At 65.7% G+C, this 57671-nt stretch carries 45 protein-coding genes, 1 tRNA gene and 1 other RNA gene (1 of these 47 only partly in view); 36 read left to right on the top strand and 11 right to left on the bottom strand.

Going from position 1 to position 57671, the window contains the following annotated elements:
* The first annotated feature begins 297 nt into the window (after nt 1-297).
* The 13 genes from N5C88_RS13740 (at nt 298) to N5C88_RS13680 (ending at nt 16268) form a co-directional block, all read left to right on the top strand.
* Complete coding sequence (locus N5C88_RS13740; protein WP_059380180.1) at nt 298-1497, top strand: MFS transporter; 1200 nt, start codon at nt 298-300, stop codon at nt 1495-1497.
* Between the two features lie 7 nt (nt 1498-1504).
* The gene (locus N5C88_RS13735; RefSeq protein WP_165867845.1) at nt 1505-1669 is read left to right on the top strand and encodes a hypothetical protein; all 165 of its coding nucleotides are present in this window, start codon (nt 1505-1507) and stop codon (nt 1667-1669) included.
* 88 nt (nt 1670-1757) lie between these two features.
* Entirely contained in the window at nt 1758-4421 is a 2664-nt protein-coding gene (locus N5C88_RS13730; protein WP_280015495.1) for a PD-(D/E)XK nuclease family protein, read from the top strand.
* Between the two features lie 3 nt (nt 4422-4424).
* Nucleotides 4425-7874, top strand: coding sequence for a UvrD-helicase domain-containing protein (locus tag N5C88_RS13725; RefSeq protein ID WP_280015494.1), 3450 nt, complete (start codon nt 4425-4427; stop codon nt 7872-7874).
* A gap of 238 nt (nt 7875-8112) precedes the next feature.
* An RNA gene (gene ffs / locus N5C88_RS13720) (signal recognition particle sRNA small type) lies at nt 8113-8210 on the top strand.
* Nucleotides 8211-8421: 211 nt separating this feature from the next.
* Nucleotides 8422-10596, top strand: coding sequence for a DNA polymerase III subunit gamma/tau (locus N5C88_RS13715; protein WP_059380177.1), 2175 nt, complete (start codon nt 8422-8424; stop codon nt 10594-10596).
* A 45-nt stretch (nt 10597-10641) separates the two neighbouring features.
* Nucleotides 10642-10968: a YbaB/EbfC family nucleoid-associated protein gene (locus N5C88_RS13710; RefSeq protein WP_013395612.1), complete on the top strand. Its 327-nt coding sequence runs from the start codon at nt 10642-10644 to the stop codon at nt 10966-10968.
* Nucleotides 10969-10987: 19 nt separating this feature from the next.
* Nucleotides 10988-11596, top strand: coding sequence for a recombination mediator RecR (gene recR / locus N5C88_RS13705; protein ID WP_059380176.1), 609 nt, complete (start codon nt 10988-10990; stop codon nt 11594-11596).
* 70 nt (nt 11597-11666) lie between these two features.
* On the top strand, nt 11667-12926 hold the full coding sequence (locus N5C88_RS13700; protein WP_280015493.1) for a CoA transferase: 1260 nt from the start codon (nt 11667-11669) through the stop codon (nt 12924-12926).
* An 11-nt stretch (nt 12927-12937) separates the two neighbouring features.
* Nucleotides 12938-13978: an ABC transporter substrate-binding protein gene (locus N5C88_RS13695; protein WP_054451384.1), complete on the top strand. Its 1041-nt coding sequence runs from the start codon at nt 12938-12940 to the stop codon at nt 13976-13978.
* Nucleotides 13971-14780, top strand: coding sequence for an ABC transporter ATP-binding protein (locus N5C88_RS13690; RefSeq protein WP_059380174.1), 810 nt, complete (start codon nt 13971-13973; stop codon nt 14778-14780). Before N5C88_RS13695 ends, N5C88_RS13690 begins: the two co-directional genes overlap by 8 nt.
* A gap of 150 nt (nt 14781-14930) precedes the next feature.
* Nucleotides 14931-15728, top strand: a complete 798-nt coding sequence (locus N5C88_RS13685) for an ABC transporter permease (RefSeq protein ID WP_059380173.1) — start codon at nt 14931-14933, stop codon at nt 15726-15728.
* A gap of 12 nt (nt 15729-15740) precedes the next feature.
* On the top strand, nt 15741-16268 hold the full coding sequence (locus N5C88_RS13680) for a carboxymuconolactone decarboxylase family protein (protein WP_280015492.1): 528 nt from the start codon (nt 15741-15743) through the stop codon (nt 16266-16268).
* 65 nt (nt 16269-16333) lie between these two features.
* On the opposite strand, the gene tal is transcribed toward N5C88_RS13680, so the two are convergent.
* Nucleotides 16334-17287 carry a transaldolase gene (tal, locus tag N5C88_RS13675; protein ID WP_251881155.1) on the bottom strand — a complete coding sequence of 318 codons (954 nt, stop codon included), beginning with the start codon at nt 17285-17287 and terminating at the stop codon, nt 16334-16336.
* 219 nt (nt 17288-17506) lie between these two features.
* Here tal and carA point away from each other — a divergent pair, with 219 nt between their 5' ends.
* The 3 genes from carA to N5C88_RS13660 all read left to right on the top strand — a co-directional run bounded on the left by carA (nt 17507) and on the right by N5C88_RS13660 (nt 22765).
* The gene (gene carA, locus N5C88_RS13670; RefSeq protein ID WP_059380170.1) at nt 17507-18661 is read left to right on the top strand and encodes a glutamine-hydrolyzing carbamoyl-phosphate synthase small subunit; all 1155 of its coding nucleotides are present in this window, start codon (nt 17507-17509) and stop codon (nt 18659-18661) included.
* 10 nt (nt 18662-18671) lie between these two features.
* The gene (gene carB, locus N5C88_RS13665; protein WP_280015491.1) at nt 18672-21911 is read left to right on the top strand and encodes a carbamoyl-phosphate synthase large subunit; all 3240 of its coding nucleotides are present in this window, start codon (nt 18672-18674) and stop codon (nt 21909-21911) included.
* Nucleotides 21912-22000: 89 nt separating this feature from the next.
* Nucleotides 22001-22765: an SDR family oxidoreductase gene (locus N5C88_RS13660; protein WP_059380168.1), complete on the top strand. Its 765-nt coding sequence runs from the start codon at nt 22001-22003 to the stop codon at nt 22763-22765.
* Nucleotides 22766-22769: 4 nt separating this feature from the next.
* Here N5C88_RS13660 and N5C88_RS13655 read toward each other — a convergent pair whose 3' ends face one another.
* The 6 genes from N5C88_RS13655 to N5C88_RS13630 form a co-directional block, all read right to left on the bottom strand.
* A complete protein-coding gene (locus tag N5C88_RS13655; protein ID WP_251881157.1) occupies nt 22770-23414 on the bottom strand; it encodes a histidine phosphatase family protein in 645 nt (214 codons plus the stop codon).
* Nucleotides 23415-23432: 18 nt separating this feature from the next.
* Nucleotides 23433-24341, bottom strand: coding sequence for a LysR family transcriptional regulator (locus N5C88_RS13650; protein ID WP_059380166.1), 909 nt, complete (start codon nt 24339-24341; stop codon nt 23433-23435).
* A gap of 10 nt (nt 24342-24351) precedes the next feature.
* Nucleotides 24352-25437 (bottom strand): ABC transporter ATP-binding protein, encoded by a 1086-nt coding sequence (locus tag N5C88_RS13645; RefSeq protein ID WP_059380165.1) that lies wholly within the window; start codon nt 25435-25437, stop codon nt 24352-24354.
* On the bottom strand, nt 25434-27146 hold the full coding sequence (locus N5C88_RS13640; protein ID WP_059380164.1) for an iron ABC transporter permease: 1713 nt from the start codon (nt 27144-27146) through the stop codon (nt 25434-25436). The genes N5C88_RS13645 and N5C88_RS13640 overlap by 4 nt, the downstream gene beginning before the upstream one ends.
* An 86-nt stretch (nt 27147-27232) precedes the next feature.
* On the bottom strand, nt 27233-28558 hold the full coding sequence (locus N5C88_RS13635; protein ID WP_280015490.1) for an extracellular solute-binding protein: 1326 nt from the start codon (nt 28556-28558) through the stop codon (nt 27233-27235).
* A 129-nt stretch (nt 28559-28687) separates the two neighbouring features.
* Complete coding sequence (locus N5C88_RS13630; protein ID WP_280015489.1) at nt 28688-29116, bottom strand: hypothetical protein; 429 nt, start codon at nt 29114-29116, stop codon at nt 28688-28690.
* 138 nt (nt 29117-29254) lie between these two features.
* Between N5C88_RS13630 and N5C88_RS13625 the strand changes: the two genes are divergently transcribed.
* A complete protein-coding gene (locus N5C88_RS13625; RefSeq protein WP_280015488.1) occupies nt 29255-30565 on the top strand; it encodes a solute carrier family 23 protein in 1311 nt (436 codons plus the stop codon).
* A 52-nt stretch (nt 30566-30617) separates the two neighbouring features.
* Here the strand turns inward: N5C88_RS13625 and N5C88_RS13620 are convergent, their stop codons facing one another.
* Nucleotides 30618-32237 (bottom strand): methyl-accepting chemotaxis protein, encoded by a 1620-nt coding sequence (locus tag N5C88_RS13620; protein ID WP_059380160.1) that lies wholly within the window; start codon nt 32235-32237, stop codon nt 30618-30620.
* Between the two features lie 649 nt (nt 32238-32886).
* On the opposite strand from N5C88_RS13620, the gene greA reads away from it, so the two are divergent.
* A complete protein-coding gene (gene greA, locus N5C88_RS13615) occupies nt 32887-33363 on the top strand; it encodes a transcription elongation factor GreA (protein ID WP_054451366.1) in 477 nt (158 codons plus the stop codon).
* Between the two features lie 129 nt (nt 33364-33492).
* Here the strand turns inward: greA and N5C88_RS13610 are convergent, their stop codons facing one another.
* On the bottom strand, nt 33493-34092 hold the full coding sequence (locus tag N5C88_RS13610) for a YhbY family RNA-binding protein (protein ID WP_059380159.1): 600 nt from the start codon (nt 34090-34092) through the stop codon (nt 33493-33495).
* An 18-nt stretch (nt 34093-34110) separates the two neighbouring features.
* On the opposite strand from N5C88_RS13610, the gene N5C88_RS13605 reads away from it, so the two are divergent.
* The 5 genes from N5C88_RS13605 to N5C88_RS13585 all read left to right on the top strand — a co-directional run bounded on the left by N5C88_RS13605 (nt 34111) and on the right by N5C88_RS13585 (nt 40065).
* Nucleotides 34111-34743: an RlmE family RNA methyltransferase gene (locus N5C88_RS13605; RefSeq protein ID WP_054451364.1), complete on the top strand. Its 633-nt coding sequence runs from the start codon at nt 34111-34113 to the stop codon at nt 34741-34743.
* Between the two features lie 213 nt (nt 34744-34956).
* Nucleotides 34957-36843 (top strand): ATP-dependent zinc metalloprotease FtsH, encoded by a 1887-nt coding sequence (gene ftsH / locus N5C88_RS13600; RefSeq protein ID WP_054451363.1) that lies wholly within the window; start codon nt 34957-34959, stop codon nt 36841-36843.
* 18 nt (nt 36844-36861) lie between these two features.
* The gene (folP, locus tag N5C88_RS13595; RefSeq protein ID WP_059380158.1) at nt 36862-37707 is read left to right on the top strand and encodes a dihydropteroate synthase; all 846 of its coding nucleotides are present in this window, start codon (nt 36862-36864) and stop codon (nt 37705-37707) included.
* A complete protein-coding gene (gene glmM, locus N5C88_RS13590; RefSeq protein ID WP_280015487.1) occupies nt 37704-39047 on the top strand; it encodes a phosphoglucosamine mutase in 1344 nt (447 codons plus the stop codon). Before folP ends, glmM begins: the two co-directional genes overlap by 4 nt.
* A 211-nt stretch (nt 39048-39258) precedes the next feature.
* Entirely contained in the window at nt 39259-40065 is an 807-nt protein-coding gene (locus tag N5C88_RS13585) for a GNAT family N-acyltransferase (RefSeq protein WP_059380156.1), read from the top strand.
* A 182-nt stretch (nt 40066-40247) separates the two neighbouring features.
* Here the strand turns inward: N5C88_RS13585 and ppx are convergent, their stop codons facing one another.
* Nucleotides 40248-41735 carry an exopolyphosphatase gene (gene ppx, locus N5C88_RS13580; protein WP_118932911.1) on the bottom strand — a complete coding sequence of 496 codons (1488 nt, stop codon included), beginning with the start codon at nt 41733-41735 and terminating at the stop codon, nt 40248-40250.
* A 220-nt stretch (nt 41736-41955) separates the two neighbouring features.
* Here ppx and ppk1 point away from each other — a divergent pair, with 220 nt between their 5' ends.
* The 6 genes from ppk1 to N5C88_RS13550 all read left to right on the top strand — a co-directional run bounded on the left by ppk1 (nt 41956) and on the right by N5C88_RS13550 (nt 48406).
* Entirely contained in the window at nt 41956-44031 is a 2076-nt protein-coding gene (gene ppk1, locus N5C88_RS13575) for a polyphosphate kinase 1 (protein WP_059380154.1), read from the top strand.
* A gap of 290 nt (nt 44032-44321) precedes the next feature.
* On the top strand, nt 44322-45362 hold the full coding sequence (gene pstS, locus N5C88_RS13570) for a phosphate ABC transporter substrate-binding protein PstS (protein WP_054451357.1): 1041 nt from the start codon (nt 44322-44324) through the stop codon (nt 45360-45362).
* A 155-nt stretch (nt 45363-45517) separates the two neighbouring features.
* Nucleotides 45518-46534: a phosphate ABC transporter permease subunit PstC gene (gene pstC, locus N5C88_RS13565; protein WP_059380153.1), complete on the top strand. Its 1017-nt coding sequence runs from the start codon at nt 45518-45520 to the stop codon at nt 46532-46534.
* 26 nt (nt 46535-46560) lie between these two features.
* On the top strand, nt 46561-47415 hold the full coding sequence (pstA, locus tag N5C88_RS13560) for a phosphate ABC transporter permease PstA (RefSeq protein WP_118932910.1): 855 nt from the start codon (nt 46561-46563) through the stop codon (nt 47413-47415).
* 50 nt (nt 47416-47465) lie between these two features.
* A complete protein-coding gene (gene pstB / locus N5C88_RS13555; RefSeq protein WP_006221056.1) occupies nt 47466-48242 on the top strand; it encodes a phosphate ABC transporter ATP-binding protein PstB in 777 nt (258 codons plus the stop codon).
* A gap of 87 nt (nt 48243-48329) precedes the next feature.
* A tRNA-Pro gene (locus N5C88_RS13550) sits at nt 48330-48406 on the top strand.
* A gap of 90 nt (nt 48407-48496) precedes the next feature.
* Here N5C88_RS13550 and N5C88_RS13545 read toward each other — a convergent pair.
* The gene (locus N5C88_RS13545; protein WP_280015486.1) at nt 48497-49207 is read right to left on the bottom strand and encodes a TetR/AcrR family transcriptional regulator; all 711 of its coding nucleotides are present in this window, start codon (nt 49205-49207) and stop codon (nt 48497-48499) included.
* A gap of 311 nt (nt 49208-49518) precedes the next feature.
* Here N5C88_RS13545 and N5C88_RS13540 point away from each other — a divergent pair, with 311 nt between their 5' ends.
* The 7 genes from N5C88_RS13540 to N5C88_RS13510 all read left to right on the top strand — a co-directional run.
* Nucleotides 49519-50814 (top strand): cytochrome P450, encoded by a 1296-nt coding sequence (locus tag N5C88_RS13540; protein WP_280015485.1) that lies wholly within the window; start codon nt 49519-49521, stop codon nt 50812-50814.
* 33 nt (nt 50815-50847) lie between these two features.
* Nucleotides 50848-51813, top strand: a complete 966-nt coding sequence (locus tag N5C88_RS13535; protein ID WP_280015484.1) for a PDR/VanB family oxidoreductase — start codon at nt 50848-50850, stop codon at nt 51811-51813.
* A gap of 93 nt (nt 51814-51906) precedes the next feature.
* Nucleotides 51907-53346 carry an aldehyde dehydrogenase family protein gene (locus N5C88_RS13530; RefSeq protein WP_280015483.1) on the top strand — a complete coding sequence of 480 codons (1440 nt, stop codon included), beginning with the start codon at nt 51907-51909 and terminating at the stop codon, nt 53344-53346.
* Nucleotides 53347-53453: 107 nt separating this feature from the next.
* Complete coding sequence (locus N5C88_RS13525; RefSeq protein ID WP_280015482.1) at nt 53454-54290, top strand: SDR family NAD(P)-dependent oxidoreductase; 837 nt, start codon at nt 53454-53456, stop codon at nt 54288-54290.
* A 441-nt stretch (nt 54291-54731) separates the two neighbouring features.
* Nucleotides 54732-55502: a SapC family protein gene (locus tag N5C88_RS13520; RefSeq protein WP_280015481.1), complete on the top strand. Its 771-nt coding sequence runs from the start codon at nt 54732-54734 to the stop codon at nt 55500-55502.
* A gap of 16 nt (nt 55503-55518) precedes the next feature.
* Nucleotides 55519-56388, top strand: a complete 870-nt coding sequence (locus N5C88_RS13515) for a hypothetical protein (RefSeq protein ID WP_280015480.1) — start codon at nt 55519-55521, stop codon at nt 56386-56388.
* Nucleotides 56381-57671 carry the 5' portion of a TolC family outer membrane protein gene (locus N5C88_RS13510; RefSeq protein ID WP_280015479.1) on the top strand. It continues 371 nt past the right edge of the window, so the window shows 1291 of its 1662 coding nt (coding positions 1-1291); the start codon lies at nt 56381-56383; the stop codon falls past the right edge of the window. Before N5C88_RS13515 ends, N5C88_RS13510 begins: the two co-directional genes overlap by 8 nt.

Raw genomic sequence — 57671 nt, 5'->3', positions numbered from 1 at the left:
CAGGCGGCAAGGCCGGTCGAGTGACCGCGTTTGCTTGCTAAGGCCTTGATATCGCTACGAATCTTTCGGCCCTGAGTTTATCACTGGGGGCACGGGCTTCGGCGCAGGACGCAAGTCTATCAGCAGGCGGCGCAAGCCCCAAATCCGCTGTCCGCAACCCGGCCCGCCGGACCCGGCGCTCAACGGGGCTATTGCCGGAGCGCGGAGGCTATTTGTATATGATGTCCGGGTCCTGCGCTGCGCGCCGGACCGTCCCGTGGAGGGGGCGGCGAACCAAAACAACGAAAAACGGGTTTCATGTCTAACCAAACCGATACGAATTTCACCCGTACCCTGATCGTGGGCACGCTGGTGGTGCTGCTCGCGATGGGGGTGCGCGCCACCTTCGGGCTTTTCATGCAGCCGATGGGGCTGGCGCAGGGCTGGGGACGCGAAGTGTTCTCCATGGCCTTCGCGCTGCAGAACCTGGTGTGGGGCGTGGCCTGTATCTTCATGGGCATCCTGGCCGACCGCTACGGTTCGGGCCGCACCATCGCCCTGGGCGCGGTGCTGTACATGCTGGGCATGATAGGTACGCGCTTCGCCACCGATGAAGCCACGCTCTATCTGACCGCCGGCGTGCTGGTCGGGCTGGGACAGGCCGGCACGACCTTTCCGGTGATCCTGCCCGTGGTGGCGCGCGCGGTGCCGCCCGCCTACCGCAGCACGGCGATGGGCATCGCCAGCGCTGGCGGCTCCCTGGGACAGTTCGCCGTGGTGCCCACGGGACAGGTGCTGATCAGCGGCCTGGACTGGCCGGGCGCATTGTGGGTGCTGTCGCTGTTCGTCGCTTGCGGCGCGCCCCTGGCGTATTTCCTGCGCGGTCGTCCGCAAGCCCACACCGGGCCGCAGCAGTCGCTGGCCTCGGCGGTCAAGCAGGCGGTGCGCCACCCCTCGTTCCATTTCCTGTTCTGGAGCTATTTCGTCTGCGGCTTCCACACCGCTTTCATCACGCTGCACCTGCCCGCCTACGTCACGGACGGCGGCCTGAGCGCGGGGCAGGGCGCGACCGCCATTGCGCTGATCGGCCTGTTCAACGTGCTGGGTTCGTTCTATGCCGGCAAGCTGGGCGGCAAGTACAGCAAGAAGCGGCTCCTCGCCGTGGTGTACGGCATGCGCGCCTTCGGCATCCTGCTGTTGCTCTGGATGCCGCTGTCGCCTTGGGTGCTGTACGCCTTCGCCGCGTGGATGGGCTTGTTCTGGTTGGGGACCGTGCCGCTCACGCAGGGGCTGATCGGCCAGATCTACGGCCTGCGCTATGCGGCCACGCTGTCCGGCATCGTCTTCCTGGGACACCAGCTGGGCAGTTTCATCGGCGTGTGGCTGGGTGGATATGCCTACGCCAAGACCGGCAACTACGATGCCGTCTGGTGGCTGGGCGTGGCGCTGGCCATTATCGCGGCGCTGCTGTGCCTGCCGGTGCGCGAGCAGCCGGTTGCCCAGCCGGCCACGGCCTGAGACGTCCATGAACCCTGCGACTCGCTCCGCATCCGCCGCCCGCCGCCATCGCGGTTGGCGCGCGGCTGGCGCGCTGGCCCTGGTTGCCGTCCTGGGCCTGGCGTTCTGGGGCTACACCACGCCGGAAATGCAGATCCACTGGGAAAACCTGGCCGCGCTCTGCGGCTTCTAGGGACTTTTTCCGCTCGGCCTCGCGGTATCCTACGGCGGTATTTCTTCCCTCATCGCGCGCCGCCCGCGGGCGGGCGCCACGGATGCTCATGCAGGACTCATCGCCCTCCTATCCCGATCTATCGCTGCCGGACATCGGCGGCATGCCTGCCGCCGATACGCTGGTGCTGACGGTGAACAACCGCCTGTCGCGCCGGCTCACGCTGGAGCTGGCGGGCCTGCTGCGCCAGGAACGCCAGGTCAGCGAATTGCCGCGCATATTGCCGCTGTCCGCCTGGCTGGCCGATGCGGCCAATGAACTCGCGTTCGAGACGGATGGCGATGTGCCTGCCTATCGGCTGGACAGTTTCGCCACGCAGCTGGTGTGGACCGAGGCGATCCGCGCTGAAGAAGCCGAGCGCGTGCTGCTGGATGCGAGCCAGGCCGCGCGTTTGTCGATGGACGCGGACCTGCTGATGGACGAATGGCAGCTGCATGTGCCTTCGGGCGCGGATACCGACGAATATCGCGGCTTTGCGAAATGGCGGGTGCGTTACCGTCATGCGCTGGCCGGCATCGACGCCGAGGACGCCAACCAGGGCTACGCGCGCGTGCTGCGGGCGCTGGAGGACGGACGCCTGCCCGTGCCGCGCCAACTGGTGCTGGCCGGATTCACGGATATGTCGCCGCGCTTTCGTCGGCTCTTGCAGGCGTTTGAAGAGCAGGGCGCGGCCGTCGCGCAGTGGCGCGACGCGCAGCGCGTTGAAACGCCGGCGCGCAGATTCGAGGCTGCGGATCAAGGCGCGGAGTGGCGCGCCGCCGCGGCCTGGGCGGCCGAGCGCCTGAAGGCGCATCCGCAGGGCCGCTACGCCATCGTCTCGCCCCAGCTGGAGGCGGAGTCGCCTTTCGCGCGGCGGGTGTTGAGCCAGGCCCTGGCCGGGCGCGGCGGCGAAGCCGCGTACGCCTTCAACGTGGCCGTGGGACGTCCGTTGAACGAATGGCCGATGGCGCGCGCCGCGCTTGCCTGGTTGCGCGCCCTGGCCGAATGCGCGCCGGGCAAGGGCTGCGGCGTCGAGGTGCTGGGCGCGGCCCTGCTGGGCGGGCATTGCGCGGGCGACGTGCGCGACCGCGCTCGGCTGGCCTCGATCGACGCGCGCTGGCGTCGCCAAGCCCAACTGCACGTCACTCCGCAGGATTGGCGCAAGCTGCTGGCGGACCTGCCCGCGTTGGCGCAGGCCTGGAATCAGGCCATGGAAATCTGGACGCAGGGCGGCCGCCAGGCCACTTGCGACGTGTGGATGTTGCGCATGAAGGCCGCGCTGATGGCGTTGGGCTTTCCCGGCGAAGGCGTGCTGGACAGCGTTGGCTATCAGGTGATGGGGGCGTTGGGCGATGCGCTGGGCAGTTTTTCGGCGCTGGCGCCGGCCGCCGGGCGCCTGGGCGGCGTGGCCGCCGTGAACCTGCTGGAAAGCGTGGCGCGTTCCGCCTCGTTTCAGCCGCAACGCGATCCGCAGGCGCGCCTGGACGTGCTGGGTTTGCTGGAAGCCGAGGGCGGCTATTGGGACGGCGTCTGGGTGTTGGGCTTGACCGACGACGTGTTGCCGGCCTCGCCCAAGCCCAATCCGCTGTTGCCGCTGGCCGTGTTGCGCCAGGCCAAGGCGCCGCGCGCCACGCCCGAGCGCGAACGCGAATGGGCCGAGGGCATGTACGCGGCGTTGTGCCGTTGCGCGCCCGAGATCATCGTCAGCCATGCGCACATGGACGGCGAGCGCGAGCTGCGTCCGTCGCCGCTGATCGCGGCGGCAGCGTTGACGGACTGGGCGCCCGCCTCGGCGCAAGCGCTGCCGGCCTTGCCGCAGGAGTCGCTGGACGATGCGCAAGGACCCGCGTTGGCGGCCGGCAATCGTGGCGGCGGCGGCCTGGACGTGCTGGACACGCAGGCGCGCAATCCGCTGTGGGCCTTCGTGCGGCATCGCCTGGGCGGCCGCGAAATGGCGCCCTATGCGGATGCGGCCACGGTCAACGTGCGCGGCCAGTTTCTGCACAAGGCGCTGGAACTGGTGTGGGGCATGATGCCCGACCAGGACGCGCTGCACGAAATCATGGCCGAGGGCCGCCTGCCTGCCTTGCTGGAACAGGCGGTGGCGCAAGCCGCGGACGAGGAACTGAAGGATTACGCGCCCGCCTTGCGCACGCTGGAATGCCAGCGCGCCCAGGCCGTGCTGGCGTCCTGGCTGGACATGGAAGCGCAGCGCCTGCCTTTCGCGGTGGCCCAGGTGGAAAAGAACCATCAATGGCAGCGCGGCGCGCTCAACCTGAAGCTGCGGCTGGACCGCATCGACACCCTCGGCGATGGCCGCAACGTCATCGTCGACTACAAGACCGGCGTGGCGGCGGCCAAGCCCGAACCGGACTGGTCGCGCAGCCGCCCCGTGAACGTGCAGCTGCCGTTCTATGCCTCGGTGCTGGCGGACGCCGCGGGCGGCGAAGTGGCGGGCCTGGTGCTGGCGCAGATCCATGCGCGGCAGGTCGCCGCGCAGGGCCTGGCCGACGAAGACCTGGGCGTGCCCGGCGTCACGCTGGCCAGCGACAGCAAGTACTTCGACGGGCTGTCCTGGTCGGATATCCGGCAGCGCTGGCGCACGGCCATCGAAGCGCTGGCCGACGAGTACGCCGCGGGCTACGCGGCCAACGTCGCGTATCGCCGCGATGACCTGAAATATTGCGATGCACTGCCGTTCCTGCGTTTGCATCTGGACGACGAGGACGCATGAGCCATGGCTGAACAAGAACGCTTGCCGCACGACCACATGGCGCGCGCCGACGCGCTGGATCCGACCCGTTCGTTCCTGGTGCAGGCGCCGGCTGGCTCCGGCAAGACCGAGCTGCTGACGGACCGCATCCTGGCGCTGCTGGCCACGGTGAACCGTCCGGAAGAAATCGTCGCCATCACCTTCACGCGCAAGGCCGCGTCCGAGATGCATGCGCGCGTGCTGAGCAAGCTGCGCCGCGGACTGGACGCGCCGCCGGAAGCCATGCACGAGCGCCGCAGCTGGCAACTCGCGCGCGCCGCGCTGGCGCGCAACGACGAGCAGGGCTGGCATCTGCTGGATCATCCCGCGCGGCTGGCCATCCGCACCATCGACTCGTTCTGCGCGGGTCTGGTGCGCAGCATGCCATGGCTGTCGGAGCTGGGCGGCATGCCCGAGATCACGGATGATGCGCGCACCCACTACGAGGCGGCGGCGCGCGCCACCCTGGACCTCGCCGACGACTACGAGGCCGTGCGCATCCTGCTCAAGCATTTGGACGTGGACGTGCAGGCCGCCAAGGAAGCCATCGCCGACATGCTGGGCCAACGCGACCAGTGGCTGCCGCTGCTGCGCCACGGCTCCGACCGCGAGGGCATGGAAGCCATGCTGGCCGAGGCCATCGGCGAAGACCTGGACGCGCTCAGCGAGGCCATGCCCTATGGCTGGGCCGACGCGCTGTGCGGCCCGGCGCGGCTGGCTGCCGCCAATCTGCAGGATGGAGAGGCGGAAAACAAGCTGCTGGCCTTGCTGGACTGGACGGAAGAGCCGCCGCCTGACGCCGAAGCGCTGGAACTCTGGCAAGCCGTGGCGCATCTGCTGCTGACGGGTACCGGCACCTTGCGCAAGACCGTCAACAAGAACCAGGGCTTTCCCGCCAAGTGCGCGCACAAGGAGCCGTTCGTGGCGTGGCTGGAAGCCGCCGACCCGGATGCAGTCTGGGTGCGCCGCCTGCATGCGGTGCGGGACGTGCCCGCGCCGCATTTCACCGATGCGCAATGGGAAGTGCTGGGCGCGCAGCTGATGACGCTGGCGCTGGCGGTGGCGCAATTGCGGCTGCGCTTTGCCGATACGGGCGAGGTCGATTTCATCGAAATCGCGCAGCGCGCCGCGGCCGCGCTGGGCAGCGCCGACGATCCGGGCGAACTGCTGCTGAAGCTGGACGCCTCGATCCGCCATCTGCTCATCGATGAATTCCAGGACACCAGCCAGACCCAGCTGGACCTGCTGCGCACGCTGACCTCGGGCTGGCAGCAGGGCGACGGCCGCAGCCTGTTCCTGGTGGGCGATCCGATGCAGTCCATCTACCGTTTCCGCAAGGCGGAAGTGGGCCTGTTCCTGGAAGTCGCCGACATCGGCGTGGGCGAACTGCAGCCGGACTTTCTCAATCTCACCGACAACTTCCGCTCGCAGGCGGGTATCGTCGAATGGGTCAACCAGTCGTTTGCGCAATTGCTGCCCCGGCGCAGCGACGCGGCGGCGGGCGCCATCGCCTACAGCCCGTCCACCGCTTTCCATGAAGCGCTGCCGGAACCCGCCGTGCGTTTTCACCCGGCCTGGTCGCGCGAGGGCGCGGCTCCCGCGGAAACGCAGGCCGAAGACATTGCGGTGGACCTGGTGCGCCAGGCGCTGATCGACCACAAGGGCGCCAAGCACCCCGTCGCCGTGCTGGTGCGGGCGCGCAGCCATCTGGGCAACCTGACCCGCCGCCTGGCGCAGGAAGGCATACGCTGCCGCGCGGTGGACCTGGTGCCGCTGGCCCTGCGGCCGGTGGTGGCGGACCTGGTGCAGCTGGTGCGGGCCTTGTCGCACGCCGGCGATCGTCTGGCCTGGCTGTCGGTGCTGCGCGCGCCGTACTGCGGCTTGACGCTGACCTCTTTGCAGCGCCTGTTCGGCGACGACCACATCACGCCGGTTCCGGTGCTGCTGGAACGCGCGTTGCGGATCCCGCCGCAGACCATGCCGGTGGCCTCGGCCAACGCGCCGCAGGGCTCATTGTTCGATGCGGCGCCCGAAGCGCCGGACACGCCGTCGGCGCAGAGCGTGCTTGGCGCCGACGAGTTCGAGCGCTTGCGTCAGGTGGCGGGCATCCTGCTCGACAAGCGCAATGCCTCGGGCGCCATGCCTTTCGCGGCCTGGGTGGAGTCGTTGTGGCGCCGCCTGGGCGGCCCGGCTCTGTATGCCGGCCTCTCTGTCGCCAACGACGCGGAAAGCCTGTTCCAACTGGTCGAGCGCCTGGCGCCGCACGGCGCCATTGACGTCGCGGCGCTGGATACCGGCATCGCGCGCTTGTTCGCGGCGCCGGACGCGGCGGACGAAGACACGGGCGCGGTCGAAATCATGACCATGCACAAGTCCAAGGGCCTGCAGTTCGAAACCGTCATCCTGTACGGCCTGCACCGCGCGCCGCGCGGCGACCAGGCGCCGCTGGTGCGCTTTGAGCAGAGCGGCGGCCGCGTGTTGTTCGGCCCGGTCAAGCCGCGCGCCGAAACCGAGGCCGACCCTCTGTCGCGCTACCTGGGCGCGCGCGAGGCGCGCCGCGCCTCCTACGAAATCGACCGCCTGCTGTACGTGGCCGCGACGCGGGCGCGCAAGCGCCTGCACCTCGTGGGCCACGTGTCGGTGGACGAAGCCAGCGGCCAGGTCAAGACGCCGTCCTCCGCCAGCCTGCTGGGCCGCTTGTGGCCTTGCCTGGCCATACCGACGCCGCCATCGTTGGATGGCGCAGCGGTAGTGCAGGAGGCCGACGGCCCCGAGTGGCAAGGCGAACCCTTGCGGCGCGTGGACCGCGCCGGCCTGGCTCAACTGGCGCGGGTGGCGGACGTAGCGGTCAGCCCCGGCTTCGGCGCCGCGGCGCGCGGCGCCTGGGGCGATGGCGGCGAACATCCCGCCTGGCAATTGGAGGCCGGCTACGACGCCGCCATCGGCACCTTGTCGCATGCCTGGCTGGCGCGCATCGGCCAGGACGGCGTGCAGGCCTGGTCCGCCGACGCGCTGGCCGAACGCCTGCCCGCCATGCGGCGCCAGCTGACGCGGGCAGGCATCCCGGCCAGTCAGGCCGACGCCGCCTCCGGAGCCGTGCTCGAAACCCTGCAAGCCACCCTCGCCGACGAGCGCGGCCTGTGGCTGCTGTCCCAATCCGGCGCCCGCCGCGAATGGCCCCTGATCGACGCCGCCGGCAAGGTATCCGTCATCGACCTGGCCCTCAGCACCGAGGACGGCTGGCTCATCGTCGACTACAAAACCGGCCGCCCGCACCCCGGCGAACTCCCCACCGCCTTCGCCGCCCGCATGCGTCAACGCCACGGCGACCAACTGCTGCGCTACTGCGCCCAAGTCACCGCCCTGGACGGCCGCACCGCCCGCGCCGCCCTCTACTTCCCAAGAGCACGCGCCTGGATCGACCTAAAGGAATAGCACGGAGGTAACGCAAACCCCAAGGCCTTCAAATCAGTAAGAAATTCCAGCAAGCAAAGCGCAGCGAGCCAGCCCAGCAAGGCAAAGCGAAGCGAGCCGACAGGACCAGCGAAGCGACGTCCTCACCCCCTCCCCCTCGGGGGGAGGGCCGGGGAGGGGGCGCACATTCAGCCCCCCGGGGCCCGCCAGCCGAGAGGCTAGCAAGCAAGCGAAGCGCAGCTCTGCTAGAATCTCGGCTGGCGGGCCCCTCCGCATGGTTCGGCGGTGAACCTGGTCAGGTCGGGAACGAAGCAGCCATAGTCGTTTAGGGTCAGTGCCGGAGTAAGGCTCGCCAACCGGATTCTTCAAAGCAACGTCATGACTATCCATGATGTCGTCGCTTTCAAGGGGGACGGGGTTATTTTCCAAGGATACGTTCCACGGGAATAAGCCCGTCCCCTTTGCGTTTCAGGCCGCGCGGAGCATGGATGCCATGCGCCGCGCCGAACCCCGGCAGCTGGACCGGCCATTTCGGGCCAGCTTGCGAAACAGGCTCTACAATCCACCCATGACTTATCTGGTACTGGCCCGCAAGTGGCGGCCGAGATCGTTCGATACCCTCGTGGGACAGGATCACGTGGTGCGCGCGCTGACGCATGCGCTCGACACCCAACGCCTGCATCACGCCTGGCTGTTCACGGGAACCCGCGGCGTCGGCAAGACCACGCTGTCGCGCATCCTGGCGAAGTCGCTCAACTGCGAAACCGGCATCACCTCCAAGCCTTGCGGCGTCTGTCGCGCCTGCACGGAGATCGATGCCGGACGTTTCGTCGACTACCTCGAACTGGATGCGGCTTCGAACCGCGGCGTCGAGGAAATGACGCAGCTGCTGGAACAGGCGGTGTACGCGCCGGGAGCGGGGCGCTTCAAGGTCTACATGATCGACGAAGTCCACATGCTGACCGGGCATGCGTTCAACGCCATGCTCAAGACGCTGGAAGAGCCGCCGCCGCACGTCAAATTCATCCTCGCGACCACCGACCCGCAGAAGATTCCGGTGACGGTGCTGTCGCGCTGCCTGCAGTTCAATCTGAAGCAGATGCCGGCCGACTCCATCGTCGGCCACCTGCAGGCCGTGCTCGGCCAGGAAGCGGTGGGCTTCGACGTGCCGGCCCTGCGGCTGATCGGGCAGGCGGCCGCGGGTTCCATGCGCGACGCGCTGTCACTGACCGACCAGGCCATCGCCTACAGCGCCGGCAACCTGACCGAGGACGCCGTGCGCGGCATGCTCGGCACCATCGACCAGCGGCATCTGGTGCGCCTGCTGGATGCGCTGTCCGCCGGCGACGCCAAGGGCGTGCTGGCGGTGGCGGATGAACTGGCCATCCGCGGCCTGTCCTATGCCGGCGCCTTGGCCGACCTGGCCGTGCTGCTGTCGCGCGTGGCCATCGAGCAGCGCGTGCGCGGCGTGACGCCCGCCGAGGATCCGCTGGCCGGCGATATCGCCCGGCTGGCGCTGGCCCTGCACCCGGACGCCGTGCAACTGTTCTATTCCGTGGCGGTGCACAGCCGCAGCGAACTGACCCTGGCGCCCGACGAATACGCGGGTTTCATCATGGCCTGCCTGCGCATGCTGGCGCTCAATGGCGACGCCGGCCCGCAGACCGCGCTCGAAGCGCCCGCCGCGCCTGCCCGTCAGACGGCCGATGCGGCCGCAGCGCCGGCGGCAGTCGCCGCGCCTGCGCCCGCCGCGGCGCAGCCCCAGCCCGCCCCCGCAGCCGTTCAGATGGCTGCCGCAGCCGCACCGGTTGCTGCGCCCGCCGCGCAGCTCGCCCCCGCCGCCGCGATGCCCGCGCCGCCCGTGGCCGCGCAGGCATCCGAGCCGGTCGAACCGGCCGCGCCTGCAGCCGTCGCGCAGGCGTCCGAACCGGCTCCGGCCGCTGCGGAACCCGAACCGGTTGCGCCGGAACAAGCTCCGCAAGCCGCTCAGCCAGGCAGCGTGCCGCCTTGGGAAGACCTGCCGGCCGCTGCACCGGCCGTGTCTGAAGCCGAAGCAGGCAAGACCGCCGGCTCGGCTGCGCTGGCCGTCACGCCTGCCACCGCCGCAGCCATCGCGCCCGCGCCGCAAGCCGATGACGGCGACGGCCCGCCCGCCTGGGTCGACGAAGAAATCCCGTTCGAAGCCGAAGGCGGCTTCGCACCGGACAACGGTTTTACGTCGGACCCCGACGACGATGATTTCGAAACCCTGGCCAGCGCGCCTTCGGCCGCGCCGCCCCCCGCGGCCCGCCGCGAAGGTCCGGCGCCCGCGCGCAAGCGGCAGTCGTCGCGCGCCCGCCTGACGGACATGACGTCGGAAACCTGGCCCGAGCTGGCCGCCCGCCTGCCGGTCACCGGCCTGGCGGCGGAACTGGCGCGCCAGAGCGCATGGGCCGGCGTGCAGGGCGATGCCGTCATCCTGCGCGTGGCCGTCAAGACGCTGGCCGAAAGCGAAAGCCGCGTCCGTCTGCAGACGGTGTTGTGCGAACATTTCGGCCAGGGCATACGGCTGGACGTCGAGGTCGGCGTGACGGGCGAGGCGACGGCGCATGCCGTGGCCCAGGCCGAACGCGCCGCCCGCCAGCAGGCCGCCGAAGAGGCGGTCGCGGTCGACCCGTTCGTACAGGCGCTCGTCGCCGATTTCGGCGGCCAGGTCGTCGCCGGCTCGATCCGTCACGTCGATTCCCCGGCCGCCGCTGCCTGAAGCGTCGGCCATCTCTCATTCCCCTCGTTCAAGGAAGCATCGATCATGATGAAAGGACAACTGGCCGGCCTGATGCGCCAGGCGCAGCAAATGCAGGAAAACATGAAGAAGGCGCAGGACGCGCTGGCCGACATCCAGGTCGAAGGCGCCTCCGGCGGCGGCCTGGTCAAGGTCACCATGACCTGCCGCCACGACGTCAAGCGCGTGGCCATCGATCCGTCGCTGCTGGGCGACGACAAGGACATGCTGGAAGACCTGGTCGCCGCCGCGTTCAACGACGCGCTGCGCAAGGCCGAAGCCACCTCGCAGGAAAAGATGGCCTCGGTCACCGCCGGCATGCCGCTGCCCCCGGGCATGAAGCTGCCGTTCTGAACGCAGCCCCAAGGCCGCAATGGACCCGCTACTGCCTGAACCCGAGCCGCTCGTCTCGCTGATCGAGGCGCTGCGGCGCCTGCCCGGCGTGGGCGTGCGCTCTGCCCGGCGCATGGCCTATCACCTGCTGCAGCATGACCCGCAAGGCGCGGACATGCTGGGGCAGGCGTTGGCGGGTGCCGTGCGGGACCTGAAGCATTGCGCCCGCTGCAACAGCTTCTCGGAAGAGGAAGTCTGTGGCACCTGCGTCAATCCCAAGCGCGATCCCTCGCTGCTGTGCATCGTCGAGACGCCGGCCGATCAGAACATGATCGAGTCCAGCCACGGCTATCGCGGCCTGTATTACGTGCTGATGGGCCGCGTCGCGCCGCTCGAAGGGATCGGTCCGCGCGAGCTGGATTTCGAGCGGGTGATCAAGCGCGCGACCGACGGCGTGGTGCAGGAGGTCATCCTGGCCACCAACTTCACCGCCGAAGGCGAAACCACCGCCCACTTCCTGGGCGAAGCGCTGGGCGAGCGCGGCCTGCGGGTCACGCGGCTGGCGCGCGGCGTGCCCGCCGGCAGCGAGCTGGAATACGTCGACGCCGGCACCATCGCCTGGGCCCTGATGGAGCGCAAGACCACCTGATTCCGCAGTAGTACCAGAACGCCTTGCCGGCAATGTATCGGCAACGGCAAAACAGTGAGGTAGACAAACCATGTCAGCGCTGACCGGACTGAAGGTCCTGGAACTCGGCACGCTCATTGCCGGCCCGTTCGCCGCGCGCATCTTCGGCGAATTCGGCGCCGACGTCATCAAGGTGGAAACGCCCCACGGGCCTGACGGCACGGGCGGCGGCGATCCCATCCGCAGCTGGCGCCATCTGCGCGAGGGCAACTCTCTCTGGTGGACGGTGCAGGCCCGCAACAAGCAATCCATCGCTCTCAACCTGAAAGATCCGCGCGCACGCGACATCGCCCGCAAGCTGGCGCTGGACGCCGACGTGGTGGTCGAGAACTACCGGCCTGGCGTGCTGGAAAAGTGGGGCCTGGGCTACGAGCAGCTGCGCGCGATCAACCCCGCGCTCATCATGGTGCGCCTGTCCGGCTATGGGCAGACCGGGCCCATGAAGGACCAGCCGGGCTTCGGCGCCATCGGCGAATCCATGGGCGGGCTGCGTTACGTGTCGGGCCATCCCGACCGGCCGCCCCTGCGCGTGGGCATCTCCATCGGCGATTCGATCGCCGCGCTGCACGGCGTGATCGGCGCGATGATGGCGCTGCGGCACCGCGACGCCACCGGCGGGCGCTGGAACGGCAAGCAGGGCGCGGAGTGCCAGGCGGGGCAGGGCCAGATGGTGGACGTGGCGCTGTACGAGGCCGTGTTCAACATGATGGAAAGCCTGGTGCCCGAGTACGACGTGGCCGGCGTGGTGCGCGAGCGCACCGGCGGCGCGCTGCCCGGCATCGTGCCTTCGAATACCTACACCACCCGCGATGGGCAGAACATCGTCATCGCCGGCAACGGCGACGCGATCTTCCATCGGTTGATGCGCGCCATCGGCCGCGACGACCTGGCCACGGATCCGGGACTGGTGCGCAACGACGGCCGCGCCAAACGCGTCGACGAGATCGACGGCGCCATCCAGCAATGGTGCGGCGCGCGCGGCATCGAAGAGGCGCTGGGCGCACTGAAGGGCGCGGACGTGCCGGTGGGCAAGATCCACAGCGTGGCCGACATGTTCAGCGATCCGCAGTTCCTGGCGCGCCGCATGATAGAGCAGCACCGCTTCCCGGACGGCACGCCGGTCAAGCTGCCGGCCGTCGTGCCCAAGCTGTCGGAGACGCCTGGCGAGACGCGCTGGGTGGGCCCTGTATTAGGGGAACATACCGAGGAAGTCCTGAAATCGCTGGGGTATGATTCAGCGGCTATAGAAGAGCTGGCAAAGACCGGCGCTATCGGTCTGCCCGACAACTAGGAGACAAGCACATGTCAGTCACTCGCCGTGATCTGCTCAAGATGGCCGGCGCCGCCGGCGTCATGGGCATGGCGCCCGCCATCGTGCGCGCGCAGAAGCTGGAGAAGACCAAGGTCCAGATCGCAGTCGGCGGCAAGCCGCTGATCTACTATCTCCCCCTGTCCATCGCGGAAGCCCGCGGCTACTTCAAGGACGAAGGGCTGGACGTCAGCATCGCCGACTTCGCGGGTGGCTCCAAGGCCCTGCAGGCCGTGGTGGGCGGCAGCGCCGACATCGTGTCGGGCGCGTTCGAGCACACCTTGTCCATGCAGTCCAAGGGCCAGGCCTATCGCGCCTTCGTGCTGCAGGGCCGCGCGCCGATGATAGGCGTGGGCGTGTCCAAGAAGAACCTGCCCAACTACAAGAGCGCCGCCGACCTGAAGGGCAAGAAGATCGGCGTGACCGCGCCGGGTTCGTCCACCAACATGGTGGTCAGCTTCTTCCTGGCCAAGCACGGCCTGAAGGCCTCGGACGTGTCCATCATCGGCGTAGGCGCCGGCGCGGGCGCCGTGACCGCGCTGCGCAGCGGCCAGATCGACGCCATCTCCAACACCGACCCCGTGGTGTCGATGCTGGAAATGCCGGGCGACATCCAGATCATCGTCGACACGCGCACGCTCAAGGACACCAAGGAAATCTTCGGCGGCAACATGCCGGCGGGCTGCCTGTATGCCCCGCAAGCCTTCCTCGATGCCAACCCCAACACCACCCAGGCCCTGGCCAATGCGCTGGTGCGCGCCGACAAGTGGATCCAGAAGGCTGGCGCCGACGAAATCGCCAAGGTCGTGCCGGAAACCTATCTGCTGGGCGATCCGGCCGTCTACAAGGCCGCCATCGCCAAGAGCCTGGAAGGCCTGTCGCCGGACGGCCTGATCCCCGAGGATGGCGCGGCCACCGCGCTCAAGGCGCTGGCCGCCTACCAGGCGGACTTCGACGGTTCCAAGATCGACCCGTCCAAGGTCTGGACCAACGACTACGCGCGCCGCGCCAACGAGAAGTACCCCAATGGCTGAAGCTGCGCTGTCGCTGGAAAGCATCAGCTGCACCTTTGTCTCCCGCGACGACCGCTCGCAGCGCTACACCGCCGTCAGCGACACGACCCTGGCCATCGCGCCAGGGGAGTTCGTGTCGGTGGTGGGCCCGACCGGATGCGGCAAGTCCACCCTGCTCAACGTCAGCGCCGGCCTGTTGGCGCCGTCCTCGGGCAGCGTGAAGGTGTTCGGACAGCCGCTATCCGGCATCAATGAGCGCGCCGGCTACATGTTCCAGGGCGAGGCCCTGCTGCCCTGGCGCAGCGCGCTGGACAACGTGGTGGCGGGCCTGGACTTTGCCGGCGTGCCTCGGCAGCAGGCGCTGGAGCGCGGCCGCGAATGGATGCGCCGCGTGGGCCTGGGCGGCTTCGAAAGCCGCTATCCGCACCAGATGTCGGGCGGCATGCGCAAACGCACGATGCTGGCGCAGACGCTGATCCGCGATCCCGACATCATCCTGATGGACGAGCCGTTCTCGGCGCTGGATATCCAGACGCGCCAGCTCATGGAGAACGAGGTCCTGGACCTGTGGATGGCCAAGCGCAAGGCGGTGCTCTTCATCACGCACGACCTGGACGAGGCCATCGCCATGAGCGATCGCGTGGTGGTGCTGTCGGCCGGGCCGGGCACGCACCCCATCGGTGAATTCGCCATCGACCTGCCGCGTCCGCGCGACGTGGCCGAAGTGCGCACGCATCCGCGCTTCGTCGAATTGCACTCCGCCATCTGGGGAGTGTTGCGCGAAGAAGTCCTAAAGGGCTACGCCCAACAGAAGCGAGCCTAAAGATGAGGCCCACCCCCGAAGCGCCTTTGGCGCTTCCCCCTCAAGGGGGCGCCGCAGGCGGACCGGCGAAGCCGGATCCGCGGCGGCCGGGCTTGGCGTATGCCTGCTGTCTAAGCAGAACGAGGCGTGCAAGCGCCCTGGAGTGGTGAGATGTCGAAGTCTTTGATCAAACCCGGTTCGGCCAGCCTGCGCTTCTGGCAGTTGCTGCTGCTCGTCATCATTCTGCTCGTTTGGCACTTCGCGTCGCGCGATCCCAAGGTGGCCTTCTTCTTCGGCGAACCCTTGAAGGTGTGGGGCCGCATCTGGGCCTGGTTCGTCACCAATGCGGACATCTATACCCACCTGGGCGTGACGCTGACCGAGACCGTGCTGGCGTTTTTCATCGGCACCATCGCCGGCCTGGCCTTCGGCCTGTGGCTGGGCCTGTCGCCCGGCGCAAGCGCGATCCTCGATCCCTACATCAAAGCCGCCAACTCGATGCCGCGCGTCATCCTGGCGCCCATCTTCGGCATGTGGTTCGGCCTGGGCATCTGGTCCAAGGTGGCGCTGGCCGTGACGCTGGTGTTCTTCATCGTGTTCTTCAACGTCTACCAGGGCGTGCGCGAAGTCAGTCCCACCTTGCTGGACAACGCCAGGATGCTGGGCGCGCGCCGCCGCCAGCTGTTGCGTCACGTGTACCTGCCGTCTGCCACCAGCTGGGTGTTCTCCAGCCTGCATACTTCGGTGGGCCTGGCCTTCGTGGGCGCGGTGGTGGGCGAGTATCTGGGCTCCGCCAGCGGCGTGGGCTATCTGATCCTGCAGGCCGAAGGCACGTTCGACGTCAACACCGTGTTCGCGGGCATCATCGTGCTCACGGCTTTTGCGCTGGTGCTGGACGCCATCGTCGGCATGGGCGAAAAGCGGCTGATGAAATGGCAGCCCAGGTCCGGCGAAACCGAAAAGATCTGACCGGAGTTTTCCATGGCCCGTCTCCCCTACGCCGACCTGACCCATCCCGAAGCCAAGCCCCTGGTCGACCGCATCGTCGCCGAACGCGGCAGCGTCCTGCACCTGTACCAGATGCTGCTGCACAGTCCTGCGGTGGCGGGCGGTTGGCTCAATTACCTGACCTCGATCCGCCAGCTCAGCACCTTGCCGGGCGATCTGCGCGAGCTGGTCATCATGCGCGTGGCGGCCATCAACGGCGCGCCCTACGAGGCTGACCAGCACGCGCCGATCGCGCTGAAAGAAGGCGTTTCGCAGGCGCAGCTGGACGCGCTGAATGACTGGGCGGCGTCAGACCTGTTCGATGAACGCGAAAGGGCGGTGCTGGCCTATACCGACGCCATGACGCGCCACGTGCAGGTGCCGGAACCCGTGTTCCAGGCGGCGAAGGCGGCGATGGGTTCCGAAAAGCTCATCGTGGAGCTGACCGCGACGGTGGCGGCCTACAACATGGTGTCGCGCTTCCTGGAAGCGCTGCAGGTGCACTCTCACGATCATCGTTGAGGCAGGCGCGCGGCTGCGGGCCGCGCATTCCCTTGCCTGCGCGGGCGCCGCGGCGCCCGCCCTGATCAGGCGCGTTGCGCCTCGATCAACGTATCCAGCTTGACCGCGTCCGCCACGAACAGGCGGATGCCCTCCGACAGCTTCTCGCTGGCCATCGCGTCCTCGTTGAGCAGGGTGCGGAAGGTGACTTCGTCCGCGCCGATGCGGGCGAGGTTGGCGGGCACGTCGTCGGCGCGCAATTGCGCGGGCGCGTCGCCCTCGGTGCCGGCCAGCTTGGTCAGCAGCTCGGGGCTGATGGTCAGCAGGTCGCAGCCCGACAAAGCCAGGATCTGGCCCACGTTGCGGAAGCTCGCGCCCATGATTTCGGTGGGGATGTCGAAGTGCTTGTAGTACTGGTAGATCCGCGTGACGGACAGCACGCCGGGGTCGCGCGCGCCGGCATTGTCGGCCTCGACCCAGCTGGCGCCGGCGGACTTCTTGTGCCAGTCGTAGATGCGGCCGACGAAAGGCGAGATCAGCTGCACGCGGGCATCGGCGCAGGCCACGGCCTGCGGCAGCGAGAACAGCAGGGTCAGGTTGCAGCGCACGCCTTCCGATTGCAGGGCGCGGGCGGCCTGGATGCCTTCCCAGGTCGAGGCGATCTTGATCAGCACGCGCTCGCGCGGCACGCCGGCGGCTTCGTACAGGGCGATCAGGCTGCGGGCGCGCTCGATGGTGGCGCGGGTGTCAAAGGACAGGCGGGCATCCACCTCGGTCGATACGCGGCCGGGCACGATGTCCAGGATGGCGCGGCCGAAGGCCACCAACAGGCGGTCCATCAGTTCGGCGGTGGGCGCGCTGCGGTGTTCGCGCGCGGTCTTTTCCAGCAGGGGGCGGTAGGCGTCCTGCTGGACGGCCTTGAGAATCAGGGACGGGTTTGTGGTGGCGTCGGTCGGACGCAACGCCTTCATCGCTTCGAAATCCCCCGTGTCGGCGACGACGGTGGTGTGGTTGCGCAGGGCGTCAAGTTGGCTGGACATGGACGGTACGGCTCGCTGCAGGCTAGGGTTGAAGGTGTCCTAGCGTATCACTGAGGCCGCAGGCGCGCTGCCGGCCGGACGGTGGAGGGGGGCGGCGGGACGCGGAAAAACAGCCCAAAACCCCGTTTCCGGCCTTATTTGGCGCGGTTCCCCGAGAAAAACGGCCGCTCAAGGTATAATCCGAAGGTTTGATTATCGATTCTAAAACCGGGGTTTACTGTGCTGCCGCAACTCTTTCCCGAGGGGATCAACCGCTTCCCTCCTGCAATTCTGGCTCTGGCGGACGGTACCATTTTTCGAGGCGTGTCGATCGGTGCGCCTGGGCATACCGTTGCCGAAGTGGTGTTCAACACCGCGATGACCGGGTACCAGGAAATTCTCACCGATCCCAGCTATAGCGGCCAGATCGTCACGCTGACCTATCCGCACATCGGCAATACCGGCGTCAACGCCGAAGACGTGGAAGCCAAGCGCGTCTTTGCCGCCGGCCTGGTGGTCCGTGACTGTCCCGCTCGCGTGTCGAACTTCCGTTCCACGCAATCGTTGCCTGAGTACCTCTCCGAGCAAGGCGTCGTCGCCATTTCCGGCATCGACACCCGCAAGCTCACCCGCATCCTGCGTGAAAAGGGCGCCCAGGGCGCCTGCATCTTCGTCGGCACCGACGCCGAGCGCGCCGTCGAACTGGCCCGCGGCTTTGCCGGCATGGCCGGCCAGGACCTGGCCAAGGTGGTGTCGCTCAAGGATCGCGCCGAATGGACCGAAGGCACCTGGCAGCTGGGCGAGGGCTTCTCCAAGCCCGACCAGTCCAAGTTCCACGTCGTGGCCTACGACTTCGGCATCAAGACCAACATCCTGCGCCTGCTGGCCGACCGCGGCTGCCGCCTGACGGTGGTGCCGGCCCAGACCAGCGCCGAGGAAGTCCTCAAGCTCAACCCCGACGGCGTGTTCCTGTCCAACGGCCCCGGCGACCCCGAGCCCTGCGACTACGCCATCGAGGCCACGCGCGCCTTCCTGGACAAGAAGCTGCCGGTGTTCGGCATCTGCCTGGGCCACCAGATCATGGGCCTGGCGCTGGGCGGCAAGACGCTCAAGATGAAGACCGGCCACCATGGCGCCAACCACCCCGTGCAGGACCTCCAGTCCAAGCGCGTGTTCATCACCAGCCAGAACCACGGTTTCGCGGTCGACGCGGCCAGCCTGCCGGCCAACGCGCGCGTGACGCACGTCTCGCTGTTCGACGGCACGCTGCAGGGCTTCGAGCTCACCGACCGCCCGGCCTTCTGCTTCCAGGGTCACCCCGAAGCCAGCCCGGGTCCGCACGACATCCTTGAACTGTTCGACAAGTTCATCGCCCTGATGTCCGGCCAAAAGTAAAGATTGCATCATGCCCAAGCGTACAGACCTAAAAAGCATACTCATCATCGGCGCCGGCCCCATCATCATCGGGCAGGCCTGCGAATTCGACTATTCCGGCGCACAGGCGTGCAAGGCGCTCAAGGCCGAGGGCTACCGCACCATCCTGGTGAACAGCAACCCGGCCACGATCATGACGGACCCGGAAACGGCCGACGTCACCTACATCGAGCCCATCACCTGGCAAGCCGTCGAAAAGATCATCGAGCGTGAAAAGCCCGATGCGCTGCTGCCGACCATGGGCGGCCAGACCGCGCTGAACTGCGCCCTGGATCTGGCCCACCACGGCGTGCTGAAGAAGCACAACGTCGAACTGATCGGCGCCAACGAGCACGCCATCGAAAAGGCCGAGGACCGCCAGAAGTTCAAGCAGGCCATGACCGACATCGGCCTGGAATCGGCCAAGTCGGGCGTCGCCCACAGCATGGACGAAGCCTGGGAAGTCCAGCGCCGCATCGCGGCCGAAGTCGGCACCTCCGGCTTCCCCGCCGTGATCCGCCCCAGCTTCACCATGGGCGGTTCGGGCGGCGGCATCGCCTACAACGCCGAAGAATTCGAAACCATCTGCCGCCGCGGCCTGGAAGCTTCGCCCACCAGCGAACTGCTGATCGAAGAGTCGCTGCTGGGCTGGAAGGAATTCGAGATGGAAGTGGTCCGCGACAAGGCGGACAACTGCATCATCGTCTGCTCCATCGAAAACCTGGACCCGATGGGCGTGCACACGGGCGACTCGATCACCGTGGCGCCGGCCCAGACGCTGACCGACAAGGAATACCAGATCATGCGTAATGCATCGATCGCGGTGTTGCGCGAGATCGGCGTGGATACGGGCGGTTCGAACGTGCAGTTCGCCGTCAATCCCAAGAACGGCCGCATGATCGTCATCGAGATGAACCCGCGCGTGTCGCGTTCGTCGGCGCTGGCGTCCAAGGCCACCGGCTTCCCCATCGCCAAGGTCGCCGCGCGCCTGGCCGTGGGCTACACGCTGGACGAGCTCAAGAACGAAATCACCGGCGGCGCCACGCCTGCCTCGTTCGAACCCTCGATCGACTACGTGGTCACCAAGGTGCCGCGTTTCGCCTTCGAGAAATTCCCCACCGCCGACGCGCGCCTGACCACCCAGATGAAGTCGGTGGGCGAAGTCATGGCCATCGGCCGCACCTTCCAGGAATCCTTCCAGAAGGCGCTGCGCGGCCTGGAAGTGGGCGTGGACGGCCTGAACCAGAAGACCACCGACCGCGAAAAGCTGCAGGTCGAACTGGGCGAGCCCGGTCCGGAACGCATCTGGTACGTGGGCGATGCCTTCGCGCAGGGCTTCACGCTGGACGAAGTGCACAACATCACGCACATTGACCCGTGGTTCCTGTCGCAGATCAAGGAAATCGTCGACATCGAACTGGCGCTGGAACAGAAGACGCTGGCCGACCTGGATTACGCCACGCTGTGGGAACTCAAGCGCCGCGGTTTCTCCGACCGCCGCCTGGCCTTCCTGCTGGATTCCTCGGAATCCGAGGTACGCAAGTTGCGTCACCAGCTGAACGTGCGCCCGGTCTACAAGCGCGTCGACACCTGCGCCGCCGAATTCGCCACCCGCACGGCCTACATGTACTCGACCTACGAGGAAGAGTGCGAAGCCGCGCCCACCGACCGCAAGAAGATCGTGGTGCTGGGCGGCGGTCCGAACCGCATCGGCCAGGGCATTGAATTCGACTACTGCTGCGTGCATGCCGCGCTGGCGCTGCGCGACGACGGGTACGAGACCATCATGGTCAACTGCAACCCGGAAACCGTGTCCACCGACTACGACACCTCGGACCGCCTGTACTTCGAGCCGCTGACGCTCGAAGACGTGCTCGAGATCGTCCACAAGGAAAACCCGGTCGGCATGATCGTCCAGTACGGCGGCCAGACCCCGCTGAAGCTGGCGCGCGCCCTGGAAGCCAACGGCGTGCCCATCATCGGCACCAGCCCCGAATCCATCGACGTGGCCGAAGACCGCGAGCGCTTCCAGAAGCTGCTCAACAAGCTCGGCCTGCGCCAGCCGCCCAACCGCACCGCGCGCACCGAAGGCGAGGCCCTGGCCCACGCCGCCGAAATCCGCTATCCCCTGGTCGTGCGTCCCAGCTACGTGCTGGGCGGCCGCGCCATGGAAATCGTGCACGAGCAGCAGGACCTCGAGCGCTACATGCGCGAGGCCGTGAAGGTCAGCAATGACTCGCCCGTGCTGCTGGACCGCTTCCTGAACAACGCCACCGAAGTGGACGTGGACTGCCTGGCCGACGGCGAAACCGTCTTCATCGGCGGCGTCATGGAACACATCGAGCAGGCCGGCGTGCACTCGGGCGACTCGGCTTGCAGCCTGCCGCCGTACTCGCTGTCGGCGGAAGTCATCGCCGAGATCAAGCGCCAGACCACCATGATGGCCAAGGCGCTGAACGTCAGCGGCCTGATGAACGTGCAGTTCGCCATCCAGGGCGGCGATGTCTACGTGCTGGAAGTGAACCCGCGCGCCTCGCGCACGGTGCCCTACGTTTCCAAGGCCACCGGCCTGCAACTGGCCAAGATCGCCGCGCGCGCCATGGCCGGCCAGACCCTGGCCGCGCAAGGCATCACCAAGGAAGTCGTGCCGCCTTACTTCTCGGTCAAGGAAGCCGTGTTCCCGTTCGTGAAGTTCCCGGGCGTGGACACCATCCTGGGCCCGGAAATGAAGTCGACCGGTGAAGTGATGGGCGTGGGCACGAGCTTCGGCGAAGCCTTCGTCAAGTCGCAGCTGGCCGCGGGCGTGCGCCTGCCGGAATCCGGCACGGTGTTCATCAGCGTCAAGAACCAGGACAAGCCCCTGGCGGTGGAAGTGGCGCGCGGCCTGCATGCGCTCGGCTTCAAGCTGGTCGCCACGCGCGGCACGGCCGCCGAGATCGAAGCCGCCGGCATCCCGGTGCAGCTGGTGAACAAGGTCACCGAAGGCCGTCCGCATATCGTCGACATGGTGAAGAACGGCGAGATCTCGCTGGTCATCAACACCGTCGAAGAGCGCCGCAACGCCATCGCCGACTCGCGCACCATCCGCACCCAGGCGCTGGCCGCCCGCGTGACCTTCTTCACGACCATCGCCGGCGCCCGCGCCGCGGTCGAAGGCATGCAATACCTGCGCCAAGGCCTGGGCCTGCAGGTCTATCCGCTGCAGGATCTGCACGCTTCCTTGCAAGCCTAAGCCGGCAAGCGACACAATAGGGCACGCGAAAGCGTGCCCTATTTTTTTGCAACGCGATTCCGCAACGTCACCACAGGCAACAGGCACACATGGAAAGAGTCTTCATCACCGGCGCCAGCAGCGGCCTGGGACGCGCCCTGGCGCAGCAATACGCGTCCACGGGCGCCACGCTGGGCCTGCTGGGCCGGCGCGAAGACGCGCTACGCGAGCTGGCTGGCAGCCTGCCCGGCGAGCACCGCTGCTATGCGGTAGACGTACGCGACCGTCAGGCGCTGCATGCCGCGGCCCTGGATTTCATCGGGTTCTGCCAGGGGCGGGTGGACGTGGTCATCGCCAGCGCCGGCATCAGCGCCGGCACCCTGACCGAGCACGGCGAGGACTACGACGTCTTCAAGGCCATCGTCGACACCAATTTGCTGGCCACCGTGGCGACCTTCGAGCCCTTCATCGCATCCATGCGCCAGGCTGGGTCGGGCCGGCTGGTGGGCATCGCCAGCGTGGCGGGAGTCAGGGGCCTGCCAGGCGCGGGCGCCTACAGCGCGTCGAAATCCGCGGTGGTGACTTACTGCGAAAGCCTGCGGCTGGAACTGGCCGCCGAAGGCATAGACGTGGTGACGATCGCGCCCGGCTATATCAAGACGGCGATGACGGCCCACAATCCGTATTCCATGCCTTTCCTGATGGAAGCGGACGCCTTCGCCCGCCGCGCGCGCAGCGCGATCGGGCGGGGCGCGTCCTATGTGGTGATTCCGTGGCAGATGGGCATCGTGGCCAAGCTGATGCGCCTGTTGCCCAACGCCGTCTACGACAGGCTGGCGCGCAACGCGCCGCGCAAGCCGCGCCGCGCGCGTTAAGCGCTCAAGGCACCACGTCGTTGCCGACTTCGTCGGTCACGTGGCCTACGTCGCCCCAGTCCAGCACCTGCCACTTGCGGCCCTGCACGCCGACGCGGTTGATGCTGACGTTCAGCAGCGAAGCGTCGCGCGGCCCGTTGAGCGGCACGCCGGAGGCATGGCGCCAGATGATGTCCAGCACGCCGCCGTGCGTGAACATCAGGATGCGTTCGTCGTCGTGGCGGCTGGCAATGTCGTCCACGGTTGAAATGACGCGGGACTGGAACTGGCCCAGCGTTTCGCCGCCGTCCAGCGGACGCAGCGGGTCGCGGCTCTTCCAGGCGGCAGCGGCTTCGGGGGCCAGCACGTCGATGCGCTCGTGGTCCAGGCCTTCCAGCACGCCGAAGCCGCGCTCGCGGATGCCGGGCTCCACGCGCACGCGCAAGCCCAGCTGTTCGGACACGGGCAGGGCGGTGGCGTGGGCGCGCTGCAGGTCGCTGCTGTAGATGGCGTGGATGGGCGTATGGCGGGCCTCTTCGCGCAAGCGCGCGGCCAGCAGGCCGGCCTGGTTGACGCCGAATTCGTTCAGGGGGATGTCTTGCCAGCCTTGCAGGCGCCGCTGGCGGTTCCAGTCGGTTTCGCCGTGGCGGATGAACCAGATTTCAGTCATTACGATCTTGATGCGGGTTTAGAGCTGGGCGGACGCGATGGGCGCGCGCGGTTTCCAGATGGTTTGAATGATCGAGCTTAACGCGACCAGCGCGGGCTCGCTAGCGCGCTCGTAGGGCAGGATGAATCCCAGCATCGCGTCCACGCGCGCCTGGCCCCAGACGATGAAGTCGTTCGAGGCCGCGCCCGCCAGCGCGGCTTCCTCGCGCAGCAGGGCGCAGCCTGCGCCCGCGCGCACCAGCGCGTCCAGGTTGGCCTGGTCGTCGTTCTGCATCACGACGCGCGGCGACAGGCCATGGCGTTCGAACATGTCGCGCAACAGCAGGTGCGTGTGGCTGCCGGAAGGACCGTCCAGCCAAGGCAATTGCGCCACCTCGCGCCAGCCGCCGCGTTTGAGCACGGCGGCATGCTCGCGGGGCATGGCGATGCGGTAGCGCACGCTGCGCAGGGGCTGCCAAAGCACGCCGCGCGGCGGATTGGCGGCAATGATCAGCGCCGCCGGCAGGCGGCCGGTGCTGACCTGTTCGGCCAGCGCGGCGGCAGGCAGGGTCTGGGTCTTCAGCTCGACCAGCGGCAGGCGCTGGGTGACGGCCGAGGCCAGTTCGCCCAGGCGCAGGAAATCCGGTTTTTCGCTGGGTACGCCCAGCTCGACCGCGCCATGCAGGCTGCCTTGCAGCTGCTGGGCCTCGGATTTGAACTGCGCGCCCAGCACCAGCAGCGACTCGGCGGTGGGCAGCAGCACCTCGCCGGCCTTGGTCAGCGCCAGCCGGCCGCCGCTGCGGTCGAACAAGGCCACGCCCAGGCTTTGTTCCAGCGCCTTGATCTGCGCGGTCACGGCGGGTTGGGTCAGCGACAGCGCCTCGGCCGCCTTCGTCAGGTTGCCCAGCCGGGCGACCGTGACGAAGGCGCGGATCTGATAGATTTCCATGGCCCCGAGTTTAGGCCGCCAGGAGCCGCACTTGGGTAGGTTCGAGGCCGATGGAAACCGGAGCGCCGACGGGGAAGGGCGACAGCCCGGCCAGATGCGATTGGTCCGCGGTCAGCCGCTGCTCGCCGATCAGCACCTGATAGCGGGTGAATTCGCCCAGGAACTCGCTGCTTTCCACGATGCCGGGCAGCCAGACATAGCGTGCGTCGCCCAGCCCGTCCGCCATTTCGATCTGCACCGTGTGCGGGCGGAAGCTGGCCGCCAGCCGGGAAGCGGCGGGCGCTTCGCCCGTGAGCGGCAGCTGCAGGTCGCCCACGCCTTCCACCGCCAGCACCACGCTGCCGCTGGTGCGTTCGCGCACGTCGCCTTCCAGCACGTTCATCGTACCCACGAAGTTGGCGACGAAGCGATTGACCGGATAGTCGAACAAGGTGCTGGGCGCGCCGATCTGCTGGACCACGCCGTGGTCCAGCACCGCCATGCGGTCGGCGGTGGTCATGGCCTCTTCCTGGTCATGGGTGACGAAGATGGTGGTGATGCCAAGCCGGCGCTGCAGGCTGAGCAGATCCTGGCGCATCTGCACGCGCAGCTTCTTGTCCAGATTGGACAGAGGCTCGTCCAGCAGCAGCACCTGCGGCTCGATCACGATGGTGCGGGCCAGGGCCACGCGCTGCTGCTGCCCGCCGGAAAGCTGGTTAGGGCGGCGCTTGCCGTACTGGGACAGGCCGACCAGATCGAGCGCGGCCTCCACCTTGGCGTGGATCTCGGCGCGCGGCAGCTTGCGTTCGACCAGGCCGAAGGCCACGTTGTCCCAGACCGTCATGTGCGGCCACAGCGCGTAGTTCTGGAACACCATGCCGATGTTGCGGTTCCAGGGCGGCGTGCCGCTGATGTCCTTGCCGTCCACCAGCAGTTGCCCCGCGCTGTGCCGGTTGAAGCCGGCGATCAGCCGCAACAAGGTGGATTTGCCGGAGCCGGACGGTCCGAGCAGCGCAAAAAACTCGCCGGGCTCGATGCTGATGTTGACGTCCTTGAGCACTTCCGTCTTGCCGTAGGACAACCGGATGTTGCGGCATTCGACGCTGACTTTCTTCATGCGGATTCCCCTTCATTGCGGGCCGGCTGTTGGCGCGACTGGGCGCGCTCCACCAGCAGGTGCGAGACATACGTGCCGATGGCCACCGCGGCCACCGCCAGGACGCCGAGCGCGGCGCCGGGACCCCGGCCCGCCGCGCTCTGCATGTACAGATAAATGCCGTAGCTCATGGGCGCCTGGCTGTCCTTGGTCACCAGCATGATGGTGGCCGACAGTTCCACGGCCGCCGTCACGAAGCTGGTCACGAAGCCGGCCAGCATGCCGCCCGCCATGAGCGGCACCACCACGCGGCGTATCGTGCTCATGCGGGTCGCGCCCAGCGATTGCGCCGCCTCTTCCAGCGAGATGTTGATCTGCTGCAGCGAGGCCACGCAGGATCGCAGGGCGTAGGGCAGCCGGCGCACCGAGTACGCGATCATGATGATGATCCACGACGAGGTCAGCAGCGTGCCGGTGCCGGGCAGCTCGATGCCGCGGAAGGTGCGCAGAAAGCCGATGGCCAGCACGATACCTGGAATCGCCAGCGCGGCGGAGGCCAGGAAGTCCAGCCACTGGCGCGCCGGCAGCCGGGTGCGCAACATCAGATAGGCGATGGCGGTACCCAGGATCACGTCCACGCCCGCGGCCAGGCCGCAATAGAGCAGGGTGTTGGCGATCATGCCTTGCGATTCGGAGAACACCGCGGCGTAATGCGCCAGCGTGTAGCCGTCGGGCAGTGGCGCGAAGCTCCAGACGCTGGCCAGGGACAGCAGCAGCACGCCCATATGCGGCGACAGCACCAGCAGCAGCACCAGGATGATCCAGCCATAGGCCAGTACGCTCTCCACCGGGCGCAGCTTGCGCTTCTGGATGGAGCTGCCGCCCTTCTGCAGGGTGGAGTAATCGCGGCCCTTGAGCACCCGCGCCGACAGCCACAACGCCAGTATCGAAAAGCCCACCATGATCACGCTGATCACATAGCCCAGCGGATCCTCCAGGCCCACTTGCGTGATGCGCAGATAGGCCTGCGGCGCCAGCATGTTGGTGGTGCCCAGCACCAGCGGCGTGCCCAGGTCGTCGAACACCTTGACGAACACCAGCGACGTGCCGGCCACATAACCGGGCAGGGCCAGCGGAAAGATCACGCGGCGGAACAGACGGAAGCCCCGCGAGCCCAGGTTGAAGGCCGCCTCTTCCATGGCGCCGTCGATGTTGCGCAGCGCCACCACCAGGTTCATCAGGATGAAGGGGAAGTAGTGCAGCGATTCCACGAAGATGACGCCGTTCAAGCCTTCCATGAACGGGATGGTGAAGCCGAACCAGTCGTTGAGCAGCAGGTTCACGCTGCCCGAGCGGCCGAAGATCAGCTGCATCGCAACCGCGCCGACGAAGGGCGGCATGATCAGCGGCAGCACGCCCAGGGTCTGGATCAGCAGCGCGCCGCGGAAATCGAAGCGCACCGTAAAGTACGCCAGCGGCACGGCGATGAGCGATGCCAGCAGCGCCGACCAGCCCGCCACGTACAGGCTGTTGAAGAAGGCTTCCTTCATCAGCGGCTGGTTGAAGAAGGCGCCGAAGTGGCCCATGGTGAAGCTGCCGTCGGCGTTCACGAAGGCGGTGTAGAACACCGTGCCGACTGGCACGGCCAGGAACAGCAGCAGAAAACCGAACACCAGTAGCGCCGTCAGCAGGGGGCCGACGGGCAGGCGCGAGTGGCCCGAAGAATTCATCGAGATTCCCGAAATCGTTGCCAGGGGAAAGCCGCGGCGGCGGACGGGACCGGCCCGTCCGCCGCGCGTCCTGCGGGTGTAGCGGCCTAGAGCGCGGCGGCCTGCTTGGCGAGCTTCACGGCTTCTTCGTAGTTCGCCTTGGAAAGGCCGTTCCATTCGCCTTCCAGCTGGGTGATCTGCTGGTTCACGGCGGCGTCCTTCTTGTTGCCGGCGAAGATCGCCAGGAAGGCCGGGTCGGCGGCCTTCTTGCCGTCCACGAGCGGCGCCCAGGTCAGCTTGCGGGCCTGCGCCAGCAGCTCGGCAGCCTTGCCGCTCTTGGCCTTGTCGCCCAACTTGGCTTCGGCCTCGTAGATGGCCTTGGTGGCGGCCTGCAGTTCCTTCAGGCGGAACGTGACCGTCTGGTCATACAGCGACTGCACGACGTAGTAGCGCGACTGCGACAGGTCGGCGTTGAATTGCACCTTGCTGCGCTTGGCGATCTCGGCGGGGTCAGGGTAGCCCTGGGGAATCTTGCCGGCCAGCGCCGTGTAGGGCAGCACCGGCAGGCGCGAGATCTTGGGTTCCAGCAGCAGTTCCTGGCCGGCCTGGCTGAGGGTGAAGGCGATGAACTTCTTGCCTTCCTCGGTGTTCTTCGCGCCTTCGATCAGCGCGATATTGGCCGGCACGATGGCGGTTTCGGAGGGGTAGACGAACTCGACCGGGAACTTGGAATACTTGCTGGACAGGCCGAAGAAGTCGATCACCGGGCCGGCGCCGAACTGGCCGTTGTTCACGCCGTCCGGCACGCCGAAAGAACGTTCGGTGACGGCGCTGCTGTTGCCCGACATGCGCAGCAAGGTGCTCCAGCCTTCGTCCCAGCCTTCGCCCTGGAGGATGGTTTCCACCGTCAGGTGCATGGTGCCCGAGCGCGACGGCGAGGTGATGCCGACATGGCCGAACCATTGCGGCGACAGCAGGTCCTTCCATTCCACCGGCGCGGGGATCTTGTGCGCCGCGATGTAGCGGGTGTTGTAGATGATGCCGTAGCCGGCCAGGGCCTGGCCCAGGTACATGCCGCCGGGATCGTTGATGGGGTAGTTGCCGATCTTGTCCGGCACCTGCTTGTTGGCCACGTCGGCGGAGTTCGCCAGCAGCTTGTCGCGGCCCAGCACTTCGAAGGCGTCGGGCGCGCTGGCCCAGAACACCTCGGGACGCTGGCCGGCGGGCGTTTCGCGCACGTAGGCGATGCCCGATACGGTGTTCTTGTTCAGGATTTCCAGCGTGATGCCGGGGTTGGCCTTTTCGAAGGCCGTCTTGTAGGCCTGGGTGAGGTCTTTGGGGAACGACGTGATCACCGTGACGGTGCCTGCCAGGGCAGGGGCCGCGCAAACGGCCAGCACCGCACCTGCAAGAGCTGTGCGCATTGCATGCATGGTTTGTCTCCGTAGTTTTAGATTTGTTCGGAGACAGTACTGGCCGGTCCAGGCAGCGTCCAATCACAAATTTTGATGCGCGCCATCAATGCGGGCGCCCCGGCCGGGCGGGGCGCCGTGCCTTGCCCGCTAGGCCGTGGCGGATACGCCGCGTTTCATGGCCTGGGCCTGCTTCTCCATCACTGCAGTGATCTGCTGCTGGATCTGCATCGCCTGGGCATTGAGCGCCATCAGTTGCTGGGCCTTCATTTCGGCCGGCATGCCGCTGGCCTTGACCTTGGCGATCTGGTCCATCACGCGCTTGAGTTGCTTCTGCAGTTCCTTGATCTGGCGCGTGTAGGCGTCGTCGTTGCTGGAGTCTTCGGTTTCCTTGGCTTCCTGCACCTTGCCCATTTTCAGGCCGCCGGGGTTGTTGACGCGGATCTTGCCGTCCGCGGACACCGTGCTCGTTTCCGCGTCCGAGGCGCTCTTGGCTTCCTTGTTGGCGCGGATCTTCTGCGCCCAGAGGTCGGCCAGGCTGTTGATTCGGGAATTGCCGCTGATGGGATCGATCGCCATGATTGCTCCTGCCGCCTATGAGGATTTCGGGGTTTTCACTAGTACGGCATTCTGACGGCGAACTTAAGCATTGCTCCCCGTTTGCAGCCCCCTTTACACTGGCGCCCGCTCACACCCGACACCTACTTTGGGATATCCATGTCCAATTCCTACTTTCCGCGCTGGCGCCTGGCGGACGACGCCGAGCCCGGCGTCATCATCGCGCCCGACGAAAGGCTGTCCTGGCCCAAGAACGTGGCCATGGGCGCCCAGCACGTGGTCGCCATGTTCGGCTCCACCGTGCTGGCCCCGTTGCTCATGGGCTTCGACCCCAACGTCGCCATCCTCATGTCGGGCATCGGCACGCTGATCTTCTTCCTGTTCGTGGGCGGCAGGGTCCCCAGCTACCTGGGTTCCAGCTTCGCCTTCATCGGCGGCGTGATCGCCGTGACCGGCTATGCCGGCGGCGGGGCGAACGCCAATATCGGCGTGGCGCTGGGCGCCATCATCGCCTGCGGCCTGGCCTACACGTTGATCGGGCTGATTGTCTGGTTCGTCAACGCGCGCGCCGGGGGCGGCGCGAACTGGATCGACACGCTGATGCCGCCCGTCGTCACCGGCGCGGTGGTGGCGGTCATCGGCCTGAATCTGGCACCAATCGCTGCCAAGAGCGCGATGGGCGCGTCGGGCTTCGACAGCGTGATGTCCATGGTCACCATCCTCTGCGTGGGCGGCATCGCCGTGTTCACCAAGGGCATGGTGCAGCGCCTGCTGATCCTGGTCGGCATGATCCTGGCCTGCGTGGTGTACGGCATCCTCGCCAACGGCATGGGGCTGGGCAAACCCATCGACTTCTCCGGCGTGGCGGCCGCAGCCTGGTTCGGCCTGCCGCATTTCGCCGCGCCGGTGTTCAAGGCCGAGGCCATGGGCTTGATCGTGCCTGTCGCCATCATCCTGGTGGCCGAGAACCTGGGACACGTGAAGGCTGTCAGCGCCATGACCGGGCAGGACCTGGACCGCTATCTGGGCCGCGCCTTCGTCGGCGACGGGGTCGCTACCATGGTGTCCGGCGCCGTGGGTGGCACGGGCGTCACCACCTACGCCGAGAACATCGGCGTGATGGCCGTCACGCGCATCTATTCCACCCTGGTGTTCGTGGTGGCCGCCCTGATTGCCATCGTGCTGGGCTTTTCGCCCAAGTTCGGCGCGCTGATCCAGATGATCCCGGCGCCCGTGCTGGGCGGCATGTCGGTGGTGGTGTTCGGCCTGATCGCCATCGCCGGCGCCCGTATCTGGGTGGTCAACCAGGTGGACTTCAGCGACAACCGCAACCTCATCGTGGCCGCGGTCACGCTGGTGCTGGGCGCGGGAGACTTCACGGTCAAGCTGGGTAACTTCACGCTGGGCGGCATCGGCACCGCTACCTTCGGCGCCATCATCCTGTACGCCTTGCTGCGCCGCAGGAAGTAAGCGGCGCGGCCATGCGCGGACCTGGCGTCGCGCGCATGGCCGGCTGGCGCGCCTAGGTGCGCGACAGCCGCGAGGTTGCGGCCGTGCCGGTCAGCGCCACCGGCGCCGCCTCGATCACCTGTCCTGATTGCGTCTTGAATACCGAGGTGGCTTCGGCCAGGCGCCGCGCCTGTTCTTCCATCGCGGCCGCCGCGGCCGAAGCTTCCTCGACCAGCGCGGCGTTCTGCTGCGTCACCTCATCCATCTGCGAGATCGCCAGGCTGACCTGGTCTATGCCGCCGGCCTGTTGTGCCGAGGCGGCTGAGATCTCGGCCATGATCGCCGCCACCCGCTGCACGGAATCCACGATCTCCTGCATGGTCTGCCCGGCGGCAGCCACCTGGGCCGATCCCGCCGCCACGGTGTCCACGGAGGCCTCGATCAGCGTCTTGATCTCCTTGGCGGCTTGGGCCGCGCGCTGGGCCAGCGAACGGACTTCGCCCGCGACCACGGCAAAGCCCTTGCCCTGTTCGCCAGCGCGCGCGGCTTCGACGGCGGCATTCAACGCGAGGATGTTGGTCTGGAAAGCGATGCTGTCGATCACCGAAACGATGTCGGAGATGCGCCTCGAGCTGTCCGAGATGCCGTGCATGGTGGCTACCACCTGTTCCACGTTCTGGCCGCCACGCTGCGCCACGTCCATGCTGACCGAGGCCAACTGATTGGCCTGGGCGGCGTTTTCCGCATTCTGCTTGACGGTCACCGCCAGCTCTTCCATCGTGGATGCGGTTTCCTCCAGCGCCGCGGCCTGTTCTTCGGTACGTACTGACAGGTTGGAGTTGCCGGCAGCGATTTCCGCCGCGCCCACGTTGATTTCATCCACGCCCTGGCGCACGGACGTGACGGTGCGGGTCAAACCTTCCTGCATGCGCTTGAGCGAGGCAAAGAGGACGCCGATCTCATTGTTGGAGCGGGTTTCCACGCGGTTCGTCAGGTCGCCCGCCGCGATGCGGTCGAAGTGCCTGCCGGCCTCCTGCAGCGGACGGAGCACGGCGCGCCGGATGAAGGTCCAGCACAGCGCCGTCAGCAGCAGCGCGGCCGATATCAGCGCGACCGCCGAGATCCGGGCGGTGGAGTAGGTTTGCTCCGAGCTTGCCAGCACGCCGTCGCTGCGCTCCTGGACCCGGGCCAGGAAGGCTTGCATGTCTTTCATGAAGTAGGCGTCGGCCTGGGGCAGCCGTCCCTCGTCCTGGCGGAACTTGGCAGGCGCGCGTTCCTTGAGGTCGGCTTCCAGCCTGTCCAGGATGGCGGCGTATTCGGTGAAGCGGCCCTGTAGCGTCTGGGCCAGCTCCTGGCCGCGCGGGCTTTTGGGCACGGCCATGTAGCGGGCGAAACGCTCGCGCGCCTGCTTCAGATGGCTGGCGGCTTCCTCGCCGGCCAGCCCGGCTTGGTCCATGCCGCCGGCCTGCATGGCAGCCATGCCTGCACCGAGCGCCAGCCGCGCGCGCAGCAGGGCGGCGTTGGCTTCGTAGAGCGGGTCGACCTGGTGGACCGCGACATTGTTCAGATCCTTGATCTCGGTCACGCTTTTCTCGGCGTTCATCCAACTCAAGCCGCAAGCCAGCGCCAGGGCGATGACGAAGCAGCCCAGCACCAACAGCATTCCAGTACGGACTTTCAATTTTTCCAGCATGAGAGCTCCTCGTTCTTGAACGCGATCCGCCGTGTTGGGAACGGCCCAGGCCGCCCGCTGCGCGGCGGAACGGCGAACGTCGCGCCGGGTGGCTGCGATGCGTCCGCCTCCACTGCAACTACCCGCAAAAACAAGACTCCTGCGCGTGGCAAGTGCTTGCGGTCTGCAAGCTGCAGCCAAACGGTATCCAGTTGAATGTATTAAATTGTTATGAATGACACAATTTGTTGTTTTATACTGATTCAGTCCGTTTTTGCTGGCGTTTTTTGGAGGTAATCCCTGGTTGTTGCAAAAAACTATCGAAGAGTAGTTTTTATGCCACACGTGCACCAAGGAATCGCGGCGACGTGCCTGCGCGATCCGGTTCAAGATCGGATCGGAAAAATTGGAAAAAATGACGGGTTTTAGCGGGTTACAGCGGCGAAATGCGGCGAAAACGGCGGTTTCTCCGGCGGCTTGCAATTCCCGTGGACTTTGACCACAATATGACCTTGATTGCCCCGGTTCCGACCCGAGCCGGGGTTTTGTTTTGGTCGTCCGCGCCGCTTGCCAGTTTTGCTTTCACTCGGCTGCCTGCGCGCGCCAGGATTCCGACCTTCACCGAGAACGCTCCGTCCGGGGCGTTTTCTACTTTTGTTTGGGAAACGACATGTCTGCCATTCCTTTGACCGTGCGCGGGGCCGAGCGCTTGCAAGAAGAGCTCCAGCGGCTGAAAACCGTGGAACGTCCTGCCGTTATCAACGCGATCGCTGAAGCGCGTGCGCAGGGTGATCTGTCGGAAAATGCCGAGTACGATGCTGCTCGCGAGCGCCAAGGCTTTATCGAGGGCCGGATTGCCGAGCTTGAAGGCACGCTTTCCAACGCCCACCTGATCGATCCTACCGCCCTGGATGCCGAAGGCCGCGCCGTGTTTGGCGCCACCGTCGACATCGAGGACCTGGATTCGGGCGATCGTGTGACGTACCAAATCGTCGGCGACGTTGAAGCCGACATCAAGTCGAACCTGATATCCGTGTCGAGCCCGGTGGCCCGCGCGCTGATCGGCAAGAGCGAAGGCGACGTGGTCGAGGTCAAGGCCCCGGCTGGCGTTCGCGAGTATGAAGTCCTGGGCGTGCGCTACATCTGACGCCGACGTAGTAAGCTGGAAGTTGTCAAAACACCATAGTCCGAACCGTGCGTTCGACTGAATTCCGCGGTTTAATGCGGATCGCTATGGTGGACCGGGCGCGTAAAGCGCCCGTTTTTGTGCCCGCACTTACCTTTTCGTCGTCTTGCGGCTGGTGCCGCTGCGTGCTCCGGCCCGCAGGCTGAGCGCGCTGCCGGCGCGGCGGGGAATGCCGTGACCGCTGGCGGTGGTCTTCCTGGTGCCGGGGCGCATGGGCTTGCCGTTCTTGTTGAGCTGGTCCTGGGGCACGAAGCGCGTCTTCGGCTTGGGCTCTTCGGATTCGCTGCGGCGCGGGCGCTTGGCCAGGGTCTTGCCTTCGGCGGCCAGCTTCTTGGGCGTGTGCGGCTCGGAGGCGCGGCGCTTGGCGGGGCGTTCAGGTTCCATGGCGGCCAGCGCGGCGGGCTTGATATTGCCGGCCAGCGGGCGGAACAGGATCAGGGTTTTGCCCAGATGGTGCACGGGGGCGCAGGAAAGCGTGTCGCAGATGGTCGACAGCATTGCGTCGCGGGCCTCGCGGTCATCGCCGCCGGCGCGCACCTTGATGAGGCCGTGCGAAGTCAGCGCCAGGTCGATTTCCTTGAGCACGGCTTCGGTCAGGCCGTTGTCGCCGATCAGGACGACGGGGCGCAGAGGGTGAGCGGCGGACCGAAGGTCGCTGCGCTCACGAGAGGTAAGTTCTAATATAGGCATGCGTGGAATTGTACGGTAATGGCCAAGAATAAATTCTCCAAAGACTGGATTCACCAGCACATCAATGATCCCTATGTGAAGCTGGCGCAACAGAAGGGCTACAGGGCCCGCGCCGCCTTCAAGCTGATCGAGATCCTGGATACCGAGAAGCTGATGCGCCGGGGCGACCTCGTGGTCGACCTGGGGTCGGCGCCCGGCAGTTGGTCCCAAGTGGCGCGCGAGCGCCTGGCGGGGCCGGGCGGGGTCGTGGACGGACGCATCATCGCGCTCGATATCCTGCCCATGGAGCCCGTGGCGGGCGTTGAATTCATCCAGGGCGACTTCCGCGAAGATGAAGTTTTGAAACAATTGGAAGACATGGTCGGATCGCGCGCGGTGGATCTTGTTATTTCCGACATGGCCCCCAACTTGTCAGGGGTGGGTATTGCCGACTCCGCGCGCATCCAGCATGTGTGCGAGTTGGCGATGGAATTCTCCTGCGCCCACCTCAAGCCCAACGGGGCGCTGATCGTCAAGGCTTTCCACGGCAGCGGCTTTTCGCAGATCGTGGAATCCTTCAAGCAGCGCTTCAAGCGGGTGGTCGAACGCAAGCCGAAGGCATCGCGGGACAAATCCTCCGAAACCTTTCTGGTTGCGCGCGATCTGAAGTAGCCCGGGTCCGGGGGCGCCGCCTCGGATTCGAAAAACCTACAGCCTGCCGGGACAACGACCAGAAAATTCGCGAATAAGACAAAACTCAGAGGGGCTCAGGCATCCCGGGACGCAATCTGGTCTGACAGGGTAGAATGAGCTATTGACATACTTGTGACTGTGCCATATGCGGGTGCGCGGTCGCCGGTCGGAATCGAAAGCAGGAGATCGACCTTGAATAATTCATTTTCGAAAGTCGCTGTCTGGATGGTGATAGCCCTCGTGCTGTTCACCGTCTTCAAACAGTTCGACGGACGCGCTCAGACCCAGGACGGCGTGACCTACACGCAGTTCATGGACGACGCCAAGGCGGGACGTATCCGCAAGGTCGACGTCCAGGGCGACGTGCTGTACGTCACCCCTGACGCGGGCCGCGCCTACACGCTGACTTCGCCGGGCGACCTCTGGATGGTCTCCGATCTGCTGAAGTACGGCGTCCAGGTGTCGGGCAAGCCGCGCGAAGAGCAGTCGCTGCTGATGAGCATCTTCGTGTCGTGGTTCCCCATGCTGTTGCTGATCGGCGTCTGGGTGTTCTTCATGCGCCAGATGCAGGGAGGCGGCAGGGGCGGGGCGTTCAGCTTCGGCAAATCGCGCGCCCGCATGCTCGACGAGAACACCAACCAGATCACCTTCGCTGACGTCGCCGGCTGCGACGAAGCCAAGGAAGACGTCCAGGAATTGGTCGATTTCCTGCGCGACCCCAGCAAGTTCCAGAAGCTGGGCGGCCGCATCCCCCGCGGCGTGCTGATGGTCGGCTCGCCGGGTACCGGCAAGACGCTGCTGGCCAAAGCCATCGCGGGCGAAGCCAAGGTGCCGTTCTTCAGCATCTCGGGTTCCGACTTCGTTGAAATGTTCGTCGGCGTGGGCGCGGCCCGCGTGCGCGACATGTTCGAAAACGCCAAGAAGCACGCTCCCTGCATCATCTTCATCGACGAAATCGACGCGGTCGGCCGCCAGCGTGGCGCCGGCCTGGGCGGCGGCAACGACGAACGCGAGCAGACGCTGAACCAGATGCTGGTGGAAATGGACGGCTTCGAGTCCGGCCAGGGCGTCATCGTCATCGCCGCGACCAACCGTCCCGACGTGCTGGATCCCGCGCTGCTGCGCCCGGGCCGCTTCGACCGCCAGGTCGTGGTGCCGCTGCCCGACATCCGCGGCCGCGAGCAGATCCTGAAGGTCCACATGCGCAAGGTTCCGCTGTCGCCCAACGTCGATGCGACCGTGCTGGCGCGCGGCACCCCGGGCTTCTCCGGCGCCGACCTGGCCAACCTGGTCAACGAAGCCGCGCTGTTCGCCGCCCGCCGCAATGGCCGCACGGTCGACATGTCCGACTTCGAAAAGGCCAAGGACAAGATCATCATGGGCGCGGAACGCCGCTCCATCGTGATGCCCGAAGAGGAACGCAAGAACACCGCGTACCACGAGTCCGGCCACGCGATCGTCGCCCGTCTGCTGCCCAAGACCGACCCGGTCCACAAGGTCACCATCATCCCGCGCGGCCGCGCGCTGGGCGTGACCATGCAGCTGCCTGAGACCGACCGCTACAGCATGGACAAGGGCCGTCTGCTGTCCACCATCGCCGTGCTGTTCGGCGGCCGCATCGCCGAAGAAATCTTCATGGACCAGATGACGACGGGCGCCTCGAACGACTTCGAACGCGCCACCGCCATCGCCCGCGACATCGTCACGCGCTACGGCATGACCGACGAGCTGGGCCCCATGGTCTATGCCGAGAACGAAGGCGAAGTGTTCCTGGGCCGCAGCGTCACCAAGACCACGCACATGTCGGAAGCCACCATGCAGAAGGTGGACACCGAGATCCGCCGCATCATCGACGAGCAGTACAGCGTTGCCCGCAAGATCCTGGAAGACAACCGCGACAAGGTCGAAGTGATGACCTCCGCGCTGCTCGAATGGGAAACCATCGACGCCGACCAGATCAACGACATCATCGAGGGCCGTCCTCCGCGTCCCCCGAAGACGCCTCAGGGCCCGTCGGATACGTCCGACACGCCGCCCACGGGCCTGGCGGCAGGTGGCAATACGGCTGCCGCTGTCTGAGGCTGCTCATCCTGAGTTATGGCAAATAACTTCCTTTGCGGGCGCTTCGAGTTTGATCTCGAGCGCCCGCTTGTCATGGGTATCGTCAACGTCACGCCGGACTCGTTTTCCGACGGCGGCCAGCATGACGATACGGATTCCGCAGTGGCGCATGCGCGCCAATTGATCGCCGAAGGCGCCCAGATCCTGGACCTGGGCGGCGAGTCCACGCGTCCCGGGGCCGACCCGGTCTCAGTGGCCGACGAACTGGCCCGGTTGCTGCCGGTGGTGGAGGCGCTGCGCGATTGCGGCGTGCCCCTGTCCATCGACACCTTCAAGCCGGAAGTCATGCGCGCCGTGCTGGATGCCGGCGCGGACATGATCAACGACATCTATGGCTTCAGGCAGCCGGGCGCCGTCGAGGCGGTGGCCCATACGCGCTGCGGGCTGTGCGTGATGCACATGAAGGGCGAGCCTCGCACCATGCAGGCCGCCCCGCCCGAGTACACCGACCTGATCGGTGAAATCGGGCTTTTCCTGGGGGCTCGCGCGCACAAGCTGCGCGCGGCCTGGATCGATCCTCGCCGCATCGTGCTGGACCCGGGCTTCGGCTTCGGCAAGACGGGCGACCAGAACTTCCAACTGCTGCGCCGGCTGTCCAGCCTGCGCAGCGCCGGTTATCCATTGCTGATCGGCCTGTCGCGCAAAACCATGATCGGCCAGGCTACCGGCCGGCCCGTGGACGGCAGGTTGCCCGGCAGCATCGCCGCGGCGCTTGCCTGCGTGGCGCGTGGCGCTTCCATCGTGCGGGTGCACGATGTGGCGGCCACGGTCGACGCGCTCAAGGTATGGCACGCGGCAGAACAAGGAGCACTCAGTTCATGATTCGACGTAAATATTTCGGTACCGACGGGGTCCGCGGCGAAGTCGGCGGTCCGGTGATCAACGCCGAATTCGCGCTGCGTCTGGGTTACGCGGCCGGCCGCGTCCTGGCGCGTGAGCACGCCGTACGCGGCGGCAGCCGTCCGCAGGTCGTGATCGGCAAGGACACGCGGATCTCCGGCTACATGCTGGAGTCGGCGCTGGAAGCCGGTCTGTCGGCGGCAGGCATCGATGTGCTGCTGGCAGGCCCGGTGCCCACCCCCGCGGTGGCCTACCTGACCCGCGCGCTGCGTCTGGTGGCGGGCATCGTCATCAGCGCTTCGCACAATCCGTACCAAGACAACGGCATCAAGTTCTTCTCGGCGCAAGGCATGAAGCTGCCCGACGAGATCGAGGCCGCCATCGAAGCCGCCCTGGACGAACCGCTGGGTTGCGTCGCGTCGGAGGCCCTGGGGCGCGCGCGCCGCATGGGCGACGCGCAGGGCCGCTACATCGAATTCTGCAAGAGCACCTTCCCCAACGATCTGGACCTGAACGGCATGACGATCGTGGTCGACGCCGCCCACGGCGCCGCCTACAACATCGCGCCGCACGTGTTCCGCGAGCTGGGCGCCGAAGTGCACGCCATCGGCGTCAATCCGGACGGCTTCAACATCAACAAGGGCGTGGGTGCGCTGCATCCCGAGCTGCTGGCCAAGGAAGTGCACGCCCGCGGCGCCCAGTTGGGCATCGCGCTGGACGGCGACGCTGACCGCCTGCAGATGGTGGATGGCGAAGGCCGCATCTACAACGGCGACGAACTCATGTACGCCATCGTCCGCGAACGCATGCAGCGCGGCAAGGTGGACGGCGTGGTCGGCACGCTGATGACCAACTTCGGCTTTGAACGCGAAATGCAGCGCCTGGGCGTGGGCTTCGAGCGCGCCAATGTCGGCGACCGCTATGTGCTGGAGCAGATGCAGGCGCGCGGCTGGCTGTACGGCGGCGAAAGCTCTGGCCACCTGTTGTGCCTGGATTGCCATTCGACCGGCGATGGCATCGTCGCCGCGCTGCAGGTCCTGACCGCGCTGCGCCGCAACTCGGTCGGACTGTCGGAATGGGTGAGCGATCTGCGCATGTATCCGCAGAAGATGATCAACGTGCCGATGACCCCGGGCCAGGACTGGAAGACGCACGCCGGCCTGAGCGCCGCGCGCAAGGCCGTCGAAGCCGAGCTGGACGGCCGCGGCCGCATCCTGATCCGCGCCTCGGGCACCGAGCCGAAACTGCGCCTCATGGTCGAAGCCGAAGATGAAGCCCTGGCCGTATCCTGCGCCGAGAAGCTTGCGGCCAGCCTGGGATAAGCGCGGACCTGCGATTTCGAACAAGGCCACCCGGCGCGTGACGGGTGGCCTTGTTTGTTCAAGGGTTGTATAGATTTGTAAAGTTTTGTCGATTTGGGCGGAAGATTGATTTATCCGCTCCGGACTAAACTTCATAGTCACGTAACATATTGGTCAAGTCTTTGACATACAGGGCGTCCACACTGGCTGGACTCTCTAGGAGCTTCGCGCAATGCTGGAATTAGCACGCATCAATCCGAGCCGTAATGCCGCAGAACCTTGGACCGGCGCCGCCGCCAAGGTGCTGGTGGTGGGCTTGGCGCGCACCGCTGAAGAAATCGAGCAGATTCAACGCCTGCGCTACGACGTCTTCACCGAGGACATGGGCGCGGTGTTCCCCGACGCCCAGGACGGCATCGAGCATGATCGCTTCGATCCGTACTGCGAACATCTGATGGTCCGCGAGCTGGACACGGGCCGCGTGGTCGGCACCTACCGGATCCTGACGCCGGAAAAGGCGCGGGAGGCCGGCGGCTACTACTCGCAGTCCGAGTTCGACCTGTCCGGGCTGGGAGCGATCCAGGATGAGCTGGTCGAAGTCGGCCGCTCTTGCACGCACCCCGACTACCGCAGCGGCGGCGTCATCATGCTGCTGTGGTCGGGCCTGGCCGAATACCTGCGCCGCGGCGGCTATCAGTACGTGCTGGGTTGCGCCAGCGTCAGCCTGCGCGACGACGGCGTTACCGCCGCCGAAGTGTGGCGCACCATCTCCAAGCAGCTGCCGCAGGGCGACGAGCCGCGCGTGACGCCGCTGCATCGCTATCCGGTGGAGAAGCTCAACAGCACCTTGCCGGCGCGCGTGCCGCCGCTGATCAAGGGTTACCTGAAGCTGGGCGCCAAGGTCTGTGGCGAGCCCGCCTGGGACCCGGATTTCAACGCCGCGGATTTCCCGGTCCTGCTGAAAATGGACCGCATGGACGAGCGCTACCGCCGCCATTTCGGGCTGGATCAGCCCGCAACCGCCACTGCCCAGCGCTGAGGCCACCATGCGCCGCCTGTTCCGCCGCATGAAGATCAGGTTGATACGGCGGGCCACCAGGCCTTTGCGCATGGAGCTAAAGCGGCTGGATCGCGAGACCGATCTGTCGCCGTTTTAGTGCATCGGCCCCGCAGCGCGGGGCCGGAACAGGGCGGGCACGCTCGCGCCGCCCGGCTGGTTCCTCAGAACTCCAGCAGTTCGAATGAAAAGCCCACCTTGTTCCACTCAGCTTCTTCCGCGCGCAGCGTGAAGTCGCTCAGGGGGTGCTGCGCCAGCCATTCGCGGTTGACCCGCACCACGATGGAGTTGTCGCGCACCGACGCGGTCAGCGGCAGCGGTTCGATTTCATTGCGGCGGCGGAACAGCAGTACCGCCAGGCGCAGGCTGAGGATGGCCTTCCATTGCGCGCGCGAACGTACCAGGGGTTCCAGCTTGGTCAGCTTGCCCTGGTGGCCGAGCGCGAGCAGCGCCAGTAGTTGCTGGTCGGCGCGCGAGAAGCCCGGCATGTCGGCGTTTTCCAGCACGTAGGCGGTGTGCTTGTGGTATGCGTTGTGGGCGATGGACAGGCCCACTTCGTGCAGGTCGGCCGCCCAGCCCAGCGCGGGACGCAGCTCGGCGCGTTCCGGGCCGTCCGGGAACATGGCGTCGAACAGGGTCAGCGCGGCGTGGTGTACGCGGCGCGCCTGGTTGACGTCGACGTGGTAGCGCTTCATGAACTGGCGCACCGATTCATCGCGCTTGTCATGCTCGTCGTCGCGGCCCAGCAGGTCGTACAGCACGCCCAGGCGCAGCGCGCCGTCGCCGGTGTGCATGACGTCGATGCCCAGCTCGTCGAACAGGGCGCTCATGATGGCCAGGCCGCCCGGCAGGACGTCCGAGCGTTCGATCTTGATGCCGGGCAGTTCGGACGGAATCACGCGGCCCGAGCGGATGATGCGGTCTTTCAGCTTGTTCAGGCCGGCGCGCGTGATGCCGCGGTCCGAGAAGCGGCATTCGGTCAGGATGGCGAACAGCGCCTTGGCCGTGCCGGAAGAGCCGTAGGCTTCCTTCCAGCCCATCTTGCGGTACTGCTTGGCGATGACTTCGATCTCGCGGCGCGCGGCCAGCTCGGCCTGCTTCATCTGGTGCGCGTCCACCACGCCGTCCGAGAAGAACTGGCGACTGTAGCTGACGCAGCCCATGTACAGCGAGGACATCAGGCCGGGCTCATGGCTCTTGCCGATGATGACTTCGGTGGAGCCGCCGCCGATGTCGATGACCAGGCGCTTGTTGGGCGAAGGGGGCAGGGTGTGGACCACGCCCGAGAAGATCAGGCGGGCCTCTTCGCGGCCGGCGATGACTTCGATGGGAAAGCCCAGGGCGGCTTCGGCTCGCGGCAGGAAGTCGCGGGTGTTGCGGGCGACACGGAAAGTGTTGGTGGCGACGGCGCGGACCCGGTTGGGGTGGAAGCTGCGCAGACGGTCGCCGAAGCGTTCCAGCACGGCGATGGCGCGGTCGATGGCCTCGTCGCCCAGCCTTTTTTCGGAGTCCAGGCCGGCCGCAAGCCGGACGGTTTCCTTGAGGCGGTCAATCTGATAGATCTGGGGCGTACCGTCCTGTTGAACGATGCGTCCGATGGAGAGGCGGAAGCTGTTGGACCCGAGGTCCACCGCGGCCAGAAGTTGATCCATGCGGCTCGTAAATATTGTCTGAGAGGTGGCCCGATTATAGAGATCCCATGTGACAGCGCTTCCGCGCGCGCTTTTTTTCTTATGGAACAGGGGTTTGCGGCATCTGATCGGCCTGCTATGCGTCCCGGTTTTGGCGTACGCTACGTATTTGCTGCTGTGTCATGGAACCGTCACCTTTTTGCAGTAAAACTCCACGCTCTCCCTACGTATGGAACCCGGTATGCCCTCACGCCCTCCTGCCGAGCCTTTGCTTCTGAACCGCGAGTTGTCGCTGCTGAAATTCAACGAACGCGTGCTGGCGATGGCGGAGAATCCCAAGACTCCCTTGCTGGAACGCCTGCGCTACGTCTGTATCGTCAGTTCCAACCTGGATGAGTTCTTCGAGATCCGGATTTCCAGCCTGAAGGAGCAGCAGCGCCAGTCGCCGAATCTGGTGGGACCCGATGGCATGACGCCGGACCAGGCGTTCGACAACGTGCAGCAGGCGGTGCATGCGCTGGTGTATCGCCAGTACAACCTGCTCAACGACGAGATCCTGCCGGCCATGCACGCCGAGGGCATCTCGCTGCACCATGCATCGGAATGGAATCCGCAGCAGCAGGAATGGGCGCGCGAGGTCTTCAACCGCGACGTGATGCCGCTACTGACCCCGATTGGGCTGGATCCGGCGCATCCGTTTCCGCGGGTCTACAACAAGAGCCTGAATTTCATCGTGTCGCTGTCGGGCGCCGATGCCTTCGGCCGCCAGGCCTCGATCGCCGTGGTGCAGGCGCCGCGCGCCTTGCCGCGCCTGATCAAGATGCCGCAGGAGCTGTCGGGCCAGCCCGAGGGCTACATCCTGCTGACCTCGCTGCTGCGCGCCTTCGTGGGCGAACTGTTTCCGGGGCTGGAAATGCTGGGCTGCTACCAGTGGCGGGTCACGCGCAACAGCGACCTGTTCGTGGACGAGGAAGAAGTCACCAACCTGCGCCATGCCTTGCAAGGCGAGCTGTCGCAGCGCAACTTCGGCGCCGCCGTGCGCCTGGAGATCGACAAGCTGACGCCGGTCGAACTGGAACACTTCCTGCAGCGCGAGTTCTCGCTCAAGGCGGAGGACACCTACCGCGTGCCGGGGCCGGTGAACCTGTCGCGCCTGATGCAGCTGTGCAATTCGGACTCGCGGCCGGACCTGCTGTTCCCGGATTACCGCGCCCCCGTGCCGGCGCCGTTCGACCGTGTGGGCGACAAGCCGGCCGAGCTGTTCGAGGCCGTGGCCGAGCAGGACCGCCTGCTGCACCATCCCTACCAGTCGTTTCAACCCGTCATCGACTTCCTGACCGCGGCCGCGCTGGATCCGGACGTCATGGCGATCAAGCAGACCATCTACCGCACCGGCGAAGACTCCGAGCTGATGAAGATCCTGCTGGCCGCGGCGCGCGCCGGCAAAGAAGTGACGGTGGTGGTGGAATTGATGGCGCGCTTTGACGAGCAGACCAACATCAACTGGGCCTCCAAGCTGGAAGAGGTGGGCGCGCACGTGGTGTACGGCGTGGTGGCGCACAAGACGCACGCCAAGATGGCCGTGGTGCTGCGCCGCGAAAAAGGGCGCCTGCGCCGCTACGCCCACCTGGGCACCGGCAACTACCACCCGCGCACGGCGCGCCTGTACACCGACTTCGGGCTGCTCACGGCCGATCCCAAGCTGTGCGAGGACATGGACAAGGTGTTCGCGCAGCTGACCGGGCTGGGCGCGCGCCGCTCGCTCAAGGCGCTGATGCAGTCGCCCTTCACCATGCACGACGGCATGGTGGCGCTGATCCGCGCCGAGGCCCGCGCGGCCAAGGCCGGCAAGCGTGCGCGCATCATGGCCAAGATGAACTCGCTCTTGGAAGAGCAGATCATCGAAGAGCTTTACAAGGCGGGCCAGGCCGGCGTGAAGATCGACCTGATCGTGCGCGGCGTATGCGCGCTGCGCGCCGGCGTGCCGGGATTGTCCGAGAACATCAGGGTGCGTTCCATCGTCGGCCGCTTCCTGGAGCATTCGCGGGTCTTCTACTTCTATGCCGAGGGCGAAGAGACTGTCTACCTGTCGTCCGCCGACTGGATGGACCGCAACTTCTTCCGCCGGGTCGAGATCGCCTTCCCGATCTACGACAAGACCCTGAAGAAGCGCGTCATCGACGAAGCCTTCACCTACGCCCTGCGCGACAACCAGCTGGCCTGGCAACAGCTTCCCGACGGCGACTACACCCGGGTCAAGAGCCGCCGCGAGCCTTTCAACGTGCATCAGTACCTGATGCAGAAGCTGGGCGTGTAACGTCCGCCGCTCCGCCCCGGGGCGGCTTCGGAAGCAAGGCCTCCCGTATGTTCCGCCCCCTTTAAGACGGCGGCGTTCGAGGCAAATCCTCCCCAGATCCAGGCCGCGCGGATCCGGCTTCGCCGGTCCGCCACCGGCGCCCCCCTTGGGGGGAGGCGCGCAGCGCCTCGGGGCGGGATCATGACTGTCACTATCCTGTCATGTAGGGCTTCTAATATTCGAGGGTCGCTGAAAGACAGGCAGTTTTCCAAGCCTGCCAGACTCCTCCAACGAGCACAGAAGGAACCCTGATGTTCAAACGTGTCTTCAAACAAGTTTCCCTGGGCGTCGCGCTGAGCGCCGCCGTGTTTGCCGTCCAGGCCGCCGACGTGACCGGCGCCGGCGCTTCGTTCCCGTACCCGATCTACGCCAAGTGGGCCTCCGACTACAAGGCCGCCACCAATAGCGCCGTCAACTACCAGTCCATCGGTTCGGGCGGCGGTCAGCAACAGATCATCGCCAAGACGGTTGATTTCGGCGCTTCCGACGATCCCATGAAGGCTGCCGATCTGGAAAAGAACGGCCTGCTGCAATTCCCGGCCGTCATCGGCGGCACGGTTGCCGTGGTGAACATCGATGGCGTCGAACCCGGCAAGCTGAAGCTGTCGGGCAAGGTCCTGGCCGACATCTTCCTGGGCAAGATCAAGAAGTGGGACGACGCCGCCATCAAGGCGCTGAACCCCGACCTGAAGCTGCCGGCCGCCGACATCATCGTCGTGCACCGTTCGGACGGCTCGGGCACCACCTTCGGCTGGACCAACTACCTGTCCAAGGTGTCGCCGGACTGGAAGTCGACCGTGGGCGAAGGCAAGGCCGTCAAGTGGCCCGTGGGCCAGGGCGGCAAGGGCAACGAAGGCGTCGCCGCCTACGTCGGCCAGCTGAAGAACTCGATCGGCTACGTGGAATACGCCTACGCCAAGCAGAACAAGCTGGCCTGGACGCAGCTGCAGAACAAGGACGGCAAGTTCGTCCAGCCGGAACAGAAGGCTTTCGCCGCCGCGGCCGCCAACGCCGACTGGAAGAGCGCGCCGGGCATGGGCGTGGTCCTGACCGACGAGCCGGGCGCCGATTCCTGGCCCGTCACCGCCGCCACCTTCATCCTGGTCCACAAGTCGCAAGACAAGCCGGCGCAGGGCAAGGCCGTGCTGGAATTCTTCGACTGGGCCTTCAAGAACGGCGCCAAGTCGGCTGAAGCCATGGACTACGTGCCGCTGCCGGAAGCCGTGACCAAGGAAATCCGCGCCGCCTGGGGCGAAGTCAAGGCCGCCGACGGCAAGGCCGTCTGGCAATAAAGGCTTGAGCGCGAGGGAGGCCGGCTGACAATGCCAATCTCCGTCGCGCGCAATCCACAGCGGCCGCCGCTGGCGTTCCGGGTACGGAATGCCTGCGGCGGTCCGCCGCAAGACCTTCGCAGTTTCTCCCCTGGTTTCCTAAGGAAAGTCCATCCATGAGCGCGGTAATGGATAATAGTGTGCCGCTTTCGCCCAGCGTGGCGGACTCCGTGACTACCGGCACGCCTTCGCCTATGAAGCAAAATAAAAACGCGCTGATGGATGCGCTATTCAAGAACCTGACCCGCCTGTTCGCCTTCCTGGTGTTCATCCTGCTGGCGGCGATTCTTGTTTCCCTGATCTACGGCAGCCGCGAATCGTTGGCCAAGTACGGCCTGTCGTTCCTCTGGCTCAACGACTGGGATCCGGTCAATTCCAACTACGGCGCGGTGGTGCCCATCATCGGCACGCTGCTGACCTCGGCCATCGCCCTGATCATCGCGGTGCCCGTGTCCTTCGGCATCGCCATCTTCCTGACCGAACTGTCGCCCACCTGGCTGCGCCGCCCGCTGGGCACCGCGGTCGAAATGCTGGCGGCGATTCCGTCCATCATCTACGGCATGTGGGGCCTGTTCGTCTTCGTCCCCGTGTTCCAGCAGTATGTGCAGCCTTTCCTGATCGCGACGCTGGGCAGCCTGCCCGTGATCGGCGGCATCTTCGCGGGGCCGCCTTTCGGCATCGGCATCTTCACCGCCGGCCTGATCCTCTCGATCATGATCATCCCGTTCATCGCCGCGGTCATGCGCGACGTGTTCGAACTGGTGCCGGCGATGCTCAAGGAGTCCGCCTACGGCCTGGGCAGCACGACCTGGGAAGTGATGTGGCGCGTGGTGCTGCCCTACACCAAGTCGGGCGTCATCGGCGGCATCATGCTGGGCCTGGGCCGCGCGCTTGGCGAAACCATGGCCGTGACCTTCGTCATCGGCAACGCCTTCAAGTGGTCCGGTTCGCTGTTCTCGCCGGGCAACTCGATCGCTTCCGCGCTGGCCAACGAATTCAATGAGGCGGGCGGCATACAGAAGTCGGCGCTGCTGGAACTGGGCCTGATCCTGTTCCTGATCACGACCATCGTGCTCGCCCTGGCCAAGATGCTGCTGGTCCGCTTGTCCGCCAGTGAAGGCAAGAAAACCTGACGCGCCGCGAGCACAAGGAAAACATCATGGCTGTATCCGTACTCAATATGCAGAACGGCACCTATCGCCGGCGCCGCGTGGTCAACCGCATCATGCTGACCATTTCGCTGGGCACCCTGGTGTTCGGGCTGTTCTGGCTGTTCTGGATCATTCTGACGCTGCTGATGAAGGGCGCGCCCGCGCTGTCGTACACGCTCTTCACCGAGATCACGCCGCCGCCCGGACAGACCGGCGGTCTCATCAACGCCATTTTCGGCAGCGTGATGATGGCTGGCGTGGGCACGCTCATCGGCACGCCCGTCGGCATCCTGGCCGGCACCTACCTGGCCGAATACGGCCAGCGCGGCTGGCTGGCGCCGGCCACGCGCTTCCTGAACGACGTGCTGCTGTCGGCCCCGTCCATCATTATCGGCCTGTTCATCTATGCCGTGTACGTGGCCCAGGTCGGGCACTACTCGGGCTGGGCTGGCGCCATCGCGCTGTCCATCCTGGTGATCCCGGTGGTGGTGCGCACCACCGACAACATGCTGCTGCTGGTGCCCAACAGCCTGCGCGAAGCGGCTGCCGCGCTGGGTTGCCCCAAGTGGCGCATGATCACCATGGTGTGCTATCGCGCCGCCAAGACCGGCATCATCACCGGCGTGCTGCTCGCCATTGCCCGGATCTCGGGTGAAACCGCGCCGCTGCTGTTCACCGCGCTGTCGAACCAGTTCATGTCCCTGAACATGAACGGCCCGATGGCCAACCTGCCGGTCGTGATCTACCAGTACGCCGCCAGCCCCTTCAAGGACTGGAACAACCTGGCATGGGCCGGCGCCACGCTGATTACGCTGCTGGTGCTGGGCATCAACATCATCGCCCGCAACATGTTCCGCAAGTAAAGATCGCTTTGCCGGCGCGCCTGGGGCGCGCCGGAGCCAAGGGAAACCAAATGGAAAACACCGCTACCGCCGTCAAGAACAAGATCGAGGTCAAGAACCTGAACTTCTACTACGGCAAGTTCCATGCGATCCGCAATGTGAACATGTCGATCCAGGAGAAGAAGGTCACCGCCTTCATCGGCCCGTCGGGCTGCGGCAAGTCCACGCTGCTGCGCACCTTCAACCGCATGTTCGAGCTCTACCCCGGCCAGCGCGCCGAGGGCGAAATCATCCTGGACGGCGAAAACCTGCTGACGGCCAAGACCGACATCTCGCTGATCCGCGCCAAGGTGGGCATGGTGTTCCAGAAGCCCACGCCGTTCCCCATGAGCATCTACGACAACATTGCCTTCGGCGTGCGCCTGTTCGAGCGCCTGTCCAAGGGTGAAATGGACGAGCGCGTGGAATGGGCCCTGAGCAAGGCCGCGCTGTGGAACGAAGTGAAGGACAAGCTGCACCAGAGCGGCAACAGCCTGTCGGGCGGCCAGCAACAGCGCCTGTGCATCGCGCGCGGCGTGGCCATCAAGCCCGAAGTGCTGCTGCTGGACGAGCCGTGCTCGGCGCTGGACCCGATTTCGACCGCCAAGATCGAAGAGCTGATCGCCGAACTGAAGAACGACTACACCGTCGTCATCGTGACGCACAACATGCAGCAGGCCGCGCGCTGCTCGGACTACACCGCCTACATGTACCTGGGCGAGCTGATGGAATTCGGCCAGACCGACCAGATCTTCGTGAAGCCTTCGCGCAAGGAAACGGAAGACTACATTACGGGCCGTTTCGGCTGATCGCCACCGAGACGGGCCGTCGCCGGACGCACGGCCAGAGACAGGCGTAGGCCAGGCGGGCCGAGATCTGGTATAGTTGCCACCCTTCGGGGCGTAGCGCAGCCTGGTAGCGCATCTGCTTTGGGAGCAGAGGGTCGTGAGTTCGAATCCCACCGCCCCGACCAATAAAGAAAGGCCGTCAACGACATGTCGCTGACGGCCTTTTTGCTGCTGGCGCAGGCGTGCGGCCGGGCTGCCGCACGAAGCGGCCGTCTTCAGGCCAAGCGCAGTATCCGCCGCATCCTTTCCGTCAATTGCTGCTTGATTGCATCGTCCGCGAGGTGCAGCGGCCCCGGGTCCGTCAGCATCATGACGCTGAGCGTTCCCGACAGCATCTGCATGGCGATCTTGATATCCAATTCGACATCCTCGCCTGTCCGGACCGGCATTTTTCGCGCCAGAGCGGGTATGAACAGGGCACTCATATGGCGATTCAGGGCGACCAGCGGACTCGATTCCCGGCGGTCCATCGAAAAAACCTTTAGCAGAGCCTGGAAGATTCCCCGGTTTTGGCGGCAGCCGCGGACGTAGTAATCGACTAGGGCCGCGACCATATCGGAGGCGGTGCCTTCGGTCCAGACGGCGTCCTGCCAGACCAGGTTGTCGGCTTCCGCCTGGGTTTCCGCGACCGCGGCGTCCAGGACTGCCGCAAGAAAGGTTTCCTTGTCTTGGAAGCGGCCATAGAACGCGCCGATGGATGTGCCCGCCAGACGTATTACGTCATTGATCAGCACCAGGTCCAGGTTCGCATGTCGTTCTATCAACTCTCTGCCAGCGCGAATCATCTTGGCCAGCGACTCCTCGCTGCGCAATTGCTGGGGAGGGCGGGGAGCGGCTGGTGATTTCGGAGCCGCGCGGGGAGCCTTTCGCTCCCCGGAGGCGCGTGTCGTCTTGGTAATTGCTTTCTGTGATCGAGAGGTGGCCATGGCAACATCTATCCAACCTGAAGTGCAACATTATGCAGTAGCAGGCGATATCTCTCTTAACAATCAAGCGAGGCCACTGCTCTCTCTTATGGCGGACGCCGTTTGCCGAAGGAGCGGCGGTAACGAGCGCTTTGCCTGGCGCTGATGCGGGCCTAGGGAAACCCCGCATTGAAGAGGGGCCGGCGCCTCTCAATAATAGAATCAGAATTTGAATTCTGATTTATTGAGTGGTTTATGCCTATTGGACGATCGCAGCCGTCCAGTGATGCATCGCCCCTCGAATCGACCCTTCCACCTTCCCGCCCCACATCATGAACCATACCGATTTCGATCTGCCCGGCCATGTCTCGAAAGTCCTGGTTGATGCTCAGGTCTATGCCGACATTGATGAACTGCATGCCACTTACACATGGGCGCGTGCCAACAACCCGTTGGGGCGAGCGATCAACGACGGCTTCGATCCCTTCTGGGTCGTCACCAAGCATGCGGACGTGTCCACGATATCGCGCGACACCCAGACTTTCCGCAATGGCGACTACGCCATTATCTGTTCCCCCAAGGCGACGATTCAGCAGCTCGTGGCCGTAAGCGGGAGCCACAACGGCGGCATCAGGTCGCTGGTGCATGTCGACGGCGAGGAGCACAAGGGGCTGCGATCACTGACGCAGGCGTGGTTCATGCCGAACAGCATACTCAAGCTGGATGAGCGGATCCGCGACCTGGCCGCCCGTACCGTCGACAAGCTTGCCGCCGCCGACGGCGAGGTCATCGATTTCGCCACGGAGATTGCGCTGCATTATCCGCTGCACGTCATCATGGACATCCTGGGCGTGCCGCCCGAGGACGAAAGCAGGATGCTGCTGTTGACGCAGGAGCTGTTCGGCAGCGAAGACCCCGAACTCAAACGTGCGGGGCAGGCGCGCGCCAGCGATCCCGAGGCGCTGGCCAAGTACACGCTGGCCATCGTGGCCGACTTCCGCGCGTACTTCGAAAAGGTCACGGCCGACCGGCGTGCGAATCCGCGCAATGATGTGGCGACGCTGCTTGCCAATGCGGTCATAGACGGCGTCCCCATCAGCGAGGACAGCCGATTGGGCTACTACGTGATCATCGCCACGGCAGGGCACGACACGACCTCGTCGTCGACCGCGGTTGCCATGTGGGCGCTCGGCCAGTATCCGGAGCTTTTGCCCAGGCTCCAAGCCAATCCTGGCCTGATCCCGCAGTTCATTGACGAAGCGGTGCGCATGGCGTCCCCGGTGCGGCATTTCATGCGTACCGCCGTGGCAGACACCGAAATCCGCGGCCGCCAGATTCGCAAGGGCGACTGGTTGATGCTGTGCTACGGCTCGGCCAATCGTGACGAGGAAGCCTTCGAGAATCCCTTTGCTTTCGACATTGACCGCAAGCCGAATCGGCACCTGGCCTTCGGGCTGGGAACGCATATCTGTCTGGGGCAACACCTGGCAAAGATGGAGATGCGCCTGCTGTTCGAAGAGATGATTCCGCGCTTGCAGCGTGTAGAGCTGGCAGGCGAGATGACCATGAGCGCCTCGCGTTTCGTCGGCGGCCCCAAGCATCTACCTGTTCGATGCTTCATGAACTAGCGGTTCTTCCCCTCATTCCGTAGAGCATTAGCGATGCAATCTCAAGTAACGAGTTCAGTGCGCGTTACGCACCGGCGGCAGGAAGCCGACGACATCATCAGTCTGGAACTGGAAGCTCTGGACGGCGGCAACCTGCCGCCTTTCGAGGCAGGAGCCCACATAGATGTACACATCGCTCCTGGCATTGTGCGGCAGTATTCGCTGTGCAACGCGCCGTCGGAACGGCACCGCTACGTCATCGGCATCCTGCGGGATCCCCAGTCGCGTGGCGGTTCGGTTGCGATCCATGAAACCCTGCAACCGGGGGCCATCGTTGTGATCGGCATGCCGCGCAACCACTTCCCGCTCAAGCCGCAGGCCCCGAGCATCTTGCTCGCGGGAGGCATAGGCATTACGCCCATGCTGTGCATGGCGGAAACCCTGCATGCGGCGGGGACGGAATTTTCCTTGCACTACTGCGTTCGCAATCAATCGAAAGCGGCCTTTCTTGACCGCATCGCCCAGTCCGCCTTCAGCGCAAACGTCATCTTCCACTATGACGACCAGCCCGATGAGCAGAGATTGCGTCCGGATGAACTGTTTTCCCAAACGGGCGCAACGCAAGAGATCTACGTCTGCGGTCCCGCCGGCTTCATCGAATGGGTCTGCCGGGCGGCGGATGGGGCTGGCATCGCGAAGCATCGGGTGCGGTATGAGCACTTCGGCGCCAAGGCCGTGGATGTCTCGCAAGACACCGCCTTCGACGTAAAGCTCGCCGGTTCCGGCCAGTTGTTCCATGTGCCCGCGGACCGATCAGTGGCGTCCGTGCTGCTTGCTGCGGGTGTCGACATCTATACCTCCTGCGGCGAGGGTTCCTGCGGTTCTTGCGTCATGCGGCTGGTGGAAGGAGTGGCGGACCATCGCGACGTATTCCTTACGGACGAAGAGCATGCAAGCGGCGACCAGTTCACCCCGTGTTGCTCGCGCGCCAAGTCGCCGCTGCTTGTGCTTGATCTCTGATTGTTCGTCACGGCGCTCGGTAGCGAGCGCCGTCAGCCAACGCGCGGCCGATGGACGTTTTGCCAGGCCCGCAACATTGAGGTCCGAATCACCATGGGAAATCCCATTGAATTCAGCATGACCATAGATGGAAAGGCCGTAGATGCGTCAAGGCGCATCGAGGTGCTCGATCCGGCCACGGAGCAGGTCGTGGCTCGCGCGCCCGACGCCGCGCCGCGGCAGTTGGACGAAGCCGTGGCCAGCGCGCGGCGCGCGGCGCCCGCCTGGGCCGGACTGCCATTGGAAGAACGGCGAAAGTTGATCGCCCGGGTGGGTGAAGTCATCGTGTCCAATCAGGAAACGTTGGCGCAGTTGTTGACGCGGGAGCAAGGCAAACCGCTTGCGGCTGCGCGCCAGGAGGTGATGGCCGCCGCATTCTGGTGCACGGCGACGGCTGGGTTGGATTTTCCCGCCGACGTAAGCACCGAGTCGCCCGAAGAGTTGGTCAGGGTGCTGCGCGTGCCGTTAGGGGTGGTCGGCGGCATCGTGCCTTGGAATTTCCCGCTGGTGTTGGCCATCTGGAAGATCGCGCCCGCCTTGCTCACGGGCAATACCATGGTGCTGAAGCCTTCGCCGTTTACACCGCTGGCGACATTGAAGCTGGGCGAGTTGCTGCGCGACGTGTTGCCGCCGGGCGTGCTGAATGTCATCAGCGGGTCCGACGCGCTGGGTCCACTGATGTCAGAGCATCCGGGCATCGACAAGATCAGCTTCACCGGATCGACCCAAACCGGTCGCGCCGTTATGGCTAGCGCAGCAGGCAACCTGAAGCGGCTGACACTTGAGCTCGGCGGAAACGACGCGGCCATCGTCATGGCCGATGCCGATATCGACGCGATTGCGCCCCTTATCTTCTGGGGGGCATTCGCCAACAGCGCGCAGTACTGCCTTGCCATCAAGCGCTTGTACATCCACGAAGATGTTTACGACCGGATGGCGCAGGCGCTGGCGAGGCTGGCGCGTGAAACCCGGCTCGGGGCCGGCAACGTCGAGGGCGTCCAGCTCGGTCCCGTGCAGAATCGCCGTCAGTTCGAGCGGCTGAAGCGTTTGCTTGAGGACACGCGCAACCAGGGTTGCCGCTTTCTGGCCGGCGGAGAAGTCCCCGAAGGGAAGGGCTATTTCTTTCCAATCACCTTGGTGGACAACCCGCCAGATACGGCGCGCGTGGTGCGCGAGGAACCTTTCGGTCCGATCCTGCCGCTGCTCAGTTTCCGCGACGAGGAAGAAGTGATTGCGCGAGCCAACGACAGCGAGTATGGCTTGGGCGGGTCGGTGTGGGGGAGCGATCACGCGGCCGCGACCAGGGTCGCACTGCGATTGAACACCGGCACTGTCTGGGTCAATCAGATCCACACTCTCAAGCCCTCCAAGCCCATGGCCGGGCACAAGCAATCGGGCATAGGCATCGAGAACGGGGTCGATGGTTTGCTGGAGTACACGGTGCCCAGGACGGTGTCGGTGAAGCGGCCGCATCGAACGCAGGGCGGCTCCTGACGCGTCATTGCACCGATAGACCGATACGACGGCAAGGTACGCACATGGCAGCCATGCGGCTCTGCGCAAGCGGCTTGCCTACATCGAGGCATACAAGGAAAAACACCATGAACGACTACATCTCAGGCAAGACCATCGTCATTACCGGCGCAGGCGGAGGCTTCGGCCGTTTGGTCGCGCAGAAGGCCGCTGCGCGCGGTGCGTTGGTGACGTGTGGCGACGTCAATGCGGCGGCGGCCAAGGAAACCGTCGCGGGCATTATTGCGGCCGGGGGGCGGGCGCAGGCCTTAGCCGCCGATGTCCGCATTCTGGATGACCTGAAGCGCCTCGTCGCGGCCAGCGTGCACGAATACGGTTCGATCGACGTGATGCTCAATAACGCGGGCGTCATGCCCCTGGCTTTTGTCGCCGATCACGCGCTTGCCTACGATGCCTGGATGCGCTGCATCGATATCAATATGAAGGGCGTGTTCAACGGCATGATCGCCGCCCACGACGCCATGATGTCCCAGGGACGCGGTCACTTCGTCAACATCTCGTCCATCTACGGGAATTTTCCCGTGGTGGGCGCGGCGATCTATGGGGCCACCAAGGCGGCAGTCAACTTCATGTCGGAAGCCGTGAGAATGGAGGCGCGCGGAAAGATCAAGGTGACGACGATCAAACCCACGGGCGTGCCCAGCACCGGACTGGGCGGCTCCGTGGTCAACCACGCTGCCGCCGTTGGCATAGTCGGGAACAACATGGAGCAATTCACGGCGATGATAAAGGGCCTGCAGGATGGGTCTTTGCCGCCCCATTCCCGCGATCCGGAGAGCATATCGCACATGCCGCTGGAGCCTGAATCGATCGCCGACGCGGTCCTGCTGGCCATCGATCAACCCTGGGGCGTTTCGGTCAGCGACATGACGGTGCGCGCTTCGGCGGATTGCTTCGTGCTTTGATGGAAACGGCGTTTACCGGCCTGCAACGGCCGGCCTGCCAAGCAGCCATCTGACAGTGCGGCCAGGAACCTGGCCGCGAAGATTGAACCAAGGCCCGCCCTGACCCGGCGGGCTTTTTCTTGCGGAGCCATCCGAGAGCAACTTCGCGATGCGCACCGCCTGGCAGCTATCGGTCCGCCGCGAAGCCTTCGCATTAATGCGAAATACATCAGTTTATTGCGATGTTATCAGTTGTAACCCAGAAAATTCCCTTTCGCCATAAGAAGATATACCTAGTTTCAGGTATAGACGAAGAGTTTCAATCCTCGTCTAATGCTTGCAGTCAATAGACAAAATGATGCATTGACTTGAGCGAAAAAGCCGGCATATCAGCAACAGTGTGTGCAAGCTTTACATGATGCTCGGGTCCGTAACTGGAAAAAGGCAAGGAGGGCTAGAGGCATGTCAGCGACTGTGTTTTATGAACGGGCTGTGGCGCTGGATCGGGCAGCGCACCAGGGCACCAAGATCCAGATTCAGCCGGATCATTACGCATTTGCGCAGGACACGAATGCTCTGCCCATCGCCGCCAGCGAATTCGCCGATGCCGGCCGCCACTATCCGATCGTGTTCGTGGGCGACGACGCTGGCAACTTCCACGTGGCCGTGCTGCTGGGCCTGGAAGACAAGTCCAATCTGTTCGTGACCGAGCTGGGCACCTGGAAGGCCGATACCTACGTTCCCGCCTTTGCCCGCCGCTATCCCTTCGTGCTGGGCACCACGGCCGAGGCCGACCGGTTGGCCGTGTGCATCGACGAGTCCTATCCCGGCGTCAATGCCGCGGAGGGCGTGGCCTTGTTCGAGGACGGCAAGGAAACCGGCTACCTGACGCAGATGATGGAATTCCTGCGCGTGTTCCAGGGCGAAATGGAACTGACCAAGAACATGGCCCAGCGTCTGAACGAGCTGGGCTTGCTCACGGCCAAGACGATCACGATTTCGCAGGCCGACGGCGACCGCTATCTGAGCGGCTTCTGGGTCGTGGACGAGCAGAAGTTCGCCGGCATCGACGATGCCCGCGTGCTCGAACTGCATCGCGCCGGCATTCTGCGCCTGATCGAACTGCATCGCGCGTCGCTGGGCAACGTCCAGCGCCTGGCCATGCAGCTGGACGAGCAGCGCCGCCTGAAGGCGCTGCAGCAGGACGCCGCGCCCGCCGAGTCCGCGGCCTGATTCCCGCCGCAGGGCCATGCTGACCGCAACCTTGACTCCCGCGATCGGCCAGGCCCCCAGCCAAGCCGGCACCGAACCCGAGATCCATATCCCCCTGCACACGCTGCGGGGGGAGCAACGGATCTGGGCAGACCGTTTGCTGTCGGTCTTCAAGAACCGGCAGATCGACGGGGTCGAATGGTCGATGAAGTTCTCGGCCGCAGGCCTGGTCGGCAACCGCTTCATGCTGGGCATACAGCGCGAAAACTGGCGTCAGCTGGATTTGGCCACCTTGTCGCGCGCGCTTGCCATGCCGCAGGCGCTATGGATGCGGGTGGCGCAGGACATGGAGCATGCGCGCGCCATGTTCTTCGCCTATGAACCCGATGGCGCGGCCGGCACGTACCGCGTCTATCTGGAGTTCATGCCCACGCCGGAGGCGCTGCGCCAGCATGGCGTGCTGCCCCTGGGCTGCGGCTACAAATGGCACCCGGCGACGCAGCGCGAGGCGGCGGTGACGGCTTACCGCATGCGTCATCTGCAAGACCGCGCGGCGTTCGATGCGCACCTGGAGCCTTATCTTGCCCGGCTCGGCAACCCGGTGTTGCGGCAGGTTGCGCAGCGCATCGTGGCGCAGGCTTGCGGGCAGGCCGATCCGGCCGGCTTCATGTTCCTGGAAGTGGACGAGGCCGACACCCGGCGCGATTCGTTCACGGTGACTTTTCGTGGGGCCGAGCTGCCGTTGCGGGCGTTCATCCCCGATCTTCTGCGTCTGGCCGCCAGTCTCGCTTTGGCGGAAAGCGATGTTCTTGGTTTCCTGTTGCCCGACGAACCCCGCAGCCTCTATAGCCTGGCTGCGGGCGCAGCGCGGGACGGGCACGAGTTCCTGACTGTCTACTATGACTGACTACAACAAGCTTCACTTTCCTCCGGCGTTCGCGCGCAAGGGCATGCTGGCGGCGGCGGTTATGGCCGCATTGAACGTGGCGGGCTGCGCCTCGTCCGGCCAGGGGACGCCGGCCACGTCCGCGCCGGCCTCCTCCGCGCCGGCCGCCTCCGCGCCGGCCGCTGCCGCGACGGCGCCGCAAACCGAAAGCGGCCCGCTCAAGCTGGGGCAGTCCACTCCCCAGGAGGATTCCGGCTTCGGCAAGACCACGCCCAGCGCCCAGATGGACGACGTGGCCCCCGCGCCCGCGCCGCGCTTTGATGAGAACACCGTGTTTCCGGCGCCAGCGTCCTATCTGGCGCAAGACATGCCGGCGTACAACGGCGCACAGCTGCCGGACCAGAGCGATCCGATGACGCTGGACCAGGTCTACATGATGGCGCTGCAGAACGATCCGCAGATGCAAGGCGCTTACCAGGAACTGCAGGCCGTGGGCTATGGCGTGATCTCCGCGCGCGCGGGCCTGCTGCCCAGCGTGAGCGGCGAAATGAATCGCAGCCGCGTCCGCCAGAACGTGGTCGACAGCGAAAACACCGTCTACCAGACCGGCCGCGCCAACTGGGCCGAGAACGGCTGGGCGCTGACCCTGAACCAACCGATCTTCGAACTGGGCGCGTATCACAAGTGGCGCCAGTCGCAGGAGGCCGAGCGCAAGGAAGTGGCCAGCTACGCCTACGCGCAGCAAGACCTGATGCTGCGCACGGCAACCGCCTATCTCAGCGTGCTGGCGGCGCAGGATCAGATCGAGCTGACCGAGGCGGAGCGCCGCACCACGCGGAAGCAGCAGGAACTGGTGCAGGCGCGCTTTCACAGCGGCCAGGAAACCCGCGTGGGCCTGAGCGAAGTGCAGGCGCGCCTGGATATCCAGGATGCCAATACGCTGCTGGCAAAGAACGACTACCTGGACAAGCAACAGGCTGTGCAGGAGATCGTCGGCTACGGCAACCTGAAGCTGCGTCCGGTGCGCAAGGACCTGCCCATGACGCTGCCCGTGCCCAACGATCCCCAGGCCTGGCTGCGCACCGCGCTGGACCAGAACTGGTCGATCCGCGCGGCTTCGGCCGGCGTGGCGGTGGCGGAAAAGGAAGTGTCGGTGCAGAAGGCGGGTTACTACCCCAGCGTCAATCTGCGCGCCTCCACCGGCCGCAACGAGACGGGCGGCAGCCTGTTCGGCGGCGGCAGCACGGTGGCCGATACCCGCTTCACGGTGAACCTGTCGGTGCCGATCTTCCAGGGCGGCTACA

The sequence above is a fragment of the Achromobacter sp. GD03932 genome (assembly GCF_029839485.1).
GTDB classification, from domain to species: domain Bacteria; phylum Pseudomonadota; class Gammaproteobacteria; order Burkholderiales; family Burkholderiaceae_B; genus Achromobacter; species Achromobacter bronchisepticus_A.
Note: the sequence above shows the minus strand (reverse complement) of the source record. Positions and strands in the feature narration are given on the sequence as shown.

Bases quoted from the DNA above. Each gene is read 5' to 3' on its own strand.
- N5C88_RS13725 (WP_280015494.1), top strand. From the start codon at position 4,425: ATGGCTGAACAAGAACGCTTGCCGCACGACCACATGGCGCGCGCCGAC.
- ppk1 (WP_059380154.1), top strand. From the start codon at position 41,956: ATGCCCTCACGCCCTCCTGCCGAGCCTTTGCTTCTGAACCGCGAGTTG.
- N5C88_RS13585 (WP_059380156.1), top strand. From the start codon at position 39,259: ATGCTGGAATTAGCACGCATCAATCCGAGCCGTAATGCCGCAGAACCT.
- N5C88_RS13655 (WP_251881157.1), bottom strand. From the start codon at position 23,414: ATGACTGAAATCTGGTTCATCCGCCACGGCGAAACCGACTGGAACCGC.
- folP (WP_059380158.1), top strand. From the start codon at position 36,862: ATGGCAAATAACTTCCTTTGCGGGCGCTTCGAGTTTGATCTCGAGCGC.
- N5C88_RS13680 (WP_280015492.1), top strand. From the start codon at position 15,741: ATGGCCCGTCTCCCCTACGCCGACCTGACCCATCCCGAAGCCAAGCCC.
- N5C88_RS13605 (WP_054451364.1), top strand. From the start codon at position 34,111: ATGGCCAAGAATAAATTCTCCAAAGACTGGATTCACCAGCACATCAAT.
- pstS (WP_054451357.1), top strand. From the start codon at position 44,322: ATGTTCAAACGTGTCTTCAAACAAGTTTCCCTGGGCGTCGCGCTGAGC.
- carB (WP_280015491.1), top strand. From the start codon at position 18,672: ATGCCCAAGCGTACAGACCTAAAAAGCATACTCATCATCGGCGCCGGC.
- N5C88_RS13545 (WP_280015486.1), bottom strand. From the start codon at position 49,207: ATGGCCACCTCTCGATCACAGAAAGCAATTACCAAGACGACACGCGCC.
- N5C88_RS13690 (WP_059380174.1), top strand. From the start codon at position 13,971: ATGGCTGAAGCTGCGCTGTCGCTGGAAAGCATCAGCTGCACCTTTGTC.
- N5C88_RS13640 (WP_059380164.1), bottom strand. From the start codon at position 27,146: ATGAATTCTTCGGGCCACTCGCGCCTGCCCGTCGGCCCCCTGCTGACG.
- N5C88_RS13650 (WP_059380166.1), bottom strand. From the start codon at position 24,341: ATGGAAATCTATCAGATCCGCGCCTTCGTCACGGTCGCCCGGCTGGGC.
- tal (WP_251881155.1), bottom strand. From the start codon at position 17,287: ATGTCCAGCCAACTTGACGCCCTGCGCAACCACACCACCGTCGTCGCC.
- N5C88_RS13535 (WP_280015484.1), top strand. From the start codon at position 50,848: ATGCAATCTCAAGTAACGAGTTCAGTGCGCGTTACGCACCGGCGGCAG.
- recR (WP_059380176.1), top strand. From the start codon at position 10,988: ATGGACCCGCTACTGCCTGAACCCGAGCCGCTCGTCTCGCTGATCGAG.
- N5C88_RS13710 (WP_013395612.1), top strand. From the start codon at position 10,642: ATGATGAAAGGACAACTGGCCGGCCTGATGCGCCAGGCGCAGCAAATG.
- greA (WP_054451366.1), top strand. From the start codon at position 32,887: ATGTCTGCCATTCCTTTGACCGTGCGCGGGGCCGAGCGCTTGCAAGAA.
- N5C88_RS13520 (WP_280015481.1), top strand. From the start codon at position 54,732: ATGTCAGCGACTGTGTTTTATGAACGGGCTGTGGCGCTGGATCGGGCA.
- N5C88_RS13685 (WP_059380173.1), top strand. From the start codon at position 14,931: ATGTCGAAGTCTTTGATCAAACCCGGTTCGGCCAGCCTGCGCTTCTGG.
- N5C88_RS13700 (WP_280015493.1), top strand. From the start codon at position 11,667: ATGTCAGCGCTGACCGGACTGAAGGTCCTGGAACTCGGCACGCTCATT.
- N5C88_RS13695 (WP_054451384.1), top strand. From the start codon at position 12,938: ATGTCAGTCACTCGCCGTGATCTGCTCAAGATGGCCGGCGCCGCCGGC.
- N5C88_RS13735 (WP_165867845.1), top strand. From the start codon at position 1,505: ATGAACCCTGCGACTCGCTCCGCATCCGCCGCCCGCCGCCATCGCGGT.
- pstA (WP_118932910.1), top strand. From the start codon at position 46,561: ATGGCTGTATCCGTACTCAATATGCAGAACGGCACCTATCGCCGGCGC.
- N5C88_RS13645 (WP_059380165.1), bottom strand. From the start codon at position 25,437: ATGAAGAAAGTCAGCGTCGAATGCCGCAACATCCGGTTGTCCTACGGC.
- N5C88_RS13740 (WP_059380180.1), top strand. From the start codon at position 298: ATGTCTAACCAAACCGATACGAATTTCACCCGTACCCTGATCGTGGGC.
- pstC (WP_059380153.1), top strand. From the start codon at position 45,518: ATGAGCGCGGTAATGGATAATAGTGTGCCGCTTTCGCCCAGCGTGGCG.
- N5C88_RS13530 (WP_280015483.1), top strand. From the start codon at position 51,907: ATGGGAAATCCCATTGAATTCAGCATGACCATAGATGGAAAGGCCGTA.
- pstB (WP_006221056.1), top strand. From the start codon at position 47,466: ATGGAAAACACCGCTACCGCCGTCAAGAACAAGATCGAGGTCAAGAAC.
- N5C88_RS13630 (WP_280015489.1), bottom strand. From the start codon at position 29,116: ATGGCGATCGATCCCATCAGCGGCAATTCCCGAATCAACAGCCTGGCC.
- N5C88_RS13660 (WP_059380168.1), top strand. From the start codon at position 22,001: ATGGAAAGAGTCTTCATCACCGGCGCCAGCAGCGGCCTGGGACGCGCC.
- N5C88_RS13515 (WP_280015480.1), top strand. From the start codon at position 55,519: ATGCTGACCGCAACCTTGACTCCCGCGATCGGCCAGGCCCCCAGCCAA.
- N5C88_RS13715 (WP_059380177.1), top strand. From the start codon at position 8,422: ATGACTTATCTGGTACTGGCCCGCAAGTGGCGGCCGAGATCGTTCGAT.
- glmM (WP_280015487.1), top strand. From the start codon at position 37,704: ATGATTCGACGTAAATATTTCGGTACCGACGGGGTCCGCGGCGAAGTC.
- N5C88_RS13620 (WP_059380160.1), bottom strand. From the start codon at position 32,237: ATGCTGGAAAAATTGAAAGTCCGTACTGGAATGCTGTTGGTGCTGGGC.
- N5C88_RS13525 (WP_280015482.1), top strand. From the start codon at position 53,454: ATGAACGACTACATCTCAGGCAAGACCATCGTCATTACCGGCGCAGGC.
- N5C88_RS13540 (WP_280015485.1), top strand. From the start codon at position 49,519: ATGAACCATACCGATTTCGATCTGCCCGGCCATGTCTCGAAAGTCCTG.
- N5C88_RS13635 (WP_280015490.1), bottom strand. From the start codon at position 28,558: ATGCATGCAATGCGCACAGCTCTTGCAGGTGCGGTGCTGGCCGTTTGC.
- ppx (WP_118932911.1), bottom strand. From the start codon at position 41,735: ATGGATCAACTTCTGGCCGCGGTGGACCTCGGGTCCAACAGCTTCCGC.
- N5C88_RS13610 (WP_059380159.1), bottom strand. From the start codon at position 34,092: ATGCCTATATTAGAACTTACCTCTCGTGAGCGCAGCGACCTTCGGTCC.
- N5C88_RS13730 (WP_280015495.1), top strand. From the start codon at position 1,758: ATGCAGGACTCATCGCCCTCCTATCCCGATCTATCGCTGCCGGACATC.
- N5C88_RS13625 (WP_280015488.1), top strand. From the start codon at position 29,255: ATGTCCAATTCCTACTTTCCGCGCTGGCGCCTGGCGGACGACGCCGAG.